Raw genomic sequence first — 57,671 nt, forward strand, 5'->3', positions numbered from 1 at the left:
TTCGCTCGACTTGCATGTATTAGGCACGCCGCCAGCGTTCGTCCTGAGCCAGGATCAAACTCTCCATAAAAGAAATTTGATTAGCTCAAATTGTTTTGCTGGCATCATGTTTGATGTCCAAAATTGTCTTTCGTTCACTAACCGAAGTTAGCTACTTAAAACTTTATTGATTACGTTTTGCTTGTTCAGTTTTCAAGGTTCATGTTTCTTTATTTCGTTGTCACCTCTTGGCGACTTATACATAATAACATCGATTATTCATGAAAGTCAACACTAAATCATAAGTTTTTTTAAAGAGATTCATTTTTTATTTTAAATTTTAGAAACGAGGTTATCATTATGGTCCGTAAAACGTTGATTTCACTGCTTTTTATTGGAATGCTCTTTGCCTTTTTAAAGCCTATAAATTCAACGATGATTTCTGTATTTAATATTGCGAATGCACCAGTAGTGGTCACGAAAGGACATTATGGCACATCTCTTATTGTAGAGATTTCTTTCTCTGATGACTCTCTATTAGAATGGCTCCAAACGGTGAAGGAGCCTTATCCACTTCTACTTTTAGATGCTGATTGGATGAAACGGTCACCCGATCATTTAAAAATTATCCAACAACGAAAATTGCCTACAGGATTACTTGGGCCAGATGATTCAGTAGAAGAACCCGTTGACATTGCGCTCATCCAAAAGGATATTGATACTTACGAAAAATATTTAAAAGAAAAACCTTTATGGTTTGCTACCCGAAATCATCAATATTCACAGGATTTACAGAAAACCTTATTCCAACAACAAATGAATTTACTATCTCCTTCTCTTATTTGGCAAGGTGAGAAAACTCCGAAATTACAAAAAGGTGACTTTGTCTTTTTCCCGCTCCATCAAAATAATCAAATATCCTTTAAAGAGCTTAACACTCTCATACAACAACATAAGTTTATGTCGATTGAAGAAAATATATTTGGTTATAAGGTTCAAACTAAAAAAGCGCCATAAAAAAATTGCCTCCACTACAGCGAGGCAATTTTTTCCTTATGCGTTTTTAGCCTGTTCACGACGAGCTTTGCGTCGTGCTTCTAATTTTTGACGATCTTCATCGGATTTTGCATTATATTTAGGTAATACTAATAATTGATACGCATTAACCGCCAATAATGGGAATAATAAAAGCGCAACATACTCATTAATATTTTCATCGCGACCCATCAATGCAATTGTCCATTCCAACGTTGTAATGACAATCATAAAGAATAGTGCCGAAATCATTACATGTTTTTTACCTGTTAATTTTACTTTTTGAACAGCTGTTGCTATGGCCCCGAAAATGAGGACAATTAATAGTCCTACATAGAACAACCAGCTTTGCCCATCCTTCACACCAGGAATAAAGCGGAAGAAAATTATATCGAAAATCGTTATGGCAATTAATAATAGCTGTACCCAATTCCATAATGTCAGTGTTCTAAAAATATTAACACCTACCTGATGAAGTGTTAAATAAGCAAAAAAGCCAGCTTGCGCTATAACACTCATTGTAAACCCTAAGAAAACCATCCATAAAAGTCCAGCGAAAAACTCACCCCATTGACCGTTTGCTATGTATGGTTGGAAGAATTCCCAGCGAATAAATAAACTAAAAACTCCGTTGACTGCACCACCAACGAGCATTGCAAAGAAGAAAAACTTTGCCCAATTTCGTATCGTCACAACTAAAAGTCCCCCAATTTCTCAATATATCTGTCCTTATTTTATCAATGCCTTGTTAAAAAAGCTATTTCTCATCCTAACGAATACATAAAGTCCTGAGAAATGTGAACAATAATTGAAAGAGTCTATCTAGAGAAAGGACTGATTGTCGATGCGAAAATTCACCTTATTATTGATTCTAATGCTTTTTCTTTCTGCCTGTTCACAAGATAAAACCTCTACCATGTCCTATGATGAAATAAAAAAAATCATGATTGACTCTTTACAAACAGAGGATGGTAAAAAGGCATTGCGACAGCTTTTAGAGGAGCCGAGTTTCCGTGAGCTCTTGATTTTAGAGCATGATGAAGTGAAAAAGGCTACCGAGGAAACTTTACTTTCCAAGGAAGCAGAAGACTTTTGGAAAAAAACCTTTGAAGATCCAAAGTTTAAAGAAACTGTTGCGAAAAGTATGCAAAAACAGCAACAGGATATTATGAAGAACTTAATAAAAGATCCGACTTTCCAAAAGGATATGGAGGCATTTTTCGGGCAACCCGATATGCAAAAGCAGTTGGAGACTATCCTTAAATCATCCAATATGCGCAAGCAAATGGAGGAAGTTGTAAAGGAAACGATCGAAAGCCCTTTAATGCAATCGAAATGGCAGGAACTTATTAAGAAAAGTGGCGAAACCGGTTCATCAGGAAGTGGCGATAAGAAAGAAGCGAGTGGCGATAGTGGTGGCGGATCGGATAAGGGACAAAAAAGTACCGAGTAGCCTTGGTAATGTAAAAACGGATTTCCCCCTAAAATTGGTGGAAATCCGTTTTTTTATTATTTATTTAATTTATCGATGATTTTCGTCGCAATGTCTAAATAAATTTGTCCTGTTGTATGTTTTTCAGCGTATACAGAAGGAGCAAAATCTTCATCTGTCCAATCTGGTTGCCCAAGCGGGATTTGTCCAAGCAACTCTGTACGTAGTTCGTCAGCTAGCTTTGGTCCTCCACCTTGCCCAAAGACAAATTCTCGGTCACCTGATTTAGATTCAAACCAAGCCATGTTTTCGATAACTCCTAAAATTTCATGGTCTGTTTGAAGCGCCATTGCCCCTGCACGAGCTGCAACAAATGCTGCGGTTGGGTGTGGTGTTGTTACCACAATTTCTTTTGATGATGGTAACATTTGATGGATATCTAATGCAACGTCACCTGTGCCAGGAGGTAAATCTAATAATAGATAATCTAATTCACCCCACTCAACATCACGGAAGAATTGATCTAATACTTTACCTAGCATTGGTCCACGCCATACGATCGGTGCATTATTTTCTACAAAGAAGCCCATTGAAATCATTTTTACCCCAAAGCGATCTACTGGGAAAATACGATTATCGACTACCTTAGGCATATCCGTCACACCCATCATATCAGGTACACTAAATCCATAAATATCTGCGTCAATTAAGCCGACTTTCTTTCCTAGACGAGCTAAAGCTACAGCTAAGTTAACTGATACTGTCGATTTACCAACTCCACCTTTACCAGAAGCAATTGAAATTACTTGTACTGTGCTTAATGGAGATAAAATATCTTGTGCTTCCGACTCTGTTGCTGTGCCACGGAAGCTTTGTAATTTCTCTGTAGATAGTTCTTCAAAACGAATACCAACAGTGTTTACACCCGCTTCTTTCAACACCTCAACAACTTTCATTTGTAGTTGTAATTGTTCTGGTGTATTCAGTTTGGCAATGGCAATTTTTACACTGACATGATTTTTTTCTTCTTTTATTGCTACGTTCGTAATACCATCTGTTTCTGCAAGCGATTTATGTAAAAATGGATCTTGTAGTTGTCCCAGTATTTCTCGTACTTGTTGTTCAGTAATCACGACGAACACTCCCCTTATATTGTCTCAATATTAGTATATCATAATGATTTGATTTACGTTGTAGATGTTGCTCTACTCAATTTTGGCTAATAAATAGTCTTCTATACCTTCAACTATGGCATCTGCCATTTTTTCTTGATAGTTTTTGTCCACTAATAATGCTCGTTCCTCATCATTACTAATAAAACCAGTCTCCACTAAAGCTGCAGGTACTTCCGCTTTCTTCAATAAATAGATTTGCTTAATAGACAATGCTTCACGATCTGTATTTTTTAAATTGGTGCGAATGGATTGTTGAATACTCTTGGCAAGAATCTCTCCATCAGCATGTCCTTCCTTATGGTAAAATACCTGTGCGCCACGCCATTTTGTTTCAGGTATGGCATTTGCATGAATAGTTATAAATACATCAGGCTTTTCTTTTTCCACGATATCCTTTCTTAGGAAGATATCTTGTTTTTTCCGTTCTCTCATTGTTCCATATTTTTCTGATGGCGCATGCTCATCGATTACATCCCCATTTTTTGTTCGTGTCATTATAACCGTTGCGCCTTTTTTCTTTAATTGCTTCTCTACATGCTGAGCAATTGCAAGTGTAATATCCTTTTCAATCACTTCGCCCTTTGAAGCTCCTCCATCCTCACCACCATGCCCTGCATCAATGACAATCTTTATGCCACCAAGTGGGTCCGGTAAGAAGAAGTTACGGTCCGAAGCATTTGTTTCATATGCCACGACCACTATACTCATAAGCATAATTACTCCTAGTGCAAGCCAGCGCTTCACCCATATCCACCACCCTTTTACATTTAGTGTACGAAATTAGTGGATGAACTATGCCAGAAAGTAAAAAAAACTCCCAAGTCACAAACTTGAGAGTTTTAATTTCTTCTATAATTAAGGGATTTTATTGGATTGTAAAATTAGGATTAAATTCACCTGTATATGGCTCATGCTCTACAAATACAGTTAGATCATTGCCATCTTTGTCTTTACCTGTTCGTTTATATGTGAATTTCTTATCGTTGATTTCTGTAATTTCAAGAGCTACACCATACTTATTATCACCGACAGAAACATGCGCTCTTATTTTATTATCATGAATGACATCAAAGTAACCATAGTCTCCACGACTTTCACCTGTTTCAGGATTAAAGAACTCATATTTATTTGTATTTGCATCATACTTTGCAATGCTGATGAAGTTTGAATTAAATTCTGTTACATCATTACCCGCTTCATCTAACACAACTGTTCCATGCCATAGTGTATCAGCTAGAATTTTGTCTCCGTCAACGTCTGTAACTATTTCACCTGTTGAAGCATCTAACGTTTTATGGGAATCAGTAAATGACAGTTCTTTTTCTTTATATGGAATATGTTCCACGAATACTTCTACATCATTGCCCGCAGCATCTTTACCCATTCTTTTATAAGTAAAGATACTATCGTTTAGCTCAGTGATCTCGACAACAGCTTGGTAGTTTTTTGATTCTGAAATTAATATTCTTTGTTTCCCATCATTTGTGATAAAGAATGTCCCTTTATCCTCACGACTTTTACCGGTAGCAGCGTCAAAGAACTCATAATGACCTGTCTGAGCATCATATTTTGCTAAGCCAATGAAGTTTGCGTTCTCCGCAGTTAAATCATTGTTATCTCGATCATAAACTTTTGTTCCTTGCCAATTTGTACCACTTAGAATATTAGCCATTTCTTGTCCCTTTGTTAATTGCTCTTTGACAGTATTTTCTGTTGCGGCACTTTCTGTTTTAACTTCCTCACTATTCGTCGTATTGCCTTTAGTAGGCTCCTTATCTTGACATGCTGCCAATAATGCAATAGCTGCAACAGATACTATTAATAATTTTTTCATACCTACTTACCTCCATCGGTTCGTTTATATTTTGAGTTACATCAAACCCATCATGACCATTTTTTAAAAATGAAAGGTTTGTTGTACCTTCTAAAAACTATATTAAAGTGGAATGTTAAACTCCCCCTAAATAATTTCTTAAAAAATCATAAACCTATACAAAAATATTTTTAATATATATTAAATCTGCACACTAATAGTGAGGTTTATGTAAAAAAAGCTATTTATTTTTTTCTACATATACTTAATTTATGGGTGATCGACATTTCTCACAAACGCGTACCTCAACATTATTTATTATAGGAAAAAGCTAAACCTAGCATATCTTTTTAATATTACTCGTATAATTCGCTACATGTTACCATATTTTTATAAACGGAAAAGTAGGCTACAGTGATATACCACTAGTCTTTTGGCTGTTTTAACCAAAGAAAAGAAGGTGGAAAAATGATTGATCAATTAATACTTTCAGCAGCGAACGGCGATACTGATAAAGTATTAGCACTTCTGCAAAATGGCATCAATATTAATACAACGGATCAGTATGGAAGAACCCCTGTCTTAGCTGCCACTTATAATAACCAGGTGGATACTGTGAGGGTGCTCATTCAACATGGTGCTGATATTAATATTAGAGATAATAACCTTGAGAACGTACTTTTACATGCAGGGGCATCAGGCTATTTAGAAATCGTTAAACTTGCCATATCTTCAGGGGCAGATACAAAGCTAACTAATCGCTTTGGTGGAATTGCCATCATCCCTGCATCCGAACGGGGACATGTTGAGGTGGTCCGAGAGCTACTTAATCACTCAGACATTCATGTCAATCACATTAATAATTTGCATTGGACAGCTCTATTGGAGGCAGTCATATTAGGCAATGGCGGGGAGAAACATCAAGAAATTGTGCAATTATTGGTGGATCATGGTGCTGATATAACTATTGGAGATCGAGATGGTGTCACACCATTGCAGCATGCAAAAAAGCTAGGCTTTTATGAGATTGAGCAAATTTTAAAAGAAGCTGCACGCGAACGAAATAACAGTTAACACTATAGGAGGTTTATTCATGATTCAAGAAATCATCTAGAGAGATGTAACCTTCAAGATACGATTCTAGGTGGCCTCACTTCGGTATTAGCTGACCAGCTGCATCCATTTCACCTGCAGTTTCATAAGAAATAACGTTAAGCAATCTTTGAGGTTACTTCAAAGATTGCTTTTTATGATGGAATGACAAAAAGACCCTTTCCTCGAAAGTAGAAAGAGTCTTGGGGTAGATGTTTTGTCTGCCTCTGACTCCGTAAAGACCAAATCATCTTTAAACGGTACGCCATTTGTAAAGGTTACGAATTCTCTTCTGGTAATAGAATAATAACAGTAGTTCCTTTACCTTCTTCACTATATATACGAAAACTGGCATTTCTCATAAGCTTAAATTTTTTCAAAGGATTCGTAAATCCAATACGTGAGTTTTCTTCATTTACTAATCGTTGCAACTTTTCTTCTGAGATACCGACCCCATTATCATCAATTTTAATACGTATAAATTGACCTTCTCGTTGCACACTCACCTCAATAGTACCACCTTCTTTTTTCTTCGAAATCCCGTGAAAAACTGCATTTTCAACTATAGGCTGAATTGATAATGCTGGAATCAAAGATTGAATGGACTCATCTATATCATACGCAACTGTAAGACGATCACCAAAGCGCATTTTTTCAATATAGAGATATGCTTTTACAAGATCTATTTCATCTTCTATTGAAACCATGCTGTTACGATAATGGACATTCAGCTTGGCACGGAAATAGGTTGCTATACTGTATAAAGCCTCTCGTGTATTTTCTATATTTGTATAGCTTAAGCCGATAATAGTATTAAGTGTATTGTAGACAAAATGAGGAGTTACTTGCGCATATAAATAATTCATTTCATCCTCAATCGCATCAATGGAAGATTGTCGAACTGCTAGTAATGATTGAATACGCACTAGTAATTCATCCATCGCAATCGGTTTTTGCAGATAATCATTTGCCCCGACTTGTAAAGATAACACTAAATCTGAATGCTGCATAATGGCTGTTAATACAATAATCGGTAATTCCAACATATCGTATTGCTTTCGTACTTGTTTGCATAATTCATAGCCTGACATACCATTCATCATTAAATCGACTAACATGCAATCTACTTTATGTTTCTTTACATATTCCATCGCATCAAACCCATTATCTACCCCAATAACGGTATAGCCTTTTTGAATTAATGCGTCCACTAGTACTTTTATATTTACATGATCATCATCAACAATGAGTATGGTTTTGTCATTACCTTTATGCAATAATGGTAAATCTAGCTGTAGTATATTATCTGTTCGATTGCCCATCTGTTGTTGTGCTTCAATATCTAGTTTTTCGAGTGTGGCAAGCGGCACCGTAAAAGTAAAAATTGTTCCAACACCTAATGTACTTGTTACATGAATTTCTCCATTTAACTGTTCTACTATATTTTTTGAGATACTCAATCCTAACCCAAGTCCCCCACTTTTTTTATCTTTCTTTACTTGATAAAAGGAATTAAAAATTCGATCTAAGTCTTGTGATGGTATACCAATTCCAGTATCGCTTACTTGTATTTCCATATAATCATTACGTACACTAGCTAAGACTGTAATTTGTCCATGCTTTGTATGTTGCAAAGCATTATAGAGTAAATTATAAAGCACTTGTTTCAATCGTAATTCATCTGTATACATATGAGGTAAATTAGAATCTACTGCACTGATTAACCTTATGGATGTATCACTCGACAGTAAACTACGAATTTCCTCAATTACTTCATCAATTACGCTTATCGGCACAACACGAGGGGTAACACGAACTTCTCTGGTCATATGATTCGAAGAGATCAATAAATCCTCTACTAAATAACCTAAACGTTGCGCGACATTATGTATTAAAATGACATTTTCTTGTTGCTCACGCTTTAAAGGTCCTTGTAAACCTTCCATTAATGATTTGGATATATTTAAAATACCATTTAAAGGCGTACGTAATTCATGAGACGTTTTCAATAAAAACTCATCCTTCATTTGATTATGCATCAAGAGCTCTTCCGATAACGCTTGAACTTCCTTAAAAGATGTATTCGCTCGGAAGCTAAGCAGAGCTGCAAAACTATATAGTGTAAAAATAAACAATAATTGTTCACTATAAACCATAGGTATATCAAAAATGTAATACATTACCATTAAAAAAGTATAACAAGTAAGAGATACTAAAAGAATTAGAATATAACGTGAGCCATCTACACCTTTCATAAGCACACGTAATAGCACAAACACATTATAAAGCCCAACTGGAATAAAAATTACTGCAAAGATTATTTGTGATAGAACTAGATTTTCTATTGGTATATTCATACTATTTTTTGTAATCGGGTTGTAAACCCCATAGATAAAAAAAAGTAAACCTAACAAAATACTAATAATATAAATCGCTTTTTTCCTCATAAACTCCGGATACAAATAAAAGAGAAATAATGCTAAACAAACATCAACAAGTGGTAAAATCCCTAATTGTAAACGTACTTGCTCATTTATAGTTAAATGTGTAAAAATAAGAAAAAATATTTTTTCATTAGTAAACGACATGTACAGTCCGAATAATATAGTGAATAACCCCAAAAACAATTCTTCTTTACGCTTCCGATTTTGACTATACGATATAATATAAATCGCACCGAATACAATATAACCAATACATACAAACGATTCTGCTAAAATTTTCATGCTAAGGTCTCTTTGAATAGCATCCTTTGTTCCAAACTCAATAGGAAAAGTAATACCGGCTTTTGGATAATTATAATTTCCAACATGTATTACTATATCAAGCATTAGATTCTCACTTTGTGCAAACACCGTATATTTATCATCATTTTCGAACTTAAAGTCCTTTAAGGTTTCACTCGGATTCCCCATACTACCTACATCTTCTCCATTTATGAAAACACGGTTAGATTGACGAATTGAACGAATGTATAATCCATATTCCCCTTCAACTGGGACATTTATCTGAACATGATACGTTCCTACAGTAAGTCCTTCCTCATTTGGTTCTACAAAGCTATTCCAAGTAGCTGGTACCTCAATTGGTATTTTCTCGCTCTCATAAGCGCTGAATGAATCACTTGATGATAGTAAGATATTTGGATAGAAAGACCATTCTCCATCTAGTTTTAAAATAGTCTTTTCTTGTAGGTCTTTTTCTTCAATCGTAACGATCCCATTCTGCGCAATCGGCTGACTACTACTAACAAAATACTCCCCATTGCCAATAAAATATACGATAATAAATAGCATAATAATGGTCAAAGTAATGCTAATATTTTTTTTCACTTTCACCCCTCCCCTACTTGAACACAATTATATGTAACATCAAACTAGAATGAAATCCATTATGCAATATGACTATCACCTGTATTTCTCATATCAGTCCTCTTACGCATCCTATCATAGGGCTGTTAAACAAATTCTGAACAAACTATATTGTAAATGCATCGTCTAGTATGGATTACTATCACTGATTTGAATGATGTTTGACATTAAGTGATCCTCGCGAATGTCTCATAGGCTTCTCACATGTATCTACAAAGTAATGGTGAAATTCTTAATAATTTTAATCCATTCTTGCTTCAAATCTCTTTTCCCTTTTTCAAAATTACATTGATTTTTAATCAAGGGGTATTGTTTTTGTTATCAACGTAAAAAAAAGCTCCTCTCAGGTAAACCTGAGAAGAGCTTGAAATCGTTGATATAAATATTAACGTTTTGAGAACTGAGGTGCACGACGAGCGCCGCGTAGACCTGGTTTTTTACGTTCTTTCATGCGTGAATCACGAGTAAGTAATCCAGCTGATTTTAATGCAGCACGGAAATCTGGGTCTACTTGAAGTAGAGCACGAGCGATACCGTGACGAACAGCACCAGCTTGACCAGTGTATCCACCACCGTTAACGTTTACGTGGATATCATAGCTTCCTGTAGTTTCAGTAGCTACTAATGGTTGTTTAATTACTTCGCGTAATGCAGCGAATGGTACGTATTCTTCGATTTCACGTTTGTTGATAACAATTTTACCTGTACCTGGTACTAAACGTACGCGAGCTACAGAGCTTTTACGGCGACCAGTGCCGATGTATTGAACTTGTGCCAAAGTAATATCCTCCTCTTAATTTATATTATCCGCGAAGCTCGTATGCTTCTGGTTTTTGTGCAGCATGTGGATGCTCTGTTCCAGTGTAAACATTAAGTTTAGTGAACATTTTGCGACCTAAAGAGTTTTTAGGAAGCATTCCTTTAACTGCTAATTCGATCATTCTTGTTGGGTACTTATCTAGCATTTCACCAGCAGTACGTGTTTTTAAACCACCCGCAAATTGAGTGTGGTGACGGTATAGTTTACCCTCTAATTTGTTACCAGTTAAATGGATTTTGTCAGCGTTGATGATGATTACGTGATCACCTGTGTCAACGTTTGGTGTGAATGTTGGTTTATGTTTACCACGTAAGATTGCAGCTACTTCAGAAGCTAAACGTCCAAGAGTTTGGCCTTCTGCATCAACTACTAACCATTTACGGTCTACTTCGTGACCTTTAGCCATGAATGTTGTACGCATGTATATATCCTCCTAATCGATTCGATTACCGTTATTTTTCATTAGACTACACTATAAGTTTCGGGGCTTATTTGTGGTGGTAATGAAAATACCATCTGTTATCATATAATGAATGACTTTTAAAGTCAAGCAATTTCATTAAACACCTGGTGAAGTTGTTCAGAATTGTAGAACGCCACTAATAGAACACTTTTTCTAAGTATAGCCCTTGTGGTGGTGCGGTTTTACCCGCCTTATCACGATTACCTGAAGCAACTACCTGGGACACATTGTCAACCATACGTCGACCTATCCCAACCTCCCAAAGAGTACCTGCAATAATACGTACCATATTATATAAGAAGCCATTCCCTTCAATCACCATATGTAGCTCTTCACCATGCCATTCAAATTGCAACAATGTTACTGTGCGTACTTTATCTTTCACGCTTGTATTCGCCGCACAAAAACAAGAAAAGTCATGTGTACCAGTAATAGCCTTAGCTGCCTCTTGCATCGCCTCTACGTTAGGTTTGACCCCATTTGTCTCCACTGTATAATATCTGCGGAATGGACTTTGGATAGGCTCACAAGACCAAATATAGCGATATCTTTTGCCAGCCACGTCGTAACGCGCATGAAAGTCATGTGCCACTTCCTCTACCGATAATACACGAATATCTCTTGGCAGTTGCACATTCAAAGCCTTTCGATACTTTTCTGCTGGAATCGCAAGTGGTGTGTCGAAATGCAATGTTTGCCCTGTCGCATGTACTTTAGCATCTGTACGACCACTTGCAGTTACCTTAACCTGTTCTCCCTTATGCATAATGGCTAGAACACGTTCAAGCTCAGCCTGCACTGTGCGTTCCCCTGGCTGTACCTGATAGCCCGAAAAAAGTGTGCCATCATAGCTTATAATTACTTTTAATCGTCGCATATAGCCTACTCCTTTAACTTCTATAGAAGAATAGCAATACGCCTATTGCTACTAATAACACAATCGCAAATGTATCCCCCATATCCCATTTTAACCTACGGTACCTAGTGCGTCCTTCACCACCGCGATAGCCTCTTACTTCCATCGCTGTTGCTAAATCTTCAGCCCGTTTAAATGCACTGACAAAGAGAGGCACAAGCAATGGCACTACAGCCTTTATACGGTCCTTAATTGGTCCAGATGATAAATCAGAGCCCCTTGCCATTTGTGCCTTCATAATTTTATCCGTCTCATCCATTAAGGTTGGAATAAAACGTAATGAGATGGACATCATTAAAGCCAATTCATGAACGGGTACTTTTATTGCTTTTAAGGGATTCAGTAGAACCTCGATACCGTCCGTAATGGAAATTGGTGATGTAGTTAACGTTAAGATTGACGTCATAAATACTAATACTAGAAAACGAATTGAGATAAATATTCCCCGCCTAATCCCTTCGTCATAAATGGTAATGAATTTAGATTCAAACACAGGGACGCCTTCCTTTGTCATAAAAATATGGAGCAGGAATGTGAAGGCCATTAAAAAGAGTACTGGTTTGAGTCCATTTATTAAAAAGTATAGACGAATACGCGATACTAATACAATCAGTAGCGTGAATGCGAGTAACATAGCATATGTCACGGTATTATTGGCTAAAAACACAATAATAATAAAGGCGAACACAAAGATCAGCTTTGATCGTGGATCAAGTTTGTGTACGGGTGAATTACCAGGTAAGAAGCGCCCAAAGATCATTTTTTCCATCATGACTCTGCACGCTCCTCTCTAAGTGCTTGAGCAATTTCAGCAGCAAGCTCTTCCTCTGTTAAGCAAACCTTAGACAAGGAATGCCCCATCATGTCCTCAATCTTTTGCTGAAAGCGGACAATACGTGGTGGCTCTAAACGGAATTTCTTTAATGTTTCAACATCTTTAAAAATAACTCGTGGTGATCCACTTAAAACATTCTTTCCTTCATGCATGATCACAATATTATCTGCATATCGAGCGGCATCCTCCATACTATGGGTTACTAGAATGGTTGTAAGATGACGTTCTTGATGGAGCTGATAAAACATATCCATAATTTCCTTTTGACCTCGTGGATCAAGACCTGCTGTTGGTTCATCTAAGACAATAACCTCAGGGTCCATCGCCAAAACACCTGCAATCGCTACTCGACGCATTTGACCACCTGATAAATCAAACGGTGATTTATCCAAAACATTATCTGGCAAACCAACTAAGCTGACAAGTTCTCTTGCACGAGCTTCAGCCTCCTCCTCTGATATACCAAAGTTCATTGGGCCAAACATAATGTCCTTCAACACGGTTTCTTCAAATAATTGATGCTCTGGAAATTGAAAGACAATGCCAACCTTTTGTCTTACAGCTTTTAAGTCCTTTGCCTTTTTTCCAGCTACAATTTGACGATCTCCTATATGTACTTCTCCTGAAGTAGGTCTTAGAAGCGCGTTAAAATGCTGCAGAATCGTAGATTTTCCAGAACCGGTATGGCCAATTATCGCTTGATAAGTATGAGATGGAATGTTAAAATCCACATCGAATAATGCCCGTTTTTCAAAGGGTGTTCCTTGTGCATAGGCATAGCTTACTTGTTGAAGTTTGATGTCCATAAATCATTCACCAACTCTTCTTCTGTCATATGTTGCCCCATTAATGGAACACCTTCCTTTTGCAATAGCTTTGATAACTTCAAGGCAAATGGCAAATCTAGTCCAAATTCAACTAGCTTGTCCCCAAGTGCAAAGATTTCAGCAGGTGTACCTTCTGCAAATTTCTTACCATCATTCATAAAAAGAACACGATCCGCTAACATTGCCTCTTCTAAATCATGAGTAATAGATAATACTGTTAATCCTGTTTCTGCACGTAATGTTTGAACCGTTTGTAAAACCTCTGCACGACCCTGAGGATCTAACATGGATGTAGCCTCATCTAAAATTAAAAGCTTCGGCTTTAATGCAAGTGCCCCAGCAATGGCTACACGCTGTTTTTGTCCACCAGATAAATGATGTGGCTCATGGTCTAAAAACTCACTCATTTTTACCTGTTCGAGTGCCGCATGTACACGTTTTACCATTTCTTCAAAGGGGATACCGTTGTTTTCCAAAGCAAATGCTACATCATCCTGTACCGTTGCTCCAACGAATTGATTGTCAGGGTTTTGAAAAACCATTCCCATTAAGGAGCGAGATTCCCAAAGATTTTCTTCATTCAAGGGTTCGCGCAATATTCGTACATCTCCCTGTTGAGGAAACAATAAACCATTCATCAGCTTGGCAATGGTGGACTTACCAGAACCATTATGTCCTACAATAGCAATCCACTCACCTTCTTCCACCGCAAAGCTAACATTTTCAACAGCATTACGACTATTTGGATTTTCTGGTGTATATGAAAAAGTTACATTATTTAAAGATAAAATTTCAGACATATCTAGAACTCCTCTCCTACGCTCAGCTCTACTAATTAACTTACACTTTTTTATGTATGAATTCTACTACAATCCGTATGTCGATAAAAGAAAAATACTACAATAACAACTCAAATTGATATTGGTTTAATAAATAACAAAATAACACCCATATATTAAAAAAAGCACCACAAATTGGCGCCATCTAATCTAATAAAAAAGCGCGCACCTCATTCGATAGAAATGCGCTAGTCGTTACATTTACAAGAAATATGGGTGCTCAAGCCCTTATTTCTCCTGAATGAGGTGCGGAGAGCTAAACGAGACGCCACACTAATAAGTGTCCGCTCATCATAACGCTCAGCTTAATTATTTGTCGTATAAATCATTTATAAAGAAAGAGGGTGGTGATTCCCACCCTCTTCACCACAAGTTTTCTCTTATGATTAAACTAGTTCAATCACAACAACAGGTGCACCGTCGCCACGACGTTGACCTACTTTAAGAATACGAGTGTAACCACCTTGACGCTCAGCATAACGTGGTGCAACATCATCAAATAACTTTTGAAGTGCAAATGATGTTGATTCGTTACCTTCTGCATCAGTCGTTGTTACTAGTTCACGACGGATGAATGCAGCAGCTTGACGGCGTGCATGTAAATCTCCGCGTTTACCTAAAGTAATCATTTTTTCAACAGCTTTACGTACTTCTTTAGCGCGAGCCTCAGTAGTTTCGATACGCTCGTTGATGATTAAATCAGTAGCTAAGTCACGTAACATCGCTTTACGTTGAGAACTTGTACGACCAAGTTTTCTGTAACCCATGGATGTTTCCCTCCTTTATAGAAAAAAATCTGATCTTGTTAGTTGTGTTTAAATCGCTTAGTCTTCTTTGCGTAATCCTAAACCAAGCTCTTCTAACTTCGCTTTTACTTCTTCTAATGACTTACGTCCAAGGTTACGAACTTTCATCATATCGTCTTCTGATTTATTCGCAAGTTCTAGTACTGTATTAATACCAGCGCGTTTTAAACAGTTATAAGAACGAACAGAAAGATCAAGTTCTTCGATAGTCATCTCTAAAACTTTTTCTTTTTGATCTTCTTCTTTTTCGACCATGATTTCAGCAGTTTGTGCCTCATCTGTCATGCCAACGAAGATGTTAAGATGCTCGGTTAAAATTTTTGCTCCGAGCGAAATCGCCTCTTTCGGACCGATGCTGCCATCTGTCCACACATCAAGAGAAAGTTTGTCGTAGTCAGAAGACTGACCAACACGAGTATTTTCCACTTGGAAATTGACGCGTGATACTGGAGTGTAAATAGAGTCGATCGGGATCACGCCGATAGGAAGATCCTCACGTTTGTTTTGATCAGCAGGAGTGTAACCACGGCCGCGTTGTGCATACATACGCATACGTAAATGACCGTTTTTAGCGATTGTTGCAATATATAGATCTGGGTTTAAAATTTCTACGTCACTGTCATGTGTAATGTCAGCAGCCGTAACTGTACCATCGCCTTTAACATCAATCTCAATAACTTTTTCTTCGTCAGAGTAGATTTTAAGAGCTAGTTTTTTCACGTTCAAAATGATTGAAGCTACATCTTCTACTACACCTTCTACAGTTGAGAATTCGTGAAGAACACCATCAATTTGAATTGAAGTGACAGCAGCTCCTGGTAATGAAGACAGAAGGATACGACGTAAAGAATTACCCAAAGTGTTTCCATATCCGCGTTCAAGCGGTTCTACAACAAACTTTCCATATTTGGAATCTTCGCTGATCTCCACCGTTTCAATCTTTGGTTTTTCAATTTCGATCATTTTATTTACCCTCCTTCAAAACATCGAATGTATAGGTTCTTTCCATCATAGATTCGATCGTCAATGACGTATCGTTTATTATCTGCACAAGACAGTCTGTACAAAAAATGATGTTCTCATACAATATGAGACGCACCCATTACACGCGACGACGTTTTGGCGGACGGCAACCATTATGAGGAACTGGAGTAACGTCTTTAATAGCAGTTACTTCTAAACCAGCAGCTTGAAGTGCACGAATTGCAGCTTCACGACCAGCACCAGGACCTTTAACAGTTACTTCCAACGTTTTCAGACCATGTTCAAGGGATGTTTTAGCAGCAGTTTCTGCAGCCATTTGAGCAGCGAATGGTGTAGATTTACGTGAACCACGGAAACCAAGAGCACCAGCACTTGACCAAGATACAGCGTTACCTTGCATATCTGTAATCGTTACGATTGTATTGTTAAATGTAGAACGAATGTGTGCGATACCAGATTCGATATTCTTTTTCACACGACGTTTACGAGTTTGTTGTTTACGAGCCATGTTAAGAAGGAACCTCCTTTACCAATTATTTTTTCTTGTTCGCAACTGTTTTACGAGGACCTTTACGCGTACGCGCATTGTTCTTCGTATTTTGACCACGAACAGGTAAGCCACGACGGTGACGGATACCACGGAATGAACCGATTTCCATCAGACGTTTAATATTTAATGAAGTTTCGCGACGTAAGTCACCTTCAAGTTTGTAAGAATCTAATTGTTCACGGATTTTGTTTAACTCATCTTCAGTTAAGTCGCGTACGCGTGTATCTTCTGAAATACCTGCATCAGCTAGTACTTTCTGAGCTGTAGTTTTACCAATACCGAAAATGTACGTTAATGAAATTACCACGCGTTTGTCGCGAGGAATATCAACACCAGCAATACGTGCCATGTACGTTGTGCACCTCCTTTAGAATTAACCTTGTTTTTGTTTATGTTTAGGATTTTCACAGATTACCATTACTTTACCGCGTCGGCGAATTACTTTACATTTTTCGCAGATCGGTTTCACAGATGGTCTCACTTTCATCTAACCTAACCTCCTTAGTAGTCCGGAGCGCAAAAGATTATTTAAAACGGTATGTGATACGACCGCGAGTTAAATCATAAGGAGATAACTCAATAGTAACCTTATCTCCAGGTAGAATACGGATAAAGTGCATACGAATCTTACCAGATACGTGTGCTAGAATCACATGTCCATTTTCTAATTCTACCTTAAACATCGCGTTTGGCAAAGTCTCAACAACTGTCCCTTCGACTTCAATTACATCATCTTTCGCCATCTACTCTGTCTCCTCTCTATATGCAAATTAAAGTTCTCATCGTTACATCAAACGGATATCTGCTGCAACTTTAGAAGCAACCTCGTTTCAACATATGTTTGGATTGTATGAGAGATGTTTGAAAGACGCTCGTCTGGTTTCGCTTCACACAATCCACGGAATATACAGAACCAGTAAGGGCACTGAATCTCCCATGTTTACACGAATACCGGAATGTCTTGGATGAGATATTCATACCCGTTACACAGATGCTTCCACGAAACCCATTATACTCCTCCAAAAACTATGTTGCACTTTTAAGAAGAAATATATACCGGGCACAATATGCTTTTGCAACTCTCAAAAAAATTATGTTTCGTTGTTGCTTCCGCATGCCTCCCGCGGAAGCAGTACTCTGCGCCCGGAGCCGGGTATCAGCTGCGGCTGCCCTGTAATAGAGCATCAAGATCAGCAAACACTTTGTTAATATCTTGCTGTCCATCTATATTAGTTAACACGCCTTTAGCTTGATAGAAATCAAGTAGAGGTTGTGCTTGTTTCATATTTACTTCCAGACGGTTCGCAACCGTTTCAGGATTATCATCTGCACGTGTATAAAGCTCGCCACCATCTTTATCACATTTCCCTTCCTCAGCAGGAGGATTGAAAATTAAATGATAGGATGTGCCACAAGTTTTACAAATACGTCTACCTGAAAGACGAGCAATTAACTCATCCTTTTCAACTTGAATGTTTAATGTATGCTCAATAGCTTTACCTAGGTCAGCAAGAATGCTATCTAAGGCTTCAGCTTGAGGAACAGTACGTGGGAAACCATCTAATAAGAATCCTTTTTCACAATCAGGTTTAGCCAGTCGCTCACGAACAATACCAATCGTTACTTCATCAGGTACAAGTGCACCTTGATCCATAAACGACTTAGCTTGTAAGCCTAGTTCAGTACCTTCTTTAATTGCAGCACGGAACATATCGCCTGTAGAAATATGAGGAATTGCGTACTTCTCAACAATTTTATCTGCCTGAGTACCTTTACCAGCACCTGGCAGACCCATTAAAACGATATTCATTAGGAAATATTCCTCCCACAAAAGGTTTGCTGATTAAAGGAAACGATGGAACGTTCCCTAAAAACCAACATTATTTCATAAAGCCTTTGTAGTGACGTTTAACAAGTTGAGATTCTAGCTGCTTCATCGTTTCGAGCGCTACGCCGACTACGATAATAATACTAGTACCACCGATCTGCACTGAGGCAGGTAGATTCATAAAGTTTATGAATATAACCGGCATTACTGAAATAACAGTTAAGAAAATCGCGCCGACAAATGTCAGACGATATAACACGCTTGTTAAATACGTTTGAGTGTTTTCACCAGGACGAATACCTGGAATATAAGCACCTTGCTTTTTCAAGTTATCTGCCACATTTTCTGGATTCACTTGTACGAATGCATAGAAATATGTGAATGCGATGATTAATGCTACATAAATAATCATTCCAACAGGTTTTGTATGATCAAACGTGTTATTAATGAATGTTGTAACATTATTTTCACCGAAGAACGGAACTAACGTACGAGGTGTCATCATAAACGCTGAAGCAAAGATTACAGGAATAACCCCTGCAGCATTTACTTTTAACGGTAAGTGCGTTTGTTGACCACCAGTTTGTTGATTTCGCCCAGTAACTCGTTTTGCATATTGAATTGGAATTTTACGTAGTGCTTGTTGCACGTAGATAACTCCAATAACAACCGCAAGCAAGATTAAAACAAGTAGACCAAGGATAATTAGGTTGATAAATAGCTTATCACCAGCACCCTCGATTTGTTGTGCATAGATTTGGTTGATACCTGTAGGTAATGCCGCAACGATACCTGCGAAGATTACAACAGAAATACCATTACCAACGCCATGCGCAGTAATTTGATCAGCAAGCCATACTAGGAATGCTGTACCCGCTGTTAATACAATAGAGATTATAACATATGTTAAAACTCCTTCTTCCTTAATCAATGACCCGCCATACATTCTATTAAAACCAAATGACATCGCGAATGATTGAATAAAAGCAAGAATAATAGTAAAGTAGCGTGTAAATTGCGCAAGTTTACGTCTTCCGACTTCACCTTGCTTTGCCCACTCAGCAAACTTCGGTACTACGTCCATTTGCAATAACTGAACAATAATTGAGGCTGTGATGTAAGGCATAATTCCCATCGCAAAGATGGAGAAGTTCTTTAAAGCACCACCGCCAAAAGTATTGAGGAAACCAACGAGGTTAAACTCATCAGTTGCCTTTAATACATTAGCGTCAACGTTAGGTACTGGAATGAAAGTTCCAATACGAAAAACGATTAACATTAAAAGTGTGAAAATGATTTTATTTCTTATATCTCGAACACGCATAAAGTTAGAGATTGTCTGAAACATTAAATCACCTCAGTAGTTCCGCCGGCATTCTCGATTGCTTCTTTCGCTGAAGCTGAGAATTTATGAGCTTTGACAGTAAGCTTTTTATTAAGAGTTCCGTTGCCTAGAACTTTAATTCCAGCTTTTTCATTGCTCACTAGACCAGTTTCAAGTAATAATGCAGCAGTTACCTCTGCACCGTCTTCGAAACGGTTTAAAGCATCAAGGTTAACGATCGCGTATTCTTTACGGTTAATGTTCGTAAAGCCACGTTTTGGTAAACGACGGAATAATGGGTTCTGACCGCCTTCAAAGCCTGGGCGTACACCGCCACCAGAACGAGCGTTTTGACCTTTATGACCTTTACCTGCTGTTTTACCGTTACCAGAACCGATACCACGACCAACGCGGTTGCGTTGCTTACGAGAACCTTCTGCTGGTTTTAACTCATGCAGTTTCATAGTGGGTGGCACCTCCTTGTTCAATAATTGGAAATTAAATTTCTTTTACAGTAACTAAGTGAGCTACTTTATCAAGCATACCGCGAGTAGCTGCGTTATCAGCTTTCTCTACAGTTTGGTGTAATTTACGTAAACCTAAAGCTTCAACAGTTTTGCGTTGTGCAGGTTTAGTACCAATCACAGATTTAGTAAGGGTGATTTCTAATTTGTTAGCCATTATCTTTCCCCCCTTATCCTAATAGTTCTTCCACTGATTTACCACGTAATTTAGCTACGTCCTCTACGCGTTTTAATTCAGTTAAACCTTGAATTGTTGCACGCACCATGTTAATTGGTGTGTTAGATCCAAGTGATTTTGAAAGAATATCAGTAATACCAGCAAGTTCTAGTACAGCACGTACTGGACCACCAGCGATAACCCCTGTACCAGGAGCAGCAGGTTTGATTAGGATTTCTCCTGCACCAAAGCGACCTTGCACTAAGTGTGGAGTTGTTCCACCTACGCGTGGCACTTCGATTAAGTTTTTCTTCGCATCTTCAACAGCTTTGCGGATAGCATCTGGCACCTCTTGAGCTTTACCAGTTCCGAAACCTACATGACCGTTTCTATCGCCAACTACAACTAATGCTGTGAAGCGGAAGCGACGTCCACCTTTAACAACTTTAGCAACGCGGTTAATAGTAACTACGCGTTCTTCAAGTTCTCCAAGTTTGTTTGCGTCAATACGACTCATGAAATGTGTCCCTCCTTCTTATTAAAATTCTAAACCGTTCTCACGTGCAGCTTCAGCTAAAGCTTTAACACGTCCATGATATAAGTAACCACCACGGTCAAATACTACAGCAGTAATATTTTTTTCCGCAGCGCGTTTTGCGATTGTTTCACCGACTTTAGTTGCTGCGTCAACATTGCTACCAGCACCTTCGAAACCATTTTCTTGAGAAGATGCGCTAACAATTGTTACGCCTGCTACGTCATCGATAAGTTGCGCGTAAATGTTCTTGTTAGAACGGAATACGTTTAAGCGTGGACGCTGAGCAGTACCCGAAATTTTAGAACGAACGCGAGCATGACGTTTTTTACGAACCTGATTTTTATCTTGTTTCGTAATCACAAGGGTCACTCCTTTCTAATGCTTAAGCTGCATTATTTACCTGTTTTACCTTCTTTACGACGAACATATTCGCCTTCATAACGAATACCTTTACCTTTATAAGGCTCTGGTGGACGAACGTCACGGATGTTAGATGCAAGAGCACCAACGCGTTCTTTGCTGATACCTTTAACGATGATCTTTGTGTTTGAAGGAACTTCAATTTGTAGACCATCTTCAGGTGTGAACTCTACTGGATGAGAGTAACCTACGTTAAGTACAAGTTTATTACCTTGTAATTGCGCACGGTAACCAACACCGATAAGTTCTAAAGCTTTTTCGAAACCTGCAGAAACACCAGTAACCATGTTCGCAAGAAGCGCACGAGTAGTACCGTGGTTTGTGCGGTGTTCTTTTGAATCAGAAGGACGTACTACAGTGATTACGTTACCCTCTTGCTCAATTTTCATATCTTGGTGGAAAGAACGAACAAGTTCGCCTTTAGGACCTTTAACAGTAACAGTGTTGTTTGCATCAACAGTAACAGTTACGTTAGCAGGTACCTCGATAATTTTTTTACCTACACGAGACATTTAGCTGCACCTCCATTCATTTATTGCTAATTACCAAACGTATGCTAGAATTTCTCCGCCAACTTGTTTAGCGCGAGCTTCTTTATCTGTTAATAAACCTTGTGAAGTTGACACTAAAGCGATACCAAGACCGTTCAATACTTTAGGTACTTCATTTGTTTTAGCATATACACGTAAACCAGGTTTAGAAATACGTTTTAAGCCAGTGATAACGCGCTCGTTATCTTTTCCATATTTTAAGAAAATACGGATGATACCTTGTTTGTTGTCTTCCACGTATTCTACGTCACGTACGAAACCTTCACGCTTTAAAATTTCAGCGATTTCTTTTTTCACGTTGGAAGCTGGTACTTCTAACTTCTCGTGACGAACCATGTTCGCATTACGAATGCGAGTAAGCATATCTGCAATCGGATCAGTCATTGTCATTACATTTACCTCCTTCCCAAATTAGGGGATTACCAGCTGGCTTTTTTCACGCCAGGAATTTGTCCCTTATATGCAAGTTCTCGGAAACAAATACGGCAAAGTTTGAATTTGCGATATACTGAATGTGGACGACCACAGCGTTCACAACGTGTATACTCTTGCACTTTAAACTTTTGCTTACGTTGTTGTTTAACGATCATAGATTTTTTAGCCACGTTTTCGCCCTCCTTGTTTGATTACTTTTGGAACGGCATACCGAATTGTGTCAATAACTCGCGAGCTTCTTCGTCAGAGTTCGCTGTCGTTACGATCACGATGTCCATACCGCGTACTTTTGAAACTTTATCGTAATCGATTTCTGGGAAAATTAATTGTTCTTTAACACCTAGAGTGTAGTTACCGCGACCATCGAATGCTTTTTTAGAAACACCACGGAAGTCACGTACACGAGGTAGTGAGATAGAAATTAATTTGTCCAAGAATTCATACATACGCTCACCGCGTAATGTAACTTTAGCACCGATAGGCATACCTTCACGAAGACGGAAACCTGCGATCGATTTTTTAGCTTTAGTTACTACTGGTTTTTGACCAGTGATAATTGTTAATTCTTCAACAGCTGCATCTAACGCTTTAGAGTTTTGAACTGCATCACCAACACCCATGTTGATAACGATTTTCTCAACTTTCGGTAGTTGCATAACTGATTTATATCCAAATTTGCTCATAAGAGCTGGAGAAACTTCATTTAAATATTTTTCTTTTAGGCGGCTCATGTGTGTACCTCCCTTCTATTTATACTAATTAGTCGATTACTGCACCTGATTTTTTTGCTACACGAACTTTTTTACCGTTTTCGATTTTATAACCTACACGAGTCGGCTCGCCAGATTTAGGATCGATTAGCATTACGTTCGAAACGTGAATTGCAGCCTCTTGGCTAACAATACCACCTTGTGGATTCAATTGGTTAGGTTTAACGTGTTTTTTCACGATATTCACACCTTCAACAAGAACGCGATCTTGTTTTGGGAAAGCAGCAAGGATTACGCCTTCTTTGCCTTTATCCTTACCAGTGATTACCTTAACCTTGTCACCTTTTTTTACATGCATGCTGTCGCACCTCCTTGATTGGCACTGTCATGAAATTAAAGAACTTCTGGAGCTAGAGAAACGATTTTCATGAAGTTGCTGTCACGTAGTTCACGTGCAACAGGTCCGAAAATACGAGTTCCGCGTGGTGATTTATCATCACGAATAATTACACAAGCATTTTCATCAAATTTGATGTACGTGCCGTCTTTACGACGAACGCCTGATTTAGTACGAACGATAACAGCTTTAACAACGTCACCCTTCTTGACAACGCCACCTGGTGTTGCTTTCTTAACTGTACAAACAACGATATCACCGATGTTAGCAGTTTTACGGCCAGAGCCACCAAGCACTTTAATTGTAAGAACTTCACGTGCACCTGAGTTGTCAGCAACTTTCATACGACTTTCTTGTTGGATCACTTAGGTTACCTCCCTTCGGAAATTGGTTGTTCCGAAATAGTTATTAAATAATAACCGCTTTTTCTACAACTTCTACTAGACGGAAACGTTTAGTAGCTGATAGCGGGCGAGTTTCCATGATACGTACGATATCACCGATTTTCGCTGTGTTTAACTCATCATGAGCTTTAAACTTTTTAGAGTATTTTACACGCTTACCATAAAGCTTGTGCTTTTTGTAAGTTTCAACTAAAACAGTAACAGTTTTGTCCATTTTATCTGAAACAACGCGGCCCGTGTAAACTTTGCGTTGATTGCGCTCAGTCATACTTGAAAACCTCCTTTATCAGTTATTTGCACTGATTTCTCTTTCACGAATAACAGTTTTCATACGCGCGATTGCTTTACGCACTTCACGAATACGAGCTGTGTTTTCTAATTGACCAGTCGCCAATTGGAAGCGAAGGTTGAAAAGCTCTTCTTTCAGTGATTTCACTTTTAATTCTATTTCAGAAGTAGCAAGGTCACGGATTTCATTAGCTTTCATTAGATTCACCACCAGTTTCTTGACGTTTTACGATCTTACATTTAACAGGAAGTTTGTGTGATGCTAAACGAAGTGCTTCACGTGCAACTTCTTCAGATACGCCAGCAATTTCGAACATTACTTTTCCTGGTTTAACTACTGCTACCCAACCTTCAGGAGAACCTTTACCAGAACCCATGCGGACTTCTAGAGGTTTTTTAGTGTAAGGTTTATGTGGGAAGATTTTAATCCAAACTTTACCGCCACGTTTCATGTAACGAGTCATCGCGATACGAGCAGATTCGATTTGACGGTTAGTAATCCAGCTAGCAGTTTGAGCTTGTAAGCCCCATTCGCCGAAAGTTACTTCTTTTCCGCCTTTCGCTTCGCCACGCATGTTGCCGCGGTGTTCACGACGGTATTTAACGCGTTTAGGCAATAACATATTATTTGCCTCCTTCCACAGATTTCTTCGTAGGAAGAACTTCACCACGGTAGATCCATACTTTAACGCCTAATTTACCGTAAGTAGTATCAGCTTCTGCGTGTGCATAATCGATGTCAGCACGTAGAGTATGAAGTGGAACAGTTCCTTCACTATAGTGTTCAGCACGCGCGATATCAGCGCCACCTAAACGACCAGATACTTGTGTTTTAATTCCTTTTGCACCAGCGCGGATTGTGCGTTGGATCGCTTGCTTTTGCGCACGACGGAATGATACACGATTTTCTAATTGACGAGCGATGTTTTCAGCTACTAGACGAGCGTCAAGATCTGCACGTTTGATTTCAATGATGTTGATGTGTACACGTTTACCAGTTAACTCGCTAAGGTATTTACGAAGGTTTTCAACTTCAGTACCACCTTTACCGATTACCATACCTGGTTTCGCAGTGTGAATTGTAATGTTTACACGGTTTGCAGCACGTTCGATTTCTACTTTAGAAACTGAAGCGTCTTTAAGAGCCGTTTCAATATATTTACGCACTTTGATGTCTTCGTGAAGTAGAGTTGCATAGTCTTTTTCAGCGTACCATTTTGACTCCCAGTCACGAATAATACCAACGCGTAGTCCTATTGGATGTACTTTTTGACCCACGGATTAACCCTCCTTCTTCTCAGATACCACTAGAGTAATGTGGCTTGTGCGTTTGTTAATTGCGCTTGCACGTCCTTGTGCACGTGGACGGAAACGTTTTAAAGTTGGACCTTCGTCAACGAATACTTCAGAAACTACTAAAGAGTTGATGTCAAGATCGTAGTTGTGCTCAGCGTTAGCAACTGCAGATTTTAATACTTTCTCAACGACTGGAGACGCCGCTTTTGGAGTATGACGTAAAATTGCAACTGCTTCACCAACTTGCTTACCTCGGATTAAGTCTACAACTAGACGTACTTTGCGAGGAGCAATGCGTACTGTACGAGCGATAGCTTTAGCTTGTGTCATTAGGATTTACCTCCTCTCAAAATTAGCGTCTTGTTTTCTTGTCGTCTGCACCGTGACCTTTATAAGTACGTGTCGGTGCGAACTCACCAAGTTTATGGCCTACCATATCTTCTGTTACGTATACAGGAACATGTTTACGTCCATCATATACAGCAATCGTTAAACCGATGAAGTTCGGGAAGATTGTAGAACGGCGTGACCAAGTTTTGATAACTTGTTTTTTCTCAGAAGCCTCTTGCGCTTCCACTTTTTTCATTAAGTGGTCATCGACAAAAGGTCCTTTTTTCAAGCTGCGACCCATGTAGGAACCTCCCTCCGTGATTCCACCACGGCTCTCACATAGAACCGTAGTTTAACCACTTTATTTTTTACGACTACGGATGATAAATTTATCCGATTTGTTTTTCTTCTTGCGAGTTTTGTAACCAAGTGCTGGTTTACCCCAAGGAGTCATTGGTGATTTACGTCCGATTGGAGAACGTCCTTCACCACCACCGTGTGGGTGATCGTTAGGGTTCATTACAGAACCACGAACTTCTGGGCGTTTACCTAACCAACGGCTACGACCTGCTTTACCGATGTGTACAAGTTCGTGTTGTTCGTTACCAACTTGACCGATTGTAGCGCGGCAAGTAGCTAAAACTAAACGTACTTCACCAGATTGTAAACGAACGATAACGTACTTATCTTCACGACCAAGTACTTGCGCAGAAGTACCAGCTGAACGTACTAATTGTCCGCCTTTACCAGGTTTTAACTCGATGTTATGGATTGTAGTACCCATTGGAATGTTTGCTAATGGTAATGTGTTACCTACTTTAATATCAGCATCTGGGCCAGAAACGATTGTTTGACCAACCTCTAGACCTTTTGGTGCTAAGATGTAAGCTTTTGCTCCATCAGCGTAGTTGATTAATGCGATATTCGCAGAACGGTTTGGATCATATTCAATAGTAGCAACTTTTGCCGGAATGCCATCTTTAACACGTTTGAAATCGATAACACGGTATTGCTTCTTATGACCACCACCATGATGACGAACAGTGATTTTACCTTGGTTGTTACGACCAGCTTTGCGTTTAGTTGGTTCAAGCAATGATTTCTCAGGCTTGTTAGTTGTAATTTCCGCAAAGTCTAATGACGTCATGTTACGACGACCATTAGAGGTAGGTTTATACTTTTTAATCGCCATTGTGTTTTCCCTCCTTCTTGAGTGTTCAAATCATAAATCCGTTAGGATTACATTTCGAATAATTCAATTTCTTTGCTATCAGCAGTTAATTTAACGATCGCTTTACGACGTTTGTTAGTGTAACCACCGTAACGGCCTACGCGTTTGAATTTACCTTTGTAGTTAAGAACGTTTACTTTCTCAACTTTTACGCCAAAGATTTCTTCTACAGCGTCTTTTACTTGAGTTTTGTTAGCGCGAGTGTCTACTTCGAAAGTATACTTTTTCTCTGCCATAAGTTCTGAAGAACGCTCAGTAATGACCGGACGTTTTAAAATATCACGTGCTTCCATTATCCAAGCACCTCCTCAACTTTTTCTACTGCAGACTTAGTGAATACAACTTTATCATGACCTAATAGATCAAGAACGTTGATTCCGTTTGCAGTTAAAACTGTTACACCTGGGATGTTACGAGCAGATAATGCTACGTTTTCATCTAGGTCAGCAGTTACGAATAAAGATTTTTTCTCTAAAGAAAGATCTTTAAGGATTTTTGTGAATTCTTTTGTTTTTGGTGCTGCTAGAGTTAGAGCATCAAGAACTAAGAAGTTTTGTTCTACTACTTTAGCTGATAAAGCAGATTTAAGAGCTAAACGACGAACTTTTTTAGGTAATTTATAAGAATAGCTACGTGGAGTAGGACCGAATACGATACCACCGCCGCGCCATTGTGGAGAACGGATAGAACCTTGACGAGCACGACCAGTTCCTTTTTGACGCCATGGTTTACGACCACCACCAGCAACCTCAGAACGGTTTTTAACCTTGTGATTACCTTGACGAAGAGAAGCACGTTGAGCAACTACTGCGTCGAATAATACTGCTTCATTTGGCTCGATTCCGAAGATCGCATCGTTTAATTCGATTTCACCAACTGAAGCACCTGTTTGACTAAGTACAGATACTTTTGTCATTCCTGTTTCCTCCTTTCCTTAAGTGATTACTTAGCTTTAATTGCAGTTTTTACTGTAACTAGAGCTTTTTTAGAACCAGGAACATTACCTTTAACAAGTAGTAAGTTACGATCTGTGTCAACTTTCACGATTTCTAAGTTTTGGATTGTAACTACATTGCCACCCATTTGACCAGGTAATTTCTTTTGTTTGAATACGCGGTTCGGAGCAACTGGACCCATTGAACCAGGACGACGGTGGTAACGAGAACCGTGGGCCATAGGACCACGAGATTGTCCGTGGCGTTTGATAACACCTTGGAAACCTTTACCTTTAGTAACTCCTGTTACATCGATTACATCGCCTTCTGCGAAAATTTCTACTTTGACTTCTTGACCAACTTCGTATTCTTCCACGTTCACGTTGCGGAATTCACGAATGAAGCGCTTAGGAGCAGTGTTCGCTTTTGCTACGTGACCTTGTTCTGGTTTGTTAGAAAGCTTAACGCGCTTGTCTTCGAAACCAACTTGAATTGCTTCGTAGCCGTCTGTTTCAACAGTTTTCTTTTGAAGAACTACGTTTGGAGTAGCTTCGATAACTGTTACCGGGATTAAATCGCCGTTTTCAGCGAAAACTTGTGTCATACCAATTTTTCTACCTAAGATTCCTTTAGCCATTTGTCACACCTCCTGTAAGTTTTAAAAGTTATATTGTTTTTACCATTAAAGTTTGATTTCGATATCAACGCCAGATGGTAAATCAAGTTTCATTAACGCGTCAACAGTTTGTGGTGTTGGGTTAACGATATCGATCAGACGTTTATGCGTACGCATTTCGAATTGTTCACGAGAATCTTTGTACTTGTGAACAGCACGAAGAATTGTGTACACAGACTTCTCAGTTGGAAGTGGAATCGGACCTGATACACTTGCACCTGAACGTTTTGCAGTTTCCACAATTTTCTCAGCAGATTGATCTAAAATACGGTGATCATACGCTTTTAAACGAATACGAATCTTTTGTTTTGCCATTATTTTCCCTCCTTCTCGCCTATTTTCTAGACATTCTCCACGAAAATTTTCCCACACACCGCCATGGCAAAGCGGCCGGGTGTGTCGGCAACCTCTCGCTTCATCGCAGTCAAAGACCAACATTCAACATTATATACAATAAAAAAAGAATAAGCAAGTCTTTTCGCTAAATTCTTTTAAATGTTGCAGATATTCTTAGTACTACTATTTCTTCGCTTTATTAAGCCGTTTATTAGTATATAAAATTTCTATACATATTGCAACACTTAAGGTTGTCATATCAACATTTTCGCACATTTCAAATAACTCTAAAAAGAAAAGTAGTTTCTACTTAAATAGAAACTACCTCCTTAATTATAGAAAGAACACACAGGCAATCCAACCAAACAGGATTAGTGGTATGTTAATGAAAAGGAACGTAGGAACACAGGTATCCCAAATATGATGATGCTGGCCGTCAGCATTAAGGCCTGCTGTTGGTCCTAATGTAGAATCGGATGCTGGAGAACCTGCGTCTCCTAAAGCACCAGCTGTACCGATTAAGCATAATATCGCTAAAGGGCTCATATCAAAACCTTGTGCTAGCGGAACAAATAGTGTAGCGATTATAGGCACTGTTGCGAAGGACGAACCAATCCCCATCGTCACAACTAATCCTATGACTAACATGATGAAGACAGCAAGACTTCTATTTCCTTCTAATACGGTGAGTGAATTTGTAATTAAGCTGTCCACATCACCTGTTGCATTGATTACCGCCGCGAAACCATTTGCCGCAATCATAACAAAGCCAATAAAGGCCATCATCTTCATTCCTTCAGAAAGAATATCATCGGCTTCTCGCCATTTAAGGGCACCTGTAAAATACATAATCATAATACCTGCAAACGAGCCTACAATCATTGAATCTGTTAACACTTGAGCGCATAGTGATGTTACTAGTGCCAGCGCTGTAGAAAACATAATAAATTTGCTGACGTTTACATTTAAAGATTCCGTCTCCACTTCACTATGCCTATAATGTCTTGGCTTTCGGTATACAACAAATGCGATTATCAATCCGATTAGCATTCCTAACACGGGAATCCCCATTGCTGCAGGGACATCACGTGAAGATACAGCCATTCCTGCCTCTGACACTTGTGTAGCAACGATATCTTGAAAGATTGCTCCAAAGCCAGCAGGTACAAAACTATAAGTACCAATAAAGCCTACTGCAATCAATGTTGCAATTATACGTCTGTCGACTTCTAGCATATTTAAAATCTTTAAAATAGGAGGAATTAATAATGGAATGAAGGCAATATGAATAGGAATGACATTTTGAGATAAAATAGACATCACAAAAATAAGGAAGAAAATTAAGACCTTCACCAGTCCTTTTCTATTACTTTCACCCTTTAATATTTTTAACATCCCCGCTATCATTAATTCGGGTATTCCTGTTTTGGCAATGGCGATTGCAAAACCACCAAGTAAGCCATAACTTAATGCAATGGTTGCTCCTGCCCCTAATCCTTCCGTAAATGATTGGACAGTTGACTCAATGCCCATCCCACTAGTTAGACCACCTACAAATGCTCCTAGAACTAACGAGAGAACTACATTGATGCGAAGCAAACTTAATATTAACATAACGGCTACAGCCGCAATTACTGCATTCATTGTTACACTCTACTTTCATACACTAAATTACTAACATGTTAAACTTTATTATTCTGATAATTGAAAGTCAAGGTTTTTTGTAATTTCTATTTTTTTTGCACTAAAAAACAGTGTGATGATAACCACCACACTGTTTCCGAGTTTCTTCTTATTTAATATTACAACGATTGACGTACAACCTTTTTATAATAGCCTACCGATAGAATGGCAAAAATCGTATATAGGGCTATATAACAGCACATTGCAATCCACAAGGGGGCTGTTAACTCTGTCCCAAATAGAAACCATCCTGACTTAACAGCAAAGTAGCTATGCAATAACCCTATAACTAATGGAACACCGAAATTAAAGGCCTGTTTCATATAAATACCCTTCATGATATCTTTTTCAGCAAAACCAATCTTTCGTAGGATTGTATAGGAATCACGTTCTTCCTCTGCCTCAGACATTTGTTTAAAGTATAGAATACTACCTGTGGTCATTAAGAACGCTAACCCTAAAAATGCTGTTGTAAATATGGTAAGACCCAATGATTCAATGTTGTCTTTACGTTTTCCTTCATAGGATGATTGTGTATATTGCTTTGTCTCCCCTTTATCATCTATAGCCTTAATAATGCCTGCATTCGATTGAATATATAATTTTTCTGCTGTTGCAATATCTTCGTTCGATTTTAAAGTGATTGTTGATTGATGATGCCAAGGATAAAGAGCTGCCTGTGTAGTTAAACTTTTAAACATATCATCTGTCACAACAAAGATAGGTCCACCACCCCCAGCCGTTACAATACCACTTATCACACTTTTATCGTGGATATCAACGACATGAAAAGTTTCTTCAAGTTCTCCTGCAGATACTACTAAATCATGATCTTTCTCTAACGGGAACATTTCGGCCATATAACCACCATAGTTTGTTAGGATAACCTCATTCCCGGATAGCTTAGCTTCTGGAACACTCTGCTGATAATCTGAAAGCGGTATGGTATAAATTGTGCCTTCCATTGTATATAAAGGGTTATCCTGCTGTTTTTTAGACATCAATTGACCTACAGCAGCGGTTACTCCCTGAAGACGGTAGTCAATTTTATCATAAGCAATATTATTTTCCTCTAACTTCTCTAAAAATCTCTCCCCTTGCTCTTCAAGCAATATGAAATCACCAGGTACTTGGCTATATGCAGATGCTTCCGAGGAGTAGTAGGCGATATAGGAAAGCGTCGTCACGCCTAGAGAAACGCCTGTTAACACGGTGATTAGCGTTAATGACTTTGCATTGCTCTTCATACGATGCATTATGGGCGTTAATGCTAATACATCCTTTATGGATAAATGCCCTTTTTTCTTTAGGCGAATAGTATTCATAATAAATGCTACAGAGAAACGAAAAACAAGGAATGTTCCACCGATTGTAGTAGCTAAAATAATAATCATATTAATAAATAAATTACCAGCAGATTCAATATCGAACAGCTTTGTCGATGCATAGTAGCCATAAGCAATCAGTATAAGACCCAAAAAGCCAATAACCATCTGTAATGCACTAAAGCGCCTCACACGCTCATCTGCTTGTTTTGCTGCACTAAATAATGATAACAATGAAACATGATGAATCATCCAAGCCATCTGTATAAGAACGATGATCAATAAGATCGTAAACACAATCATCGACTGCAGTAAAGCTTGTGTACTAAAAGTCATGGTTACGAGAGCTTCTTTTTCAAGTACACGAAGCAAAATCATTGCAAACACACGAGAGCTAAAGAAGCCTGCCAACATACCTATAATAACGGCTCCAACAAATAACAGAATGTTTTCAATCGCTAATAAACGCACGATTAGCCCCTTAGTCATGCCAATCAGTTGATACAAACCTATTTCCTTACTACGACGCTTCATAAATAAATGGTTTGCATACAGAACGAAGAACAAAACGATAAAATAAAGAATATAAGTTGCTGCCTTAAATCCTGCAGTAGCTGTTCCACTCATTTGAACAGCAGCCCACACTTCCGTATTATTTTGCAGGGTGACAAAGGAAAAGTATAATGTAACACTAAAAATAAGTGCAAAGAAATATAGATAGTAGTGTTTCATATTTTTCTTCATGCTTCGAAGTACTAACTTACTAAGACTCATACCCGTCACCGCCTAGCACACTTTGTGTATGCATGATTTCTTTGAAAAAGGCCTGCCTTGTTTTATCGCCCTTATAAAGTTCACTATAGATAAGGCCATCCTTTAGAAATAACACACGTGTACAGAAACTTGCAGCTACAGCATCGTGTGTAACCATCATAATTGTCGCCTCTTTTGTTTCATTTATATTTTGTAGATTTTGAAGTAGGGCTGTAGCTGATTTAGAATCTAGTGCACCAGTGGGCTCGTCTGCAAATACCAATGACGGATTGGTAATAAGTGCACGTGCAGCAGAGGTACGCTGTTTTTGTCCACCTGATATTTCGTTGGGGTATTTATTTAAAATTTCCGAGATTCCCAGCAAAGAAGTGAGTTCCTTCACTCGACTTTCAGCAACTGCTTTTGGTAACTTACTGATGGCTAACGGTAGAAGAATATTTTCTTTTACTGTTAAGGTATCTAATAAATTATAGTCCTGAAATATAAATCCCAGCTGCTCTCGTCGGAAGTTTGCTAAAGCCTTTTCTTTCATACCACGTAAACTATGACCGTTTATCTCAATTACACCTTCTGTCGCAAAGTCAATTGAGCATAAGACATTTAAAAGCGTGGTTTTACCAGAGCCAGAAGGTCCCATAATACCTACAAACTCACCTTTATTCACCTCTACATCAATACCCTTTAATACTTCTTGAGCCGTTGATTTTTTCCCATACACTTTCTTTATTTTACGTCCTATTAAAACTGTCACTTCAAAACGCCCCTTTCTATAGTTCAAGTGTACCCTGTCATACCTAATCATTCGTGCGTTTTACATGACAATATAAAAAGGTAGGTGACATTTTCGTCATCTACCTGTTAGTTTCGCATATTCATTTTGTAAGGGGAAGCGTAGTGTAAATAGCGAGCCTTCACCAACTTTAGATTGAACATTAATACGAATACCAATTTTTTGGGCTACATTAGATGCTAAATAGAGACCCATACCTGTAGATTGAGAGGATTCCCTTCCCGCTGTTCCTGTATAAGATTTTTGAAAAATCCTAGGTAAATCGTCTAAAGGTATACCCCTACCTATATCTTTAATATGTAGTAATGTAGCTCCTGTAGAATCATGTTCTGTAAAGATTGTTATCTCAGAATTTACTGGGCTATACTTGATGGCATTCGAAAGAATTTGTCGAATAATAAAAGCTAGCCACTTGCCATCTGTCATAACCGTCTCTGTCAGTTCACCAATTTCAAAGCCAATGCCTTTTTCAAGACACCATGCTTGCATAGCTCTAATTTCTTTATAAACAATGGGCTTCAGTTCAATCTCATTTAAATAATTATCTTTTTCAATAGCGTATAATCTTGTTTGATGCAGTTGTTGGTCAACCAAAAGATGTAGTCTTAGCCATTCATTCTCTAATTTTCGACGTAGCTGTAAATCCTCAATATGTTCAAACATTAAATTAATAGCAGTTAAAGGTGCTTTTACTTCATGGACCCAAGCTAATAGCTCATCAGAATGTTCCTGTATCTGCACTTTGGCTTGATTTAACTCTAAATTCTTTTCAAAGAAGGCATCCTCCATTTTTCGAAAGTATACTTCTTGAAAAGGAGACAAAGCTAAGCTATTTCTATGTGCATCATCAAGGCGGCTATCCATATTTCCCAGGAAATCTTTTAATTTCCCAACTTCGATGACATAGCGACACCAAAAAAAGAGTATAAAACTTACAAGTAAACTAACGTTTACATACCATATAGAAATTCCATTTAAACCAACATCTAAAGAAAATAGCGCATTTAGAATTATCAAAGTAAAAATAAAAAATCCAATCCAAGCAAAGCGTTCTCTCATAAATAATAATAGCAACTTTCCTCACGTCCCTCAGCTTACTGCCATATAACCAAGTCCCTTTTTTGTTAGTATTACCTCATGTAAACCAATATCCTCTAGCTTTGTACGTAACCGATTAACGTTTACAGACAAAGTATTATCGTTTACGAAACGTTCGTCATCCCATAGTTTTCTCATTAACTCGTCTCTGGAAACGATATGATTAGCCTGTTCTACTAATATTCTTAAAATGAAAAGTTCATTTTTTGTTAAGGAAGCAATGGCACCATTATACATAATTTCACTTCTGGCATAATCAATTATGGCATCGTTAAAACGTGTAACATCCATTTTTTCTTCAACATAATCATAGGTTCTACGTAAAATAGCCTGTGCTTTTGCGAGTAAAACTTCCATATGAAAAGGCTTTTGAATAAAATCATCAGCCCCCATTTGCATGGCCATTACCATATCCATGGGGTGATCTCGAGAAGAAAGAAAAAGAATTGGTACTTTGGATAAATGACGAATTTCACGACACCAATGAAAGCCGTCATAGGCAGGCAATTGAATATCAATTAGCACGAGATGTGGCTTCTCCTCTATAAAGTCATCCATCACCTTTTGAAAATTTTTAGGTCCAACCACGTTTAGCGACCACTGTTCAAAACGTTCTTGAATCATGCCAAAGATAGAAGGATCATCTTCAATCAGCAAAATTTTCATGTCCATAATCAGTTCCCCTTTCCCTTTAATTATTTACGCTAGAGGACATGCTTGTGGTTATGTACACATACACTAATTAAAACTCTAATTTTTCTTTATTTTAACACAAAAAACCAATCTGTAGGCGTCCCTACAGATTGGTTTGAAATTAGCGAAAGCTAAAATTATTTTTGGATAGAAGCAACTACGCCAGCGCCTACAGTACGGCCACCCTCACGGATAGAGAATTTAGTACCTTCTTCAAGAGCGATTGGAGCGATAAGTTCAACTGTCATTTCAATGTTATCACCAGGCATTACCATTTCAACGCCTTCTGGTAAGTTACAGATACCTGTTACATCAGTTGTACGGAAGTAGAACTGAGGACGGTAGTTAGAGAAGAATGGAGTATGACGGCCACCCTCTTCTTTTGATAAAACGTAAACTTCAGCTTTGAAGTTAGTGTGTGGAGTAATTGAACCTGGTTTAGCTAATACTTGACCACGTTGGATTTCTTCACGAGCAACACCACGTAGTAAAGCACCGATGTTATCACCAGCTTCAGCATAGTCTAATAATTTACGGAACATTTCTACACCAGTTACAGTAGTAGATTTAGCTTCTTCAGCGATACCGATGATTTCAACTACGTCACCAACTTTAACTTGACCACGTTCAACACGGCCAGTTGCAACTGTACCACGACCAGTAATAGAGAATACGTCCTCTACAGGCATCATGAATGGTTTGTCAGTTTGACGTTCTGGAGTTGGGATGTAAGAATCTACAGCGTCCATTAATTCAACGATTTTTTCTTCCCATTCTGGTTCACCTTCAAGAGCTTTAAGAGCAGAACCTTTGATTACAGGAATATCGTCACCTGGGAAGTCATATTCAGATAGTAGGTCACGGATTTCCATTTCTACTAATTCTAATAATTCTTCGTCATCAACCATATCACATTTGTTCATGAATACTACTAAGTATGGAACACCTACTTGACGAGATAAAAGGATGTGTTCACGTGTTTGTGGCATTGGGCCGTCAGCAGCAGATACTACTAAGATACCGCCGTCCATTTGAGCAGCACCAGTGATCATGTTTTTAACATAGTCAGCATGTCCTGGGCAGTCAACGTGTGCATAGTGACGAGTTTCAGTTTCGTACTCTACGTGAGAAGTATTGATTGTGATACCACGTTCTTTTTCTTCTGGAGCGTTATCGATATCAGCGTAAGATTTAGCTGTACCACCCATTTTTTTAGAAAGAACTGTAGCGATTGCAGCAGTTAAAGTAGTTTTACCATGGTCAACGTGTCCGATTGTACCAATGTTAGCATGCGTTTTAGAACGGTCAAATTTTTCTTTAGCCATTAGAGATTGCCTCCTCAAAATTGTATGTTTTAGATTTAAAATTTATAGAATGAATGCTGATAGAGAACGGGCCCATCCCCTATCCTGCAATCATAGCTTACAAATTAGTTATACTTTATGCAAGATGAAATTTCAATTATTCACCTTTATTTTTTTTGATGATATCTTCAGAGATTGATTTTGGTACTTCTTCATAATGATCGAATACCATTGAGAATACACCACGACCTTGCGTTGCAGAACGTAAAGTTGTTGCATATCCAAACATTTCTGAAAGTGGAACCATCGCACGAACAACTTGAGCGTTACCGCGAGCTTCCATACCTTCTACGCGACCACGGCGAGAAGTGATGTTACCCATGATATCACCAAGATATTCTTCAGGAATTACAACTTCAACTTTCATCATAGGCTCTAAAAGAACTGGACTACATTTTGATGCAGCAGCTTTAAGTGCCATAGATGCAGCAATTTTAAATGCCATTTCGTTTGAGTCAACATCATGGTATGAACCATCGAATAATTTCGCTTTGATGTCGATTAATGGGTAACCAGCGATTACACCGCGGTCAAGCGAGTCACGAAGACCTGCTTCTACAGCTGGAATATATTCACGTGGTACTACACCACCAACGATAGCATTTTCGAATTCAAAGCCTTTACCCTCTTCATTTGGAGAGAATTCGATCCATACGTCACCGTATTGACCACGACCACCAGATTGACGAGTGAATTTACCTTGAACTTGAGCAGAGCCACGGAATGTTTCACGGTAAGATACCATTGGAGCACCTACGTTAGCTTCTACTTTAAATTCACGGCGCATACGATCAACTAAGATATCAAGGTGAAGCTCACCCATACCTGAGATAATTGTTTGACCAGTTTCTTGGTCTGTATGTGCACGGAATGTTGGATCTTCTTCTTGTAGTTTTTGTAAAGCTTGACCCATTTTATCTTGGTCAGCTTTTGATTTTGGTTCTACAGAAAGAGAGATAACTGGTTCTGGGAACTCCATAGACTCAAGGATAACAAGGTTTTTCTCTTCACAAAGAGTGTCACCAGTTGTTGTATCTTTAAGACCTACAGCAGCTGCGATATCACCAGCAAATACTTTTGAAATCTCTTCACGGCTGTTAGCGTGCATTTGTAGGATACGACCTACACGTTCACGTTTACCTTTTGAAGAGTTTTGTACGTATGAACCTGATTCAAGAACACCAGAGTACACACGGAAGAACGTTAATTTACCTACGAATGGGTCAGTCATAACTTTAAATGCTAAAGCTGAGAATGGCGCTTCGTCTGATGATGGACGTTCAGTTTCATCACCATCTGGAGTTGTACCTTTAATAGCTGGTACATCAACTGGTGATGGTAAGTAGTCGATAACTGCGTCAAGCATTTTACGAACACCTTTGTGTTTGAATGCTGTACCACAGATTACTGGGTAGAATTCTACAGCGATTGTCGCTTTACGGATAGCCGCTTTAAGCTCTTCTTTTGTAATTTCTTCACCAGCAAAGTATTTTTCCATGATTTCTTCGTTAACTTCAGCGATTGCTTCGATTAACTTCTCACGGTATTCTTCAGCTTGCGCTTGGAATTCTTCAGGAATTGGTTGACCTTCACGTAATGCTGTACCTTCTTCGTTATCGTAGTAAGTTACATCCATTTCAACTAGGTCAATAATTGCTTTGAATTCATCTTCCGCACCAATTGGTAATTGGATTGGATGAGCATTTGCTTGTAAACGCTCATGTAAAGTACCTACAGAATATAGGAAATCTGCACCCATTTTATCCATTTTGTTAATGAATACGATACGTGGTACACCGTAAGTTGTAGCTTGACGCCATACAGTTTCTGTTTGAGGTTCAACACCAGATTGAGCATCAAGTACAGTTACTGCGCCGTCAAGTACACGTAATGAACGTTCTACTTCTACAGTGAAGTCTACGTGTCCAGGAGTATCGATGATGTTTACGCGGTTGCCTTTCCATTGAGCTGTTGTCGCAGCAGAAGTGATTGTGATACCACGTTCTTGCTCTTGCTCCATCCAGTCCATTTGAGAAGCGCCTTCATGAGTTTCACCGATTTTGTGAATCTTACCTGTGTAATAAAGGATACGCTCAGTTGTTGTTGTTTTACCAGCATCAATGTGAGCCATGATCCCAATATTACGAGTATTCTCTAGTGAGAATTCGCGTTTCATTAGGTATTTCTCCTTCCATATTGGGCTTATGCTATGTTTAGATTACCAACGGTAGTGAGCGAATGCTTTGTTCGCTTCTGCCATTTTGTGCATATCTTCACGTTTCTTAACTGATGCACCAGTGTTGTTAGAAGCATCAAGGATTTCGTTAGCTAAACGCTCTTCCATAGTTTTTTCACCACGAAGACGAGAATAGTTAACTAGGTAACGAAGACCTAAAGTTGTACGACGTTCTGGGCGTACTTCAACTGGTACTTGGTAGTTAGAACCACCAACACGGCGAGCACGTACTTCAAGAACTGGCATTACGTTATTTAGAGCAGCTTCGAATACTTCGATTGGATCTTGACCAGAACGTTCTTTAACTAGTTCGAACGCACCGTATAAAATCTTTTGAGAAGTACCTCTTTTACCATCAATCATCATTTTATTGATTAAACGAGTTACTAGTTTTGAATTATAAATTGGATCTGGTAACACGTCACGTTTGGAAACAGGACCTTTACGAGGCATGTGTTTTCCTCCTTTCATTGAGTAAATATATTGTTTGATTTAAATTATTTTTTTTCTTTAGGGCGTTTTGTACCGTATAAAGAACGTGATTGCATACGACCGTTTACACCAGCAGTATCAAGAGCACCACGAACGATATGGTAACGAACACCCGGTAAGTCTTTTACACGACCGCCACGGATAAGAACAACACTGTGCTCTTGTAAGTTGTGGCCTTCACCAGGAATGTACGCTGTAACCTCGATTTGGTTAGTTAAACGTACACGAGCGTATTTACGTAACGCTGAGTTTGGTTTTTTAGGCGTCATTGTACCTACACGAGTACAAACACCACGTTTTTGTGGAGATTTAACATCAGTTAAAGATTTTTTAAATGAGTTATATCCTTTGTTTAACGCTGGTGAATTTGATTTCGTGATTTTAGATTTACGAGGCTTACGTACCAATTGGTTAATTGTAGGCATCGATTTTTCCTCCCTTCATTCCTTCTTTTTTAATACCACACATCCAGGTGGTTCATTTTTTGGGTAAAAACAAAGTCTTTGTGCATTTTACACAAAAACTACTCTACAGTAATCGCAACTACCGCAGCTCCAACATGGATTCCACAGGCTTTGCCCAGTTCCTTTTTGGACTCAACAAGAATAACTGGTATACCGATTTCTCTCGCGAAAGATATGGCCGAATCGGTTACCCAATTGTCTGCATCAAGTGCCACAAATAGTTCTTTCACTGAACCAGCTCGCATTGCTTTTACTGCTTGCTTTGTACCTATGATTGTTTGACTAGCCCTTACTTTATCATAAGACATTTACATATCCTCCGAAGTACAGACAGTTAACTATCAACCTTCAATATATTATCATTACTCATTTACACTGTCAACTAATATCTTGAAAAAGTCCGAAGAGATGATGAAAATATGCATCTCTTCGGCCTAATTTTAATGTTTATTCAGCAGAAACGACTTCTGTGTCAAGCTCATCTTTTTCGATGCGGATTTGACGATAACGTTGCATACCAGTACCTGCAGGAACAAGTTTACCGATAATTACGTTCTCTTTTAATCCAAGAAGCTCGTCACGTTTACCCTTAATTGCTGCATCTGTTAACACACGTGTTGTTTCTTGGAACGATGCTGCAGATAAGAATGATTCTGTTTCAAGAGAAGCTTTTGTAATACCCAGGATAACAGGACGACAAGTTGCAGGGTTTTTGCCATTCATAACAGCGTCTACGTTTGCCTCTGAGAATTGGTGGATATCTAATAATGAGCCAGGTAGTAATTCTGTATCTCCAGCTTCAATTACACGCACTTTTCGAAGCATTTGGCGAACCATTACCTCAATGTGTTTATCCCCAATTTCTACCCCTTGCATACGGTATACTTTTTGAACTTCTTTTAATAAATATTCTTGAACAGTTGAAACGTCTTTGACTTTTAGCAATTGTTTTGGATCGATAGAACCTTCTGTTAAAACTTGACCACGTTCTACATTATCACCTTCGATAACTTTCAAACGTGCGTTATAAGGTGCTTGATACTTACGAGTTTCTACGTCACCTTGAATTGTAATTTCTTTTAAGCCTTCACGAATTTCTGTGATATCTGAAACCGTACCAGCGATTTCTGAAATAACAGATTGACCTTTTGGATTACGTGCTTCAAAGATCTCTTGGATACGTGGAAGACCTTGTGTAATATCATCTCCGGCAACCCCACCTGTATGGAATGTACGCATTGTTAACTGTGTACCTGGTTCACCGATTGATTGAGCAGCAATAATACCAACTGCTTCCCCAACTTCAACCTTCTCACCTGTCGCCAAGTTCATGCCGTAACATTTTTTACAAACGCCGTGTTTTGTATTACATGTAAATGCTGAACGGATTGTCACTTCTTCAATACCCGCCTCGATAATTGCACGAGCGATATCTTGGTCGATTAAACCGTCTTTTGCAAGAATTACTTCACCAGTTTCAGGGTGGAAGATTGTTTTCTTCGTATGACGACCAACAATACGTTCATCTAGAGCTTCAATTAACTCTGTGCCTTCCATTAATGCACCAATCGTTAAACCACGGTCAGTACCACAGTCATCTTCACGAACGATAACATCTTGTGCAACGTCAACAAGACGACGTGTTAAGTAACCTGAATCGGCAGTTTTTAGGGCTGTATCGGCAAGACCTTTACGAGCACCGTGAGTTGAGATGAAGTATTCTAATACTGTTAAACCTTCACGGAATGAAGATTTGATTGGAAGTTCGATAATACGACCAGCTGGGTTGGCCATCAGACCACGCATACCAGCTAGCTGAGTAAAGTTAGATGCATTACCACGGGCACCTGAATCAGACATCATGAAAATTGGGTTTGTTTTCTCAAGTGACTTCATCAGCTTCGCTTGAATTTCATCTTTTGCAGCACTCCAGCTTGAAATTACGCGATCGTAACGCTCATCCTCAGTAATGAAACCACGACGGAATTGCGCTTGAACTTTATCTACTTTCTCTTGAGCCTCTGCTAAAATTTCACCTTTATCAGGTAATACCACGATGTCAGATACACCTACAGTAATACCTGCACGTGTTGAATATTTGAAACCTAGGTTTTTCATACGGTCAAGCATTTTAGATGTTTCCGTAATGTGGAAACGTTTAAATACTTCAGCAATGATATTTCCTAAGAATTTCTTACGGAATGGATTTACAACAGGTACTGATGCAAAGTATTTACGCAATACAGCTGTACGTTGTGCATCAATTTTCCCTTTTTCATCTAAATTATTATAAGCATTATCTGATTCAAGCTCTTTAAGTGTTTCTTCATCAATTGTTAACTTAGCAAAGTATTTTTCTGGTGTTACTTGCTCTAAGTTGAAATCAGTTGGCTCATTAATATAAGGGAATGATTCCGGCAAGATTTCATTAAAGATTACTTTACCAACAGTTGTTAATAAGAACATATTATTTTGTTCTTCAGTGAATGTTGGATTATTTAATGAACTTGCTTTTATTGCGATACGTGTATGCAAGTGTACATGACCTGTATCATAGGCAATTAAAACTTCATTTGGACCATAGAAAACAGTACCTTCACCGCGTGCGCCTTCACGTTCAAGTGTTAAGTAGTAGTTTCCTAATACCATATCTTGAGAAGGTGTTACAACTGGTTTACCGTCTTTTGGATTCAGGATGTTTTGTGCAGCAAGCATTAGAAGACGAGCTTCAGCTTGAGCTTCAGCTGATAATGGTACGTGAACCGCCATTTGGTCACCATCGAAGTCAGCATTATAGGCTGTACATACTAATGGGTGAAGACGAATAGCACGACCTTCAACTAGTGTTGGTTCAAATGCTTGAATTCCAAGACGGTGAAGCGTTGGTGCACGGTTTAGTAATACTGGATGCTCACGGATAACATCTTCTAAAACGTCCCATACGTCGTTATTTAAACGTTCGATTTTACGTTTAGCAGATTTAATGTTATGAGCAAGACCACGCTCTACTAATTCTTTCATAACGAATGGCTTGAATAATTCAATAGCCATTTCTTTTGGTAAACCACATTGGTACATTTTTAAGTTTGGACCTACTACGATAACAGAACGACCAGAGTAGTCAACACGTTTACCAAGTAGATTTTGACGGAAACGACCTTGTTTACCTTTCAACATATGTGAAAGTGATTTTAATGGACGGTTACCAGGACCTGTTACAGGACGTCCACGACGACCATTATCGATTAATGCATCAACAGCTTCTTGTAACATACGTTTTTCATTTTGTACGATGATGCTTGGAGCACCTAAATCTAATAAACGTTTTAAACGGTTATTACGATTAATTACACGACGGTATAAATCGTTTAAATCTGAAGTCGCGAAACGACCACCATCTAATTGCACCATTGGACGAAGCTCTGGTGGAATAACAGGTAGTACATCCAGAATCATCCATTCAGGTGAGTTTCCTGAGTTACGGAAAGATTCAACAACTTCTAGACGTTTAATGGCACGAGTACGTCTTTGACCTTGAGCAGATTTTAACTCCTCTTTTAAAGATTGTGTTTCATCTTCTAGGTCGATTTTACCTAATAATTTTTTGATTGCTTCTGCACCCATTGATGCTTCGAATGTATTACCGAATTTTTCACGGTATGCACGATACTCTTTTTCAGAAAGTAATTGTTTACTTTCTAAATTAGTAGCACCTGCATCGATCACAACGTATGAAGCGAAATAGATAACTTCTTCAAGAGCACGAGGTGACATATCTAAAATTAGACCCATACGGCTAGGAATACCTTTGAAGTACCAGATATGAGAAACTGGTGCTGCTAATTCGATATGCCCCATACGTTCACGACGAACTTTAGCACGTGTTACTTCAACGCCACAACGATCACAAACTACGCCTTTATAGCGTACACGTTTATATTTCCCACAGTGACACTCCCAGTCCTTAGTTGGACCAAAAATACGCTCACAGAATAAACCATCTTTTTCTGGTTTTAGTGTACGGTAGTTAATTGTTTCAGGTTTTTTAACCTCTCCATATGACCAAGAACGAATCTTGTCAGGTGATGCTAAACCAATTTTCATATATTCAAATTCATTAACGTCTATCAAGGAGCCTACCTCCCTCTAGTATAGGTCTTTATAAAGACTCTTTTACGCAGCTCGATAATCGTTTGCAAAGATTGCCTCTTTGGCAAAGGATTAGAAATAGAATGATTTATTAAAAGAAAAAGCCAGGCAGGGCGTTAAATCCTGCCCGGCTAATTTGAAAAATAAGTTTGACCATATTCACATTTGTGAATTTGGTTTTCCATTATTCAAAAGACTCTACTGGCTCTTCTTCTGTATCTGGCTGTGGTGCAATGTTAAGTGCATCAGCTGGCTGAAGATCATCTTCTTCGTCTAAATCGCGAAGCTCTACTTCTTCATCATTAACTGTTAACATCTTAACATCCATACCAAGAGATTGAAGTTCTTTAATCAATACTTTGAATGACTCAGGAACACCTGGCTCTGGTACACTTTCACCTTTAACGATGGCTTCATATGTTTTCACACGACCAACAACGTCATCAGATTTAACCGTTAAGATTTCTTGAAGTGTATACGCAGCACCATAAGCTTCAAGTGCCCATACCTCCATCTCACCAAAACGTTGTCCACCAAATTGCGCTTTACCACCAAGTGGTTGTTGCGTAACAAGTGAGTAAGGACCAGTTGAACGTGCATGAAGTTTATCATCAACCATGTGAGCAAGTTTGATCATATACATGATACCTACTGATACACGGTTATCGAATGGTTCACCAGAACGTCCATCATACAGGATTGTTTTACCGTCACGGTTCATCCCAGCTTCTTCCATTGTTTCCCAAACGTCTTCTTCATTAGCACCATCAAATACTGGTGTTGCCATGTGAACGCCTAGGTAACGAGAAGCCATACCTAAGTGTAACTCTAAAACTTGTCCGATATTCATACGGGAAGGTACACCAAGTGGATTTAACATGATATCAACAGGCGTGCCATCTGGCATGAATGGCATATCTTCTTCTGGTAAGATACGAGAGATAACCCCTTTGTTACCATGACGTCCGGCCATTTTGTCCCCAACACGAATTTTACGTTTTTGAACAATATAAGCACGAACTAATTGGTTAACACCTGGTGGTAATTCATCGCCATCTTCACGGTTAAATACTTTAACATCAAGAATGATACCGCCAGCACCGTGTGGTACACGTAATGAAGTATCACGAACCTCACGAGCTTTTTCACCGAAGATTGCATGTAATAAACGCTCTTCAGCAGTTAATTCTGTAACCCCTTTAGGCGTTACTTTCCCAACAAGAATATCACCGTCACGTACTTCCGCACCAATACGGATAATACCACGTTCGTCTAGGTTACGAAGTGCATCTTCTCCAACGTTTGGAATATCACGAGTGATTTCTTCAGGCCCAAGCTTTGTATCACGAGACTCTGATTCATATTCTTCAATATGAACAGATGTATAGACATCGTCTTTTACAAGGCGCTCACTCATAATAACAGCATCCTCATAGTTAAAGCCGTTCCAAGTCATGAAGGCAACAAGTACGTTACGTCCAAGAGCTAGTTCACCTTTTTCCATTGATGGACCATCTGCTAAAATATCTCGAGGCTTCACACGTTCGCCTACTTTTACAAGTGGACGTTGGTTATAAGAAGTACCTTGGTTAGAACGAATGAACTTTTGTAATTTATATTTTGTTAAATCGCCTTTAACCTCTTTGCCGTCTACAACTTCAATGCGGCGAACATGGATAGAGCGAGCTTCAACGTGCTCAACAATACCATCATACTTCGCTACTACAGCTGCACCAGAATCACGCGCATCAACATGCTCCATACCAGTACCAACGAATGGTGCTTCTGGGTTAAGAAGTGGAACTGCTTGACGTTGCATGTTGGCACCCATAAGTGCACGGTTCGAGTCATCGTTTTCTAAGAACGGTATACATGCAGTCGCTGCAGAGACAACTTGTTTAGGTGATACATCCATGTAGTCCATTTGCGCTTTACTGAATACCGTGTTATCACCACGGAAACGACCTACTACTTCATCATTTACAAAAGTACCATCGGGATTTAACGGTGAATTTGCTTGTGCTACATAGTAGTTATCTTCTTCATCAGCTGTTAAATAATCAATTTGCTCCGTTACTCGACCTGTTTCGTGGTCAATACGACGATAAGGTGTTTCAATGAAGCCAAATTTATTTACTTTGGCAAATGAAGATAATGAGTTGATTAACCCAATGTTTGGACCCTCTGGTGTCTCGATTGGACACATACGACCATAGTGAGAGTAGTGAACGTCACGTACTTCGAAGCCAGCGCGCTCACGCGTTAAACCACCAGGTCCTAATGCAGATAGACGACGTTTATGCGTTAACTCTGCTAATGGGTTTGTTTGGTCCATGAATTGTGATAATTGAGAGCTTCCGAAGAACTCTTTAATGGACGCAATCACTGGACGGATATTGATTAATTGTTGTGGTACGATCGCAGCTGTGTCATTAATTGACATACGCTCACGTACTACACGTTCCATACGAGACAAACCGATACGGAATTGGTTTTGTAGTAACTCACCAACAGAACGTAGGCGACGGTTACCCAAATGGTCAATATCATCTGTTGCACCTACTTGGTAAAGTAAGTTAAAGAAATAGCTTACTGAAGATAAAACATCAGCAGGTGTAATATTCTTCACTTCTTCATCAATGTACGCATTACCAATGATATTAATTTCTTTTTGCGCTTCATCTTTTGGAGCATAAATCTTAATAGATTGGATGGTTACATCATCTTCAAGCACTCCACCGACTTGTGATAAAGTGCGGTAACCAATACCTTTTGATGAATCTTCTAGGTAAGGTAGAATTTTATCTAAAGTACGACGATCTAATACTGTACCTTTTTCTACTAAAATTTCGCCTGTTTCTGGATCTACAAGCGTTTCAGCAATCGTTTGATTGAATAAACGATTTTTAATGTGAAGCTTTTTATTCATTTTGTAGCGACCAACATTCGCTAAATCATAACGTTTAGCATCGAAGAAACGAGAGTATAATAAACTCTTCGCACTTTCTACTGTTGGTGGCTCACCTGGACGTAAACGTTCATAGATTTCTAAAAGCGCTTTTTCTGTACTTTCAGAGTTATCTTTTTCTAACGTATTACGTAGATACTCGTTATCACCGATAATATCGATAATTTCTTGATCTGAACCGAAACCTAATGCACGTAGTAACACTGTTACTGGTAGCTTACGAGTACGATCAATTCGCACATAAACTACGTCTTTCGCATCAGTTTCATACTCTAACCAAGCACCGCGGTTTGGAATAACTGTAGCTCCAAAGCCTTTTTTACCGTTTTTATCAGTTTTATCATGGAAATACACACTTGGTGAACGAACTAATTGTGAAACGATAACACGTTCAGCACCGTTGATAATGAACGTACCTGTTTCTGTCATTAACGGGAAGTCACCCATGAAGACATCTTGTTCTTTCACTTCGTCTGTTTCTTTGTTGTAAAGACGTACTTTCACACGTAATGGAGCTGCGTAAGTAACATCTCGCTCTTTACACTCATCAACATCATATTTAGGCTCACCTAATGAATAATCGATGAATTCTAATGAAAGATTACCTGTAAAGTCCTCGATCGGCGAAATGTCACGGAACATTTCACGTAAACCTTCTTCAAGGAACCACTCGTAAGACGCCGTTTGAATCTCAATCAGATTTGGAAGCTCAAGCACCTCTTTAATACGCGCAAAGCTTCTACGCTGGCGGTGTTGTCCGTACTGAACTAGTTGACCTGTCAACTCATTCACCCCTCAATAAAGCGATATTAGGTCTTTGCAAAATCATACAAATAGTGTATGATTTCGAAAGACAAAAAGAAAACGAGTCTTCAAAAAGATCTCATTTTCGGTTAACTAAACTTATCTTGGCAAGTATACCCATATTAAAACAATTCTATACAAAAAGGGCATACGACCTCAAAATAATATTTTTGCATTGTATCATATTATCATAGCCGATTTGTCAAGTCAATAAATTATACATATTTCATTTATTTTTTTGCGCGTACTATCCAGTACCCTTTTTTCTTTTCTACTACATCGACTTCTGAAAACTTTTCTTCTAAGTAACTTACTGTCGATGGCGCTCCTTGTTTCTTCTGAATGACTACCCAGAGTTCACCCGAAGACACTAGCCGATCGTAAGCTCCATCGTAAAAGCGGAAAATCGTTTCCTTCCCCGCACGAATTGGTGGATTCGTTAAGATTGCTGCCGCATCTACATCGTTATCAACCATCGATAGGCCGTCACTCACAAATATTCGCACATTTTGAACACCGTTCACTTGCGCATTTTTTTGCGAAAGCGCAACTGCACGTTCATTTATATCCATCATAAAAACGGTACGGTCTGGATTAGTTTTGGCAATCGATAACCCTATCGGCCCGTATCCACAACCTACATCAAAAATCGCACCATCAATATCAGGCATTTGAAAAGCGTCTATTAAAACACGGGATCCAAAATCTACTTCGCTTTTACTAAATACACCTGCATCCGTTTCAAATGAAAACGTATGCCCTAGTAACTTGAATGTCCAGTGACGTGGTTTACTTTCAGTTTGAGGCTTACTTGTATAATAGTGATCTGACATTTTCACGCCTCCTCAGAATGAAGAAAAAAGCTCGCCAAAATGACGAGCTTTCCTTTTGTTAAAAAGTAACGAGAGATTACTTAACTTCTACAGATGCGCCAACTTCTTCAAGTTTAGCTTTGATTTCTTCAGCTTCATCTTTAGAAACGCCTTCTTTAAGAGCTTTAGGAGCGTTATCTACTACTTCTTTAGCTTCTTTAAGACCTAAACCAGTGATTTCACGAACCACTTTGATTACTTTGATTTTTTCTGCACCAGCAGATGCTAATACTACGTCAAATTCTGTTTTTTCTTCAGCTGCAGCAGCACCACCAGCAACTACTGCTACTGGAGCAGCAGCTGTTACACCGAATTCTTCTTCGATAGCTTTTACTAAATCGTTTAATTCAAGAACTGTCATAGCTTTGATAGCTTCTAAGATTTGCTCTTTATTCATTATAATTTCCTCCTAATTGGATAATGTTTTATTTTTTGCGATCAGGCCGCAGAAGTATTAGTGCGTACTAAATTACGCGCCTTGTTCTTCTTTTTGTTCTGCAACAGCTTTTGTTGCAAGTGCGAAGTTACGCACTGGAGCTTGAAGTACAGATAAAAGCATAGAAAGTAGACCTTCGCGTGATGGAAGTTCTGCAAGTGCTTTAACATCTTCAACAGAAGAGATAGTACCTTCAATAATACCAGCTTTAATTTCTAAAGCTTCGTTTTTCTTCGCGAACTCGTTGATGATTTTAGCAGGCGCTACAACATCTTCATTTGAGAACGCAATTGCGTTAGGACCAACTAATACGTCGTTGATTCCTTCAAGGCCAGCAGCTTCAGCAGCACGACGAGTTAAAGTGTTTTTGTAAACTTTGAACTCAACGCCAGCTTCACGAAGTTGTTTACGAAGCTCTGTTACTTGTGCAACATTAAGACCACGGTAATCCACAACTACTACAGAAGCAGCGCCTTGGAATTTTTCAGTAATCTCTTGAACTTGTACTTGTTTGTTTTCGATTGCTTTGCTCATGATGACACCTCCTATTAGAATGGGTCATTTATACCGACAAAAGAAAAGCCTCCGAGTCAAATAGACACAGAGGCTGAAAGTCATCATCTTTAAATAAGAATCTGAATTCCGATGTCCTCGGTAGGAACATTAAGTGACAAGTCACTCCTACTGTCTACGGTACAAATGGATAATTCACAACAGCAACTATAGTATCACGTATAGCCACTATCGTCAATACATATATATAAATTATTTTACTACTACGTTAGAAGCGTCAATTTTAACCGCTGGACCCATTGTAGTTGTAACATTTACAGATTTCATGTAAGTACCTTTAGCTGCAGCAGGTTTTGCTTTTTGTACTACATCAAAAACAGCTAAGAAGTTTTCTACTAATTTTTCTGCTGAGAAAGAAACTTTACCGATAGGAGCGTGGATAATACCAGCTTTATCAGCACGGTATTCTACTTTACCAGCTTTGATTTCTTCGATAGCTTTTGTTACATCAAAAGTAACTGTACCAGTTTTAGGGTTTGGCATTAAACCTTTAGGTCCTAATACACGACCAAGTTTACCAACTTCACCCATCATGTCAGGAGTTGCTACGATTACATCGAAGTCAAACCAACCTTGTTGGATTTTTTGGATATATTCTGCATCGCCTACATAGTCAGCACCAGCTGCTTCAGCTTCTTTAAGCTTTTCACCTTTTGCAAATACTAATACGCGTTGAGTTTTACCAGTACCGTTTGGTAGCACTACTGCGCCACGGATTTGTTGGTCGTTCTTACGAGTATCAATACCTAAGCGGAAAGCAACTTCTACAGTAGCGTCGAAGTTTACTGTGCTAGTTTTTTGAGCAAGTTCGATTGCTTCTTGTGCAGTGTATAGTGCGTTACGATCAATTAATTTTGCTGCATCTTGCAGTTTTTTACCTTTTTTAGCCATTATATATTTCCTCCTTGATTGTGGTTATAGCGGATTTTACCTCCCACGAATAAAGGTTGCGTGTTCACAAAGAAACTTCGCAACCTTCCAAAAAACAAAACATCAAGTAAATGGGATTAGTCTTCGATAACAATACCCATGCTTCGTGCAGTACCTTCAACCATTAACATAGCAGCTTCTACTGAAGCAGCGTTAAGGTCTGGCATTTTAGTTTCAGCGATTTCGCGAACTTTATCACGTTTAACCGTTGCCACTTTTTTACGGTTTGGTTCACCAGATCCAGATTGGATACCAGCTGCTACTTTAAGTAGAACTGCTGCAGGTGGAGTTTTTGTAATGAAAGTGAAAGAACGATCCTCGAATACTGAAATTTCAACTGGGATAATAAGACCAGCTTGATCAGCAGTACGCGCATTAAATTCTTTACAGAATCCCATGATGTTCACACCCGCTTGACCTAATGCAGGACCAACCGGTGGAGCTGGGTTAGCTTTACCAGCAGGGATTTGAAGTTTTACAACTTTAATAACTTTTTTAGCCACGAGACACACCTCCTTAAGTCCGTGATGTGGTAATTGGGTTGCCCCTCCCACTCAATATCTGTCTGTCAGCTAAGTGCCGATAACATTAAAATTATCATTACAGACGTCAAACAAAAGTATGACAGTCTGACCTATGAAATGATACCACTTTTACTTTTTTTAAGCAAGTAGTAATTAACAAAATCTGCGAAACATCTACCAATTAGCATGTAGTGTTCTATTGTTAGAACTATAATTTTTGAACTTGTTCGAAATCTAGCTCCATAATTGTTTCGCGACCAAACATATCAACGGTCACTTTAATTTTACCTTTTTCTGTGTCAATTTCTTCAACACGCCCTTGGAAATGAGCAAACGGCCCTTCTAATACTTCTACTGCTTCACCAACAGTAATGTCCACTTCTACAACTTTATCGGTCATACCCATTTGCTGCAGTAAACGATCGGCTTCTTCAGGTAATAACGGTGTTGGTTTTGCTCCTCCACCAGATGAACCGATAAAGCCCGTAACACCAGGCGTATTTCGAACTACATACCAAGAATCATCTGTCATGATTAACTCTACTAACACATAACCAGGGAAAACTTTACGCATCATTGTACGTTTTTTTCCATCTTTCATTTCTGTTTCTTCGTGCTCAGGAACAATCACACGGAAGATTTTATCTTGCATTCCCATTGTTTCTACACGTTTCTCTAGGTTTGCTTTTACACGGTTTTCATACCCTGAATACGTATGAACAACATACCAATTTTTCTCCATAACTACTAGGACTCCTCGTCCGTCCCTCCCTTACAAATAAAAGTGAAAATGAATCGCGATACGCTCAATGCATTTTTACTCTTTTCACAAACATCTCATTAGAAAAATATAGCTTTCGCTAATTACTTGCGAAAGCTCGATGATATATACCGAAACTAGCATAGTCATCTATCGCTACTATCATACTCTCCTAGTAGTATTTATCATAATGAGGAGATTTTACTGCTTTGCGCTTCACTTCACCCATCTCATCGATCCAATTAGATGGAGTTTTCTGCTGAATGAAGATAAAACAAACGAAAAAACCCGTTATTGCAATGGACGGGCTATTTCAAAAATATGCTATTTACTAAATTATAAATCTAAGTACCAGCGGAATAATGATGAAATACCTAAGTCAACTAACACAAAAAATAAAGCCATAATGACAACAGTTGAAATTACAACGACTGTATATTTCGTCAGTTCTTTACTTTTCGGCCAGCTTGTTTTGCGCATTTCTGACATTACATCGCTGAAAAAGCTTTTGATCTTGCCCATTCTAGCTTAACCTCCGAATCAATCAAATCTGTCTATTTACATATCATTTTATAGCGTTTGTTTATGCATTGTATGTTCATTGCAATGCGAGCAAAATTTCTTTAATTCGAGACGTACAGTTGAACCTTCTTTAGCTGGGAACGTGTAATTTCTCGAACCACATTTCTCACAATTTAGCACGACTTTTTTTGCCATATAATCACCTTTTTCGGCACTTTGTCTTTTTAAGACTAACACCTATATTTGTCAATGTCAATAAAGCCTATATGGGCTAAGACATTTCCTCAAGGACTAAATGACGTTCTAATTTACGTTTTACCCGCTGCAATGCATTATCGATAGATTTCACATGACGATTTAATTTGGCGGAAATTTCATGATAAGACTGACCGTCTAGATATAAGGCTAAAACTTGTAGCTCTAATTCACTTAAAATCTCACTCATCTTTTCTTCTAAATATCCAAACTCTTCTCTATGAATCATCAATTCTTCTGGATCATCCATAATAGCACCCGTTAGTACATCCATAAGCGTTCGGTCTGACTCTTCGTCGAATATAGGCTTGTCCAAAGAAATATAGGAATTTAGAGGTATATGCTTTTGCCTAGTTGCTGTTTTAATAGCTGTGATAATCTGCCTTGTAATGCATAACTCTGCAAAAGCCCTGAATGATGCAAGCTTATCACCTTTAAAATCACGAATCGCTTTATATAAGCCTATCATGCCCTCTTGTACAATATCTTCCTTATCTGCTCCGATTAAAAAATAGGATCTTGCCTTCGCTCTTACTAACAAACGGTATTTCGTAATCAAATAATCCAACGCATCTGTATTACCTTGATGCACCATTTCAATAAGCTCTTCATCATTGAATCGTTCAAAATCTTGTGTCACTTGTACAATGCTATTTTTAAACATGGTATCACCTCAGCCACAACAGATAATTAGAAACAGTATAACGGAATTGGAAAATATGCGTCAATCAATCATTTCAACCCTCGTCGCCATTTTTCAAACGCGAGCGCAACATCTGGCTTTAATTCTATACGAGAAGGCGGCTTACTTTCTTGCTTCCGCTTCACATCGTGAGTAATTTTATGTTGGATAATACTTGTATCAATTTCTAGCTCTCTAGCCGATTTCCTTAAGGCACCATTCCCAAATATAACACTTTGCTCTGCCATATCAGAAGTTGCTACATGAATTTGTACATTTCTAGCCTTTAATTCATGCGTCATTTTTTCAATACGTTCATCTGCTGTTTCATTTTTTCGTGTATAAATGACTTCTACATCATTTTCTATATAAGATTGCTCTACTCCTGGTACAAGATGTGCGTCAAAAACAATAATTACGCGCCAACCCATCGCTGCTTTATATTCAGCCATGAGTTCTATCAACCTTCTACGCGCATCCTCAAAATTCGTATCACGCAATGGCCGCAGCTCTTTCCAAGATCCAATCATATTATAGCCATCAACAAGCAAAATGTTTTTCATTGTTATTCAATCGCTTCTTGACGTTTACGATACACTTCGTACATTAATAAAGCCGCTGCTACTGATGCGTTCAGTGATGTGACATGCCCAACCATCGGTAAGTGATATAAAAAATCGCATTTCTCTTTTAATAAACGCCCCATCCCTTTGCCCTCACTACCGATAATGATGGCTAATGGTAATGTTGCATCCATTTTTCGATAATCTGCTGATCCCTTTGCATCTGTCCCTGCAATCCATATACCGCGTTCTTTTAATTCATCTATTGTTTGAGCAAGGTTGTTTACACGTACAACTGGAACGTGTTCAATCGCTCCTGTAGATGCCTTTGCCACTACTGCTGTTAAACTCACTGAACGGCGCTTAGGAATAATAATACCATGTGCCCCTATAGCATCAGCCGTTCTCATAATAGACCCTAGATTATGAGGATCCTCTAACTCATCTAAGATTAAGAAAAAAGGATCTTCCTGTTTATTAGCCGCTGCTGCAAATAAATCCTCAAGTTCAGCATACTTATAAGCGGCAACAGAAGCAACGATTCCTTGATGATTAGCACTTGATAATTGATCAACTTTCTTTTTTGGGACAAATTGAACTATAACACCACGTTCACGGGCTAAATCTAGCAGTTCATTGACGCCAGATTTCTTTACTCCTTCTGCAATCCATACTTTATTCATATCGCGGCCTGAACGAAGTGCTTCTAACACTGGGTTTTTACCGGCAATAATTTCACCATTCTGTTCTGCCATTATTTAGACACTCCTTTTGATTCCTCGATTATTTGAATAGCATATGCAATGATTTCGTAGACGCGTTCTAGTTCATTCAATAAATATAAACTACCAAGCACCGCCTCAAAGCCTGAGCTATTACGATAGGTTTGGACATCCGTATTTTTTGGTACAGAGCCGGATTTGGCATTGCGTCCACGGCGGAACACAGCCAATTCCTCCTCTGTTAAATAATTTTCATCTATCATGCGATGAACGATCATAGATTGCGCTTTTGCTGAAACGTAGCGAGTTGCCTCTCGATGTAGTGTGTTTGGTTTAACACGACCAGAGCGTAGCAAATATTCTCGGACCTTTTGTTCCAATACGGCATCACCCATATAGGCTAACGCCAGCGCTTTTAATTGTTTAACATCTTCATTGCGAAGTTTATCCAACTTAATTACCCTCGTTTCCATCTAGTTCCTTGTCGTGTATCTTCTAAAATGATACCTTGGGCTTGCAAATGGTCACGGATCTCATCAGAACGAGCAAAATCACGATTTTTACGTGCCTCGACGCGCTCTTGTAATAATGCTTCAATTTCTTCGTCTAATAGTTCTTCTTCTTTTGCAAATTCAATACCTAAGACGTCACCTAGTACTTCAAAGGTTTCAATAAAGGTTTCTAATACTTTCTTGCAAGTATTGGCTTCATTTAAATAAATATTAGCAATACGAGCTACTTCAAATAATACAGAAATAGCGTTGGCTGTATTAAAATCATCGTCCATTGCCTCTTCAAAATGCGCTTTTTGTTCCGTAATTTTGTTCAGCCATTCTTCTGAATGATCTCCTAAGCTTACGGTAGTCGTAAGGCGGTGCTTCACATTGTTGTATGCTGTACGAATGCGCTCTAAACCTGACGCAGCAGCTTCTACTAGATCCTTCGCAAAGTTAATTGGATGACGATAATGGACAGATAGCATGAAGAAACGCAATATCTGCGGGTCAATTTGTTTACGGATATCATTCACAAGAATAAAATTCCCAAGAGATTTGGACATCTTTTCATTATCTATATTAATATACCCGTTATGCATCCAATAACGCGCAAATGTTTTATCATTGTGTGCCTCTGATTGAGCAATTTCATTTTCGTGGTGAGGGAAAGTTAAATCCTGCCCACCAGCATGAATATCAATAGTATCTCCTAAATGTTCACGAGCCATTACAGAACACTCAATATGCCACCCTGGACGGCCATCTCCCCATGGGCTTTCCCAGAATATCTCACCTGGCTTAGCAGCTTTCCATAAAGCAAAATCTAACGCATCATCTTTTTTCTCGCCTGCTTCAATACGAGCACCGATTTTTAAATCGTCAACTGATTGGTGTGATAATTTACCGTAGCCATCAAATTTACGAGTACGGTAATACACATCTCCAGCAGACTCATAAGCGTAGCCCTTTTCAATTAGCACTTGAATAAATTGAATGATATCGTCCATATGCTCTGTCACACGTGGATGAACATCTGCCTTTTTGCATCCCAGTGCTGTAACATCTTCAAAATAGGCTGCAATAAAACGCTCTGTTAATTCATGTACTTCTTCACCAAGCTCATTTGCAGCTTTAATAATTTTATCGTCTACATCCGTAAAATTGGAAACAAACTTTACATCATAGCCTTTATACTGAAAATAACGACGTACTGTATCATAAACAATTACAGGACGTGAATTCCCAATATGGATATAGTTATAAACCGTAGGACCGCAGACATACATTTTTACCTTGCCCTCTTCCAACGGTACAAAGGTTTCCTTTTGTCGTGTTAATGAGTTAAAAATTTGAATACCCATTGTATTTCACTCTCCTTTTCTGTTGAATAAAAAAAGCGCCTCTATCACTCCTAAAAGGAATGACAGAGACGCTCGATTTGCGTGGTTCCACTCTGATTGAAGACAAAAAGCCTTCCACTTTGGACATCCATTAACGGGGATGATTCGATAAAGCCTACTCTCGTTCAGCTTTATGCTCAAAGGTGCATTTCAGTTTTGCCTAGGCTCAGACCACTTTCAGCCGATGATGGTCCTCTCTTAAGAGCATGCGCCACTTACTTCTCCTTATCAACGCTTTTTCAATGTAAATACATTTTACAACGAAAGAATGAATTGTCAATAAATTTATCTTTATTGTGCAAATTTCTCCACACGGTCAATTGATTTCTCTTTACCAATTAAACAAATGGCGTTCGGCAACTCTGGTCCATGTGTTTCACCAGTTGTCACAACACGGATTGGCATGAACAGATTTTTACCTTTATGACCAGTTGTCTTTTGTACAGCTTTAATTGCAGCTTTTACCGCATCTGGTGTAAATTCTTCTAGCTCTTCCAATTGCGCTTTAAATGCTGCCATTACTTCAGGTACTTGCTCTCCTGCTAAAACCTCTTTTGCTTCTTCATCATATTCAATATGGTCGTTAAAGAATAGGCTAGATAATTCGACAATTTCTGCACCAAAGCTCATTTGGTCATGATAAAGCGCGATTAAATCCGTCGCCCAAGCATGTTGCTCTGCAGTCAATTCTTCAGGTAATAAGCCTGCTTTTTGTAGGTGTGGTAAAGATAATGCTACAACTTCTTCCAAAGACAACTTTTTAATATATTGATTATTC

General features: G+C 38.7%; 68 protein-coding genes, 1 rRNA gene, 2 pseudogenes and 2 other annotated features (1 of these 73 running past the window's edge). Of the genes and pseudogenes, 3 read left to right on the plus strand and 68 right to left on the minus strand.

Features of this window, described 5'->3' with window-relative positions; genetic code table 11:
* A 16S ribosomal RNA gene (locus tag RCJ95_RS08205) occupies positions 1-70 on the minus strand; the annotation flags it as partial.
* A gap of 269 nt (positions 71-339) precedes the next feature.
* On the opposite strand from RCJ95_RS08205, the gene RCJ95_RS08210 reads away from it, so the two are divergent.
* Positions 340-996, plus strand: coding sequence for a hypothetical protein (locus tag RCJ95_RS08210; RefSeq protein WP_255601665.1), 657 nt, complete (start codon positions 340-342; stop codon positions 994-996).
* Between the two features lie 36 nt (positions 997-1,032).
* Here RCJ95_RS08210 and RCJ95_RS08215 read toward each other — a convergent pair whose 3' ends face one another.
* Positions 1,033-1,707, minus strand: a complete 675-nt coding sequence (locus tag RCJ95_RS08215) for a KinB-signaling pathway activation protein (protein WP_009374014.1) — start codon at positions 1,705-1,707, stop codon at positions 1,033-1,035.
* A 151-nt stretch (positions 1,708-1,858) separates the two neighbouring features.
* On the opposite strand from RCJ95_RS08215, the gene gerD reads away from it, so the two are divergent.
* Positions 1,859-2,467, plus strand: coding sequence for a spore germination lipoprotein GerD (gerD, locus tag RCJ95_RS08220; protein ID WP_004233763.1), 609 nt, complete (start codon positions 1,859-1,861; stop codon positions 2,465-2,467).
* A gap of 56 nt (positions 2,468-2,523) precedes the next feature.
* On the opposite strand, the gene RCJ95_RS08225 is transcribed toward gerD, so the two are convergent.
* The 3 genes and pseudogenes from RCJ95_RS08225 to RCJ95_RS08235 form a co-directional block, all read right to left on the minus strand.
* Entirely contained in the window at positions 2,524-3,579 is a 1,056-nt protein-coding gene (locus tag RCJ95_RS08225; protein WP_004233758.1) for a P-loop NTPase, read from the minus strand.
* 72 nt (positions 3,580-3,651) lie between these two features.
* Positions 3,652-4,365: an N-acetylmuramoyl-L-alanine amidase gene (locus tag RCJ95_RS08230; protein WP_004233756.1), complete on the minus strand. Its 714-nt coding sequence runs from the start codon at positions 4,363-4,365 to the stop codon at positions 3,652-3,654.
* A gap of 121 nt (positions 4,366-4,486) precedes the next feature.
* Positions 4,487-5,314, minus strand: a pseudogene (locus RCJ95_RS08235) (DUF4822 domain-containing protein); the annotation flags it as partial.
* Between the two features lie 588 nt (positions 5,315-5,902).
* Between RCJ95_RS08235 and RCJ95_RS08240 the strand changes: the two are divergent.
* Entirely contained in the window at positions 5,903-6,508 is a 606-nt protein-coding gene (locus tag RCJ95_RS08240; protein ID WP_221682374.1) for an ankyrin repeat domain-containing protein, read from the plus strand.
* A 296-nt stretch (positions 6,509-6,804) separates the two neighbouring features.
* Here RCJ95_RS08240 and RCJ95_RS08245 read toward each other — a convergent pair whose 3' ends face one another.
* The 63 genes and pseudogenes from RCJ95_RS08245 to gltX form a co-directional block, all read right to left on the minus strand.
* Entirely contained in the window at positions 6,805-9,858 is a 3,054-nt protein-coding gene (locus RCJ95_RS08245; protein WP_312129024.1) for a hybrid sensor histidine kinase/response regulator, read from the minus strand.
* Positions 9,859-10,282: 424 nt separating this feature from the next.
* The gene (gene rpsI, locus RCJ95_RS08250; protein ID WP_004233744.1) at positions 10,283-10,675 is read right to left on the minus strand and encodes a 30S ribosomal protein S9; all 393 of its coding nucleotides are present in this window, start codon (positions 10,673-10,675) and stop codon (positions 10,283-10,285) included.
* Between the two features lie 25 nt (positions 10,676-10,700).
* Complete coding sequence (gene rplM, locus RCJ95_RS08255) at positions 10,701-11,138, minus strand: 50S ribosomal protein L13 (protein WP_004233742.1); 438 nt, start codon at positions 11,136-11,138, stop codon at positions 10,701-10,703.
* Positions 11,139-11,316: 178 nt separating this feature from the next.
* A complete protein-coding gene (gene truA / locus RCJ95_RS08260; RefSeq protein WP_312129023.1) occupies positions 11,317-12,057 on the minus strand; it encodes a tRNA pseudouridine(38-40) synthase TruA in 741 nt (246 codons plus the stop codon).
* 13 nt (positions 12,058-12,070) lie between these two features.
* Positions 12,071-12,868: an energy-coupling factor transporter transmembrane component T family protein gene (locus RCJ95_RS08265; protein WP_221682376.1), complete on the minus strand. Its 798-nt coding sequence runs from the start codon at positions 12,866-12,868 to the stop codon at positions 12,071-12,073.
* Positions 12,865-13,737, minus strand: coding sequence for an energy-coupling factor ABC transporter ATP-binding protein (locus RCJ95_RS08270; RefSeq protein WP_312129021.1), 873 nt, complete (start codon positions 13,735-13,737; stop codon positions 12,865-12,867). Before RCJ95_RS08270 ends, RCJ95_RS08265 begins: the two co-directional genes overlap by 4 nt.
* Positions 13,713-14,558: an energy-coupling factor ABC transporter ATP-binding protein gene (locus RCJ95_RS08275; protein WP_221682378.1), complete on the minus strand. Its 846-nt coding sequence runs from the start codon at positions 14,556-14,558 to the stop codon at positions 13,713-13,715. The genes RCJ95_RS08270 and RCJ95_RS08275 overlap by 25 nt, the downstream gene beginning before the upstream one ends.
* Positions 14,559-14,983: 425 nt before the next feature.
* On the minus strand, positions 14,984-15,364 hold the full coding sequence (gene rplQ / locus RCJ95_RS08280) for a 50S ribosomal protein L17 (protein WP_004233734.1): 381 nt from the start codon (positions 15,362-15,364) through the stop codon (positions 14,984-14,986).
* Between the two features lie 57 nt (positions 15,365-15,421).
* Positions 15,422-16,366: a DNA-directed RNA polymerase subunit alpha gene (locus RCJ95_RS08285; protein WP_004233733.1), complete on the minus strand. Its 945-nt coding sequence runs from the start codon at positions 16,364-16,366 to the stop codon at positions 15,422-15,424.
* Between the two features lie 139 nt (positions 16,367-16,505).
* The gene (gene rpsK / locus RCJ95_RS08290) at positions 16,506-16,895 is read right to left on the minus strand and encodes a 30S ribosomal protein S11 (protein WP_004233731.1); all 390 of its coding nucleotides are present in this window, start codon (positions 16,893-16,895) and stop codon (positions 16,506-16,508) included.
* A 25-nt stretch (positions 16,896-16,920) separates the two neighbouring features.
* On the minus strand, positions 16,921-17,286 hold the full coding sequence (rpsM, locus tag RCJ95_RS08295) for a 30S ribosomal protein S13 (protein WP_004233729.1): 366 nt from the start codon (positions 17,284-17,286) through the stop codon (positions 16,921-16,923).
* Between the two features lie 24 nt (positions 17,287-17,310).
* Positions 17,311-17,424: a 50S ribosomal protein L36 gene (gene rpmJ / locus RCJ95_RS08300; RefSeq protein WP_000868344.1), complete on the minus strand. Its 114-nt coding sequence runs from the start codon at positions 17,422-17,424 to the stop codon at positions 17,311-17,313.
* Between the two features lie 37 nt (positions 17,425-17,461).
* Entirely contained in the window at positions 17,462-17,680 is a 219-nt protein-coding gene (gene infA / locus RCJ95_RS08305) for a translation initiation factor IF-1 (RefSeq protein WP_004233690.1), read from the minus strand.
* Between the two features lie 86 nt (positions 17,681-17,766).
* A pseudogene (locus RCJ95_RS08310) lies at positions 17,767-17,844 on the minus strand (type I methionyl aminopeptidase); the annotation flags it as partial.
* A gap of 249 nt (positions 17,845-18,093) precedes the next feature.
* On the minus strand, positions 18,094-18,747 hold the full coding sequence (locus tag RCJ95_RS08315) for an adenylate kinase (RefSeq protein WP_016992655.1): 654 nt from the start codon (positions 18,745-18,747) through the stop codon (positions 18,094-18,096).
* Between the two features lie 70 nt (positions 18,748-18,817).
* On the minus strand, positions 18,818-20,113 hold the full coding sequence (gene secY / locus RCJ95_RS08320; protein ID WP_312129017.1) for a preprotein translocase subunit SecY: 1,296 nt from the start codon (positions 20,111-20,113) through the stop codon (positions 18,818-18,820).
* Positions 20,113-20,553: a 50S ribosomal protein L15 gene (gene rplO / locus RCJ95_RS08325; RefSeq protein ID WP_004233670.1), complete on the minus strand. Its 441-nt coding sequence runs from the start codon at positions 20,551-20,553 to the stop codon at positions 20,113-20,115. The genes secY and rplO overlap by 1 nt, the downstream gene beginning before the upstream one ends.
* Positions 20,554-20,587: 34 nt before the next feature.
* A complete protein-coding gene (gene rpmD, locus RCJ95_RS08330; protein WP_004233668.1) occupies positions 20,588-20,770 on the minus strand; it encodes a 50S ribosomal protein L30 in 183 nt (60 codons plus the stop codon).
* A 13-nt stretch (positions 20,771-20,783) separates the two neighbouring features.
* Entirely contained in the window at positions 20,784-21,287 is a 504-nt protein-coding gene (gene rpsE / locus RCJ95_RS08335; protein WP_004233664.1) for a 30S ribosomal protein S5, read from the minus strand.
* A gap of 21 nt (positions 21,288-21,308) precedes the next feature.
* The gene (gene rplR / locus RCJ95_RS08340) at positions 21,309-21,668 is read right to left on the minus strand and encodes a 50S ribosomal protein L18 (protein ID WP_004233662.1); all 360 of its coding nucleotides are present in this window, start codon (positions 21,666-21,668) and stop codon (positions 21,309-21,311) included.
* Between the two features lie 32 nt (positions 21,669-21,700).
* On the minus strand, positions 21,701-22,240 hold the full coding sequence (gene rplF, locus RCJ95_RS08345; protein ID WP_004233660.1) for a 50S ribosomal protein L6: 540 nt from the start codon (positions 22,238-22,240) through the stop codon (positions 21,701-21,703).
* Between the two features lie 30 nt (positions 22,241-22,270).
* A complete protein-coding gene (gene rpsH, locus RCJ95_RS08350; protein ID WP_004233658.1) occupies positions 22,271-22,669 on the minus strand; it encodes a 30S ribosomal protein S8 in 399 nt (132 codons plus the stop codon).
* A gap of 29 nt (positions 22,670-22,698) precedes the next feature.
* On the minus strand, positions 22,699-22,884 hold the full coding sequence (locus tag RCJ95_RS08355) for a type Z 30S ribosomal protein S14 (RefSeq protein ID WP_004233656.1): 186 nt from the start codon (positions 22,882-22,884) through the stop codon (positions 22,699-22,701).
* Positions 22,885-22,905: 21 nt separating this feature from the next.
* A complete protein-coding gene (gene rplE, locus RCJ95_RS08360; protein ID WP_004233654.1) occupies positions 22,906-23,445 on the minus strand; it encodes a 50S ribosomal protein L5 in 540 nt (179 codons plus the stop codon).
* 28 nt (positions 23,446-23,473) lie between these two features.
* A complete protein-coding gene (gene rplX, locus RCJ95_RS08365) occupies positions 23,474-23,782 on the minus strand; it encodes a 50S ribosomal protein L24 (protein ID WP_004233652.1) in 309 nt (102 codons plus the stop codon).
* Positions 23,783-23,817: 35 nt separating this feature from the next.
* Positions 23,818-24,186 carry a 50S ribosomal protein L14 gene (gene rplN / locus RCJ95_RS08370; protein ID WP_004233650.1) on the minus strand — a complete coding sequence of 123 codons (369 nt, stop codon included), beginning with the start codon at positions 24,184-24,186 and terminating at the stop codon, positions 23,818-23,820.
* A 43-nt stretch (positions 24,187-24,229) separates the two neighbouring features.
* Positions 24,230-24,493 (minus strand): 30S ribosomal protein S17, encoded by a 264-nt coding sequence (gene rpsQ, locus RCJ95_RS08375; RefSeq protein WP_004233648.1) that lies wholly within the window; start codon positions 24,491-24,493, stop codon positions 24,230-24,232.
* A gap of 18 nt (positions 24,494-24,511) precedes the next feature.
* Positions 24,512-24,712, minus strand: a complete 201-nt coding sequence (gene rpmC, locus RCJ95_RS08380; protein ID WP_004233646.1) for a 50S ribosomal protein L29 — start codon at positions 24,710-24,712, stop codon at positions 24,512-24,514.
* Positions 24,702-25,136, minus strand: a complete 435-nt coding sequence (gene rplP / locus RCJ95_RS08385; protein WP_004233644.1) for a 50S ribosomal protein L16 — start codon at positions 25,134-25,136, stop codon at positions 24,702-24,704. Before rplP ends, rpmC begins: the two co-directional genes overlap by 11 nt.
* A 1-nt stretch (position 25,137) precedes the next feature.
* Entirely contained in the window at positions 25,138-25,791 is a 654-nt protein-coding gene (gene rpsC / locus RCJ95_RS08390; protein WP_025116438.1) for a 30S ribosomal protein S3, read from the minus strand.
* 3 nt (positions 25,792-25,794) lie between these two features.
* Positions 25,795-26,139 (minus strand): 50S ribosomal protein L22, encoded by a 345-nt coding sequence (rplV, locus tag RCJ95_RS08395; protein ID WP_004233639.1) that lies wholly within the window; start codon positions 26,137-26,139, stop codon positions 25,795-25,797.
* A 22-nt stretch (positions 26,140-26,161) separates the two neighbouring features.
* Positions 26,162-26,440, minus strand: a complete 279-nt coding sequence (gene rpsS / locus RCJ95_RS08400; RefSeq protein ID WP_004233637.1) for a 30S ribosomal protein S19 — start codon at positions 26,438-26,440, stop codon at positions 26,162-26,164.
* A 60-nt stretch (positions 26,441-26,500) separates the two neighbouring features.
* Positions 26,501-27,331: a 50S ribosomal protein L2 gene (gene rplB, locus RCJ95_RS08405; protein WP_009373990.1), complete on the minus strand. Its 831-nt coding sequence runs from the start codon at positions 27,329-27,331 to the stop codon at positions 26,501-26,503.
* A 47-nt stretch (positions 27,332-27,378) separates the two neighbouring features.
* Positions 27,379-27,663, minus strand: a complete 285-nt coding sequence (gene rplW, locus RCJ95_RS08410; RefSeq protein ID WP_004233628.1) for a 50S ribosomal protein L23 — start codon at positions 27,661-27,663, stop codon at positions 27,379-27,381.
* Complete coding sequence (gene rplD, locus RCJ95_RS08415) at positions 27,663-28,286, minus strand: 50S ribosomal protein L4 (protein WP_004233626.1); 624 nt, start codon at positions 28,284-28,286, stop codon at positions 27,663-27,665. Before rplD ends, rplW begins: the two co-directional genes overlap by 1 nt.
* A gap of 26 nt (positions 28,287-28,312) precedes the next feature.
* The gene (rplC, locus tag RCJ95_RS08420) at positions 28,313-28,942 is read right to left on the minus strand and encodes a 50S ribosomal protein L3 (RefSeq protein WP_004233625.1); all 630 of its coding nucleotides are present in this window, start codon (positions 28,940-28,942) and stop codon (positions 28,313-28,315) included.
* Between the two features lie 45 nt (positions 28,943-28,987).
* Positions 28,988-29,296: a 30S ribosomal protein S10 gene (gene rpsJ / locus RCJ95_RS08425; protein WP_004233624.1), complete on the minus strand. Its 309-nt coding sequence runs from the start codon at positions 29,294-29,296 to the stop codon at positions 28,988-28,990.
* A gap of 354 nt (positions 29,297-29,650) precedes the next feature.
* Positions 29,651-30,961, minus strand: a complete 1,311-nt coding sequence (locus RCJ95_RS08430) for a Na+/H+ antiporter family protein (RefSeq protein WP_221682381.1) — start codon at positions 30,959-30,961, stop codon at positions 29,651-29,653.
* A 158-nt stretch (positions 30,962-31,119) separates the two neighbouring features.
* Complete coding sequence (locus RCJ95_RS08435; RefSeq protein ID WP_221682382.1) at positions 31,120-33,099, minus strand: FtsX-like permease family protein; 1,980 nt, start codon at positions 33,097-33,099, stop codon at positions 31,120-31,122.
* Positions 33,089-33,850 carry an ABC transporter ATP-binding protein gene (locus RCJ95_RS08440; RefSeq protein ID WP_004233621.1) on the minus strand — a complete coding sequence of 254 codons (762 nt, stop codon included), beginning with the start codon at positions 33,848-33,850 and terminating at the stop codon, positions 33,089-33,091. The genes RCJ95_RS08435 and RCJ95_RS08440 overlap by 11 nt, the downstream gene beginning before the upstream one ends.
* A gap of 96 nt (positions 33,851-33,946) precedes the next feature.
* Complete coding sequence (locus RCJ95_RS08445; RefSeq protein WP_369578139.1) at positions 33,947-34,963, minus strand: sensor histidine kinase; 1,017 nt, start codon at positions 34,961-34,963, stop codon at positions 33,947-33,949.
* A gap of 15 nt (positions 34,964-34,978) precedes the next feature.
* Complete coding sequence (locus tag RCJ95_RS08450; protein ID WP_004233616.1) at positions 34,979-35,659, minus strand: response regulator transcription factor; 681 nt, start codon at positions 35,657-35,659, stop codon at positions 34,979-34,981.
* Between the two features lie 158 nt (positions 35,660-35,817).
* On the minus strand, positions 35,818-37,005 hold the full coding sequence (gene tuf, locus RCJ95_RS08455) for an elongation factor Tu (RefSeq protein ID WP_004233614.1): 1,188 nt from the start codon (positions 37,003-37,005) through the stop codon (positions 35,818-35,820).
* Positions 37,006-37,141: 136 nt separating this feature from the next.
* On the minus strand, positions 37,142-39,220 hold the full coding sequence (fusA, locus tag RCJ95_RS08460; RefSeq protein ID WP_048395562.1) for an elongation factor G: 2,079 nt from the start codon (positions 39,218-39,220) through the stop codon (positions 37,142-37,144).
* Positions 39,221-39,262: 42 nt separating this feature from the next.
* Positions 39,263-39,733 (minus strand): 30S ribosomal protein S7, encoded by a 471-nt coding sequence (rpsG, locus tag RCJ95_RS08465; RefSeq protein ID WP_004233610.1) that lies wholly within the window; start codon positions 39,731-39,733, stop codon positions 39,263-39,265.
* A 44-nt stretch (positions 39,734-39,777) separates the two neighbouring features.
* Positions 39,778-40,197, minus strand: a complete 420-nt coding sequence (gene rpsL / locus RCJ95_RS08470) for a 30S ribosomal protein S12 (RefSeq protein ID WP_004233609.1) — start codon at positions 40,195-40,197, stop codon at positions 39,778-39,780.
* 98 nt (positions 40,198-40,295) lie between these two features.
* Positions 40,296-40,544 (minus strand): ribosomal L7Ae/L30e/S12e/Gadd45 family protein, encoded by a 249-nt coding sequence (locus RCJ95_RS08475; RefSeq protein WP_004233607.1) that lies wholly within the window; start codon positions 40,542-40,544, stop codon positions 40,296-40,298.
* 139 nt (positions 40,545-40,683) lie between these two features.
* On the minus strand, positions 40,684-44,367 hold the full coding sequence (gene rpoC, locus RCJ95_RS08480; RefSeq protein ID WP_221682384.1) for a DNA-directed RNA polymerase subunit beta': 3,684 nt from the start codon (positions 44,365-44,367) through the stop codon (positions 40,684-40,686).
* Between the two features lie 202 nt (positions 44,368-44,569).
* Positions 44,570-48,145 (minus strand): DNA-directed RNA polymerase subunit beta, encoded by a 3,576-nt coding sequence (gene rpoB / locus RCJ95_RS08485; protein WP_221682385.1) that lies wholly within the window; start codon positions 48,143-48,145, stop codon positions 44,570-44,572.
* A 242-nt stretch (positions 48,146-48,387) separates the two neighbouring features.
* Positions 48,388-48,990: a class I SAM-dependent methyltransferase gene (locus RCJ95_RS08490; protein ID WP_004233600.1), complete on the minus strand. Its 603-nt coding sequence runs from the start codon at positions 48,988-48,990 to the stop codon at positions 48,388-48,390.
* A gap of 76 nt (positions 48,991-49,066) precedes the next feature.
* Complete coding sequence (rplL, locus tag RCJ95_RS08495; protein WP_004233598.1) at positions 49,067-49,426, minus strand: 50S ribosomal protein L7/L12; 360 nt, start codon at positions 49,424-49,426, stop codon at positions 49,067-49,069.
* Between the two features lie 72 nt (positions 49,427-49,498).
* Positions 49,499-49,999, minus strand: coding sequence for a 50S ribosomal protein L10 (gene rplJ / locus RCJ95_RS08500; protein WP_004233596.1), 501 nt, complete (start codon positions 49,997-49,999; stop codon positions 49,499-49,501).
* 32 nt (positions 50,000-50,031) lie between these two features.
* Positions 50,032-50,177, minus strand: a sequence feature (ribosomal protein L10 leader region).
* A gap of 53 nt (positions 50,178-50,230) precedes the next feature.
* Positions 50,231-50,929: a 50S ribosomal protein L1 gene (rplA, locus tag RCJ95_RS08505; protein WP_004233594.1), complete on the minus strand. Its 699-nt coding sequence runs from the start codon at positions 50,927-50,929 to the stop codon at positions 50,231-50,233.
* 116 nt (positions 50,930-51,045) lie between these two features.
* Complete coding sequence (rplK, locus tag RCJ95_RS08510) at positions 51,046-51,471, minus strand: 50S ribosomal protein L11 (RefSeq protein ID WP_004233593.1); 426 nt, start codon at positions 51,469-51,471, stop codon at positions 51,046-51,048.
* A 229-nt stretch (positions 51,472-51,700) separates the two neighbouring features.
* Positions 51,701-52,234: a transcription termination/antitermination protein NusG gene (gene nusG, locus RCJ95_RS08515; RefSeq protein ID WP_004233590.1), complete on the minus strand. Its 534-nt coding sequence runs from the start codon at positions 52,232-52,234 to the stop codon at positions 51,701-51,703.
* A gap of 354 nt (positions 52,235-52,588) precedes the next feature.
* On the minus strand, positions 52,589-52,774 hold the full coding sequence (gene secE, locus RCJ95_RS08520) for a preprotein translocase subunit SecE (protein ID WP_004233589.1): 186 nt from the start codon (positions 52,772-52,774) through the stop codon (positions 52,589-52,591).
* 48 nt (positions 52,775-52,822) lie between these two features.
* Positions 52,823-52,969, minus strand: a complete 147-nt coding sequence (gene rpmG, locus RCJ95_RS08525) for a 50S ribosomal protein L33 (protein WP_004233588.1) — start codon at positions 52,967-52,969, stop codon at positions 52,823-52,825.
* Positions 52,970-53,045: 76 nt separating this feature from the next.
* Positions 53,046-53,693: an RNA polymerase sporulation sigma factor SigH gene (sigH, locus tag RCJ95_RS08530; protein ID WP_004233587.1), complete on the minus strand. Its 648-nt coding sequence runs from the start codon at positions 53,691-53,693 to the stop codon at positions 53,046-53,048.
* A 68-nt stretch (positions 53,694-53,761) separates the two neighbouring features.
* On the minus strand, positions 53,762-54,274 hold the full coding sequence (locus RCJ95_RS08535; RefSeq protein WP_054548958.1) for an NYN domain-containing protein: 513 nt from the start codon (positions 54,272-54,274) through the stop codon (positions 53,762-53,764).
* Between the two features lie 2 nt (positions 54,275-54,276).
* Positions 54,277-55,029 carry a 23S rRNA (guanosine(2251)-2'-O)-methyltransferase RlmB gene (rlmB, locus tag RCJ95_RS08540; RefSeq protein ID WP_004233585.1) on the minus strand — a complete coding sequence of 251 codons (753 nt, stop codon included), beginning with the start codon at positions 55,027-55,029 and terminating at the stop codon, positions 54,277-54,279.
* Positions 55,029-55,469 carry a Mini-ribonuclease 3 gene (locus RCJ95_RS08545; protein WP_009373982.1) on the minus strand — a complete coding sequence of 147 codons (441 nt, stop codon included), beginning with the start codon at positions 55,467-55,469 and terminating at the stop codon, positions 55,029-55,031. Before RCJ95_RS08545 ends, rlmB begins: the two co-directional genes overlap by 1 nt.
* Entirely contained in the window at positions 55,454-56,854 is a 1,401-nt protein-coding gene (gene cysS / locus RCJ95_RS08550) for a cysteine--tRNA ligase (RefSeq protein ID WP_257520819.1), read from the minus strand. Before cysS ends, RCJ95_RS08545 begins: the two co-directional genes overlap by 16 nt.
* Before the next feature lie 61 nt (positions 56,855-56,915).
* Positions 56,916-57,134 (minus strand) — a binding site (T-box leader).
* Between the two features lie 50 nt (positions 57,135-57,184).
* A protein-coding gene (gltX, locus tag RCJ95_RS08555) for a glutamate--tRNA ligase (RefSeq protein WP_221682387.1) crosses the window boundary here: on the minus strand, positions 57,185-57,671 show its 3' end. The gene runs 974 nt beyond the window's last position; 487 of the gene's 1,461 nt are visible here — the last part of the coding sequence; its start codon lies beyond the right edge, outside the window; the stop codon is at positions 57,185-57,187.

It is taken from the genome of Lysinibacillus sp. BSL11, from assembly GCF_052928325.1.

Coding starts and splice junctions, on each gene's coding strand:
- rplJ (WP_004233596.1), bottom strand. CDS start 49,999: ATGAGCAAAGCAATCGAAAACAAACAAGTACAAGTTCAAGAGATTACT.
- rplW (WP_004233628.1), bottom strand. CDS start 27,663: ATGGAAGCACGTGATATTTTAAAACGTCCGGTCATTACTGAGCGTTCT.
- rpsJ (WP_004233624.1), bottom strand. CDS start 29,296: ATGGCAAAACAAAAGATTCGTATTCGTTTAAAAGCGTATGATCACCGT.
- rpsM (WP_004233729.1), bottom strand. CDS start 17,286: ATGGCACGTATTGCTGGTGTTGATATTCCTCGCGACAAACGCGTGGTA.
- rplV (WP_004233639.1), bottom strand. CDS start 26,139: ATGACACAAGCTAAAGCTATCGCTCGTACAGTACGCATTGCTCCTCGC.
- rpsH (WP_004233658.1), bottom strand. CDS start 22,669: ATGACAATGACTGATCCGATTGCAGATATGCTTACTCGCATTCGTAAT.
- infA (WP_004233690.1), bottom strand. CDS start 17,680: ATGGCGAAAGATGATGTAATTGAAGTCGAAGGGACAGTTGTTGAGACT.
- rpsL (WP_004233609.1), bottom strand. CDS start 40,197: ATGCCTACAATTAACCAATTGGTACGTAAGCCTCGTAAATCTAAAATC.
- RCJ95_RS08490 (WP_004233600.1), bottom strand. CDS start 48,990: ATGTCAGATCACTATTATACAAGTAAGCCTCAAACTGAAAGTAAACCA.
- rplP (WP_004233644.1), bottom strand. CDS start 25,136: ATGTTATTGCCTAAACGCGTTAAATACCGTCGTGAACACCGCGGCAAC.
- RCJ95_RS08475 (WP_004233607.1), bottom strand. CDS start 40,544: ATGTCTTATGATAAAGTAAGGGCTAGTCAAACAATCATAGGTACAAAG.
- RCJ95_RS08270 (WP_312129021.1), bottom strand. CDS start 13,737: ATGGACATCAAACTTCAACAAGTAAGCTATGCCTATGCACAAGGAACA.
- rplX (WP_004233652.1), bottom strand. CDS start 23,782: ATGCATGTAAAAAAAGGTGACAAGGTTAAGGTAATCACTGGTAAGGAT.
- rplO (WP_004233670.1), bottom strand. CDS start 20,553: ATGAAACTGCATGAGTTAAAACCAGCAGAAGGTTCTCGTAAGCAACGC.
- rplB (WP_009373990.1), bottom strand. CDS start 27,331: ATGGCGATTAAAAAGTATAAACCTACCTCTAATGGTCGTCGTAACATG.
- RCJ95_RS08535 (WP_054548958.1), bottom strand. CDS start 54,274: ATGAAAAACATTTTGCTTGTTGATGGCTATAATATGATTGGATCTTGG.
- rplA (WP_004233594.1), bottom strand. CDS start 50,929: ATGGCTAAAAAAGGTAAAAAACTGCAAGATGCAGCAAAATTAATTGAT.
- rpsQ (WP_004233648.1), bottom strand. CDS start 24,493: ATGACTGAGCGCAATCAACGCAAAGTTTACACGGGCCGCGTTGTTTCA.
- rplE (WP_004233654.1), bottom strand. CDS start 23,445: ATGAGCCGCCTAAAAGAAAAATATTTAAATGAAGTTTCTCCAGCTCTT.
- rpmG (WP_004233588.1), bottom strand. CDS start 52,969: ATGGCAAAAAAAGTCGTGCTAAATTGTGAGAAATGTGGTTCGAGAAAT.
- rplD (WP_004233626.1), bottom strand. CDS start 28,286: ATGACAAAAGTATCTGTACTTAGTCAAACAGGTGCTTCAGTTGGTGAA.
- rpsG (WP_004233610.1), bottom strand. CDS start 39,733: ATGCCTCGTAAAGGTCCTGTTTCCAAACGTGACGTGTTACCAGATCCA.
- rpsE (WP_004233664.1), bottom strand. CDS start 21,287: ATGAGTCGTATTGACGCAAACAAACTTGGAGAACTTGAAGAACGCGTA.
- sigH (WP_004233587.1), bottom strand. CDS start 53,693: ATGTTTAAAAATAGCATTGTACAAGTGACACAAGATTTTGAACGATTC.
- RCJ95_RS08545 (WP_009373982.1), bottom strand. CDS start 55,469: ATGGAAACGAGGGTAATTAAGTTGGATAAACTTCGCAATGAAGATGTT.
- rplC (WP_004233625.1), bottom strand. CDS start 28,942: ATGGCTAAAGGAATCTTAGGTAGAAAAATTGGTATGACACAAGTTTTC.
- RCJ95_RS08450 (WP_004233616.1), bottom strand. CDS start 35,659: ATGGACATGAAAATTTTGCTGATTGAAGATGATCCTTCTATCTTTGGC.
- rlmB (WP_004233585.1), bottom strand. CDS start 55,029: ATGGCAGAACAGAATGGTGAAATTATTGCCGGTAAAAACCCAGTGTTA.
- rpsS (WP_004233637.1), bottom strand. CDS start 26,440: ATGGGTCGCAGCTTGAAAAAAGGACCTTTTGTCGATGACCACTTAATG.
- rplL (WP_004233598.1), bottom strand. CDS start 49,426: ATGAATAAAGAGCAAATCTTAGAAGCTATCAAAGCTATGACAGTTCTT.
- fusA (WP_048395562.1), bottom strand. CDS start 39,220: ATGAAACGCGAATTCTCACTAGAGAATACTCGTAATATTGGGATCATG.
- RCJ95_RS08285 (WP_004233733.1), bottom strand. CDS start 16,366: ATGATCGAAATTGAAAAACCAAAGATTGAAACGGTGGAGATCAGCGAA.
- rpmD (WP_004233668.1), bottom strand. CDS start 20,770: ATGGCTAACAAATTAGAAATCACCCTTACTAAATCTGTGATTGGTACT.
- RCJ95_RS08240 (WP_221682374.1), top strand. CDS start 5,903: ATGATTGATCAATTAATACTTTCAGCAGCGAACGGCGATACTGATAAA.
- RCJ95_RS08210 (WP_255601665.1), top strand. CDS start 340: ATGGTCCGTAAAACGTTGATTTCACTGCTTTTTATTGGAATGCTCTTT.
- truA (WP_312129023.1), bottom strand. CDS start 12,057: ATGCGACGATTAAAAGTAATTATAAGCTATGATGGCACACTTTTTTCG.
- rpsK (WP_004233731.1), bottom strand. CDS start 16,895: ATGGCTCGTAAACAACAAACTCGTAAACGTCGTGTGAAAAAGAATATC.
- secE (WP_004233589.1), bottom strand. CDS start 52,774: ATGGGCAAGATCAAAAGCTTTTTCAGCGATGTAATGTCAGAAATGCGC.
- RCJ95_RS08265 (WP_221682376.1), bottom strand. CDS start 12,868: ATGATGGAAAAAATGATCTTTGGGCGCTTCTTACCTGGTAATTCACCC.
- RCJ95_RS08275 (WP_221682378.1), bottom strand. CDS start 14,558: ATGTCTGAAATTTTATCTTTAAATAATGTAACTTTTTCATATACACCA.
- secY (WP_312129017.1), bottom strand. CDS start 20,113: ATGTTTCAGACAATCTCTAACTTTATGCGTGTTCGAGATATAAGAAAT.
- gerD (WP_004233763.1), top strand. CDS start 1,859: ATGCGAAAATTCACCTTATTATTGATTCTAATGCTTTTTCTTTCTGCC.
- nusG (WP_004233590.1), bottom strand. CDS start 52,234: ATGGAGAAAAATTGGTATGTTGTTCATACGTATTCAGGGTATGAAAAC.
- rplF (WP_004233660.1), bottom strand. CDS start 22,240: ATGTCTCGTGTAGGTAAAAAAATTATCGAGGTACCTGCTAACGTAACT.
- cysS (WP_257520819.1), bottom strand. CDS start 56,854: ATGGGTATTCAAATTTTTAACTCATTAACACGACAAAAGGAAACCTTT.
- rpmJ (WP_000868344.1), bottom strand. CDS start 17,424: ATGAAAGTGAGACCATCTGTGAAACCGATCTGCGAAAAATGTAAAGTA.
- RCJ95_RS08430 (WP_221682381.1), bottom strand. CDS start 30,961: ATGAATGCAGTAATTGCGGCTGTAGCCGTTATGTTAATATTAAGTTTG.
- rpmC (WP_004233646.1), bottom strand. CDS start 24,712: ATGAAAGCTAATGAAATCCGTGACCTTGCTACTTCTGAAATAGAATTA.
- RCJ95_RS08435 (WP_221682382.1), bottom strand. CDS start 33,099: ATGAGTCTTAGTAAGTTAGTACTTCGAAGCATGAAGAAAAATATGAAA.
- RCJ95_RS08315 (WP_016992655.1), bottom strand. CDS start 18,747: ATGAATATCGTTTTAATGGGTCTGCCAGGTGCTGGTAAAGGTACTCAG.
- rplM (WP_004233742.1), bottom strand. CDS start 11,138: ATGCGTACAACATTCATGGCTAAAGGTCACGAAGTAGACCGTAAATGG.
- tuf (WP_004233614.1), bottom strand. CDS start 37,005: ATGGCTAAAGAAAAATTTGACCGTTCTAAAACGCATGCTAACATTGGT.
- rplQ (WP_004233734.1), bottom strand. CDS start 15,364: ATGGGTTACAGAAAACTTGGTCGTACAAGTTCTCAACGTAAAGCGATG.